General features: G+C 72.6%; 53 protein-coding genes and 1 pseudogene (2 of these 54 only partly in view). 32 read left to right on the top strand and 22 right to left on the bottom strand.

Features of this window, described 5'->3' with window-relative positions:
- Positions 1 to 669: the 3' portion of an ABC transporter ATP-binding protein gene (locus ACFC51_RS26450; protein WP_376531150.1), read on the top strand. Its footprint begins 222 nt before the window's first position; the window shows 669 of its 891 coding nt (coding positions 223-891); the start codon falls outside the window, past its left edge; it ends in the stop codon at positions 667 to 669.
- 1 nt (position 670) lies between these two features.
- A complete protein-coding gene (locus ACFC51_RS26445; RefSeq protein ID WP_376369284.1) occupies positions 671 to 1651 on the top strand; it encodes an ABC transporter substrate-binding protein in 981 nt (326 codons plus the stop codon).
- A 35-nt stretch (positions 1652 to 1686) separates the two neighbouring features.
- On the opposite strand, the gene ACFC51_RS26440 is transcribed toward ACFC51_RS26445, so the two are convergent.
- The 4 genes from ACFC51_RS26440 to ACFC51_RS26425 all read right to left on the bottom strand — a co-directional run bounded on the left by ACFC51_RS26440 (position 1687) and on the right by ACFC51_RS26425 (position 5415).
- A complete protein-coding gene (locus ACFC51_RS26440; RefSeq protein WP_376369285.1) occupies positions 1687 to 2601 on the bottom strand; it encodes an SDR family oxidoreductase in 915 nt (304 codons plus the stop codon).
- Positions 2602 to 2959: 358 nt separating this feature from the next.
- Positions 2960 to 3505: a TetR/AcrR family transcriptional regulator gene (locus ACFC51_RS26435; RefSeq protein ID WP_376531148.1), complete on the bottom strand. Its 546-nt coding sequence runs from the start codon at positions 3503 to 3505 to the stop codon at positions 2960 to 2962.
- A 9-nt stretch (positions 3506 to 3514) separates the two neighbouring features.
- The gene (locus ACFC51_RS26430; RefSeq protein WP_376369339.1) at positions 3515 to 4096 is read right to left on the bottom strand and encodes a sugar O-acetyltransferase; all 582 of its coding nucleotides are present in this window, start codon (positions 4094 to 4096) and stop codon (positions 3515 to 3517) included.
- A 203-nt stretch (positions 4097 to 4299) separates the two neighbouring features.
- Positions 4300 to 5415, bottom strand: a complete 1116-nt coding sequence (locus ACFC51_RS26425) for a hypothetical protein (protein WP_376369287.1) — start codon at positions 5413 to 5415, stop codon at positions 4300 to 4302.
- 64 nt (positions 5416 to 5479) lie between these two features.
- Between ACFC51_RS26425 and ACFC51_RS26420 the strand changes: the two genes are divergently transcribed.
- A complete protein-coding gene (locus ACFC51_RS26420) occupies positions 5480 to 7951 on the top strand; it encodes a helicase C-terminal domain-containing protein (RefSeq protein ID WP_376369288.1) in 2472 nt (823 codons plus the stop codon).
- Positions 7952 to 8122: 171 nt separating this feature from the next.
- Here the strand turns inward: ACFC51_RS26420 and ACFC51_RS26415 are convergent, their stop codons facing one another.
- Entirely contained in the window at positions 8123 to 8908 is a 786-nt protein-coding gene (locus tag ACFC51_RS26415) for a uracil-DNA glycosylase (RefSeq protein ID WP_376369289.1), read from the bottom strand.
- A 163-nt stretch (positions 8909 to 9071) separates the two neighbouring features.
- Between ACFC51_RS26415 and ACFC51_RS26410 the strand changes: the two genes are divergently transcribed.
- Entirely contained in the window at positions 9072 to 10715 is a 1644-nt protein-coding gene (locus ACFC51_RS26410; RefSeq protein ID WP_376369290.1) for a DNA repair helicase XPB, read from the top strand.
- A 53-nt stretch (positions 10716 to 10768) separates the two neighbouring features.
- On the opposite strand, the gene ACFC51_RS26405 is transcribed toward ACFC51_RS26410, so the two are convergent.
- Positions 10769 to 10960, bottom strand: a complete 192-nt coding sequence (locus ACFC51_RS26405) for a hypothetical protein (RefSeq protein WP_376369291.1) — start codon at positions 10958 to 10960, stop codon at positions 10769 to 10771.
- A 364-nt stretch (positions 10961 to 11324) separates the two neighbouring features.
- Between ACFC51_RS26405 and ACFC51_RS26400 the strand changes: the two genes are divergently transcribed.
- Positions 11325 to 13385 carry a HelD family protein gene (locus ACFC51_RS26400; protein ID WP_376369292.1) on the top strand — a complete coding sequence of 687 codons (2061 nt, stop codon included), beginning with the start codon at positions 11325 to 11327 and terminating at the stop codon, positions 13383 to 13385.
- A 36-nt stretch (positions 13386 to 13421) separates the two neighbouring features.
- Here the strand turns inward: ACFC51_RS26400 and ACFC51_RS26395 are convergent, their stop codons facing one another.
- The 6 genes from ACFC51_RS26395 to ACFC51_RS26370 form a co-directional block, all read right to left on the bottom strand.
- Positions 13422 to 15770, bottom strand: a complete 2349-nt coding sequence (locus ACFC51_RS26395) for an MMPL family transporter (RefSeq protein WP_376531145.1) — start codon at positions 15768 to 15770, stop codon at positions 13422 to 13424.
- 109 nt (positions 15771 to 15879) lie between these two features.
- On the bottom strand, positions 15880 to 16569 hold the full coding sequence (locus ACFC51_RS26390) for a copper homeostasis protein CutC (RefSeq protein ID WP_376369294.1): 690 nt from the start codon (positions 16567 to 16569) through the stop codon (positions 15880 to 15882).
- Positions 16570 to 16746: 177 nt separating this feature from the next.
- Positions 16747 to 18150 carry a lipase family protein gene (locus ACFC51_RS26385; protein ID WP_376531143.1) on the bottom strand — a complete coding sequence of 468 codons (1404 nt, stop codon included), beginning with the start codon at positions 18148 to 18150 and terminating at the stop codon, positions 16747 to 16749.
- 145 nt (positions 18151 to 18295) lie between these two features.
- Positions 18296 to 19156, bottom strand: a complete 861-nt coding sequence (locus ACFC51_RS26380; RefSeq protein ID WP_376531141.1) for a biotin-dependent carboxyltransferase family protein — start codon at positions 19154 to 19156, stop codon at positions 18296 to 18298.
- A complete protein-coding gene (locus ACFC51_RS26375; protein ID WP_376531139.1) occupies positions 19153 to 19803 on the bottom strand; it encodes an allophanate hydrolase subunit 1 in 651 nt (216 codons plus the stop codon). Before ACFC51_RS26375 ends, ACFC51_RS26380 begins: the two co-directional genes overlap by 4 nt.
- Positions 19800 to 20549, bottom strand: a complete 750-nt coding sequence (locus ACFC51_RS26370) for a LamB/YcsF family protein (RefSeq protein ID WP_376369341.1) — start codon at positions 20547 to 20549, stop codon at positions 19800 to 19802. Before ACFC51_RS26370 ends, ACFC51_RS26375 begins: the two co-directional genes overlap by 4 nt.
- A 236-nt stretch (positions 20550 to 20785) precedes the next feature.
- On the opposite strand from ACFC51_RS26370, the gene ACFC51_RS26365 reads away from it, so the two are divergent.
- The 6 genes from ACFC51_RS26365 (at position 20786) to ACFC51_RS26340 (ending at position 26839) form a co-directional block, all read left to right on the top strand.
- Entirely contained in the window at positions 20786 to 21511 is a 726-nt protein-coding gene (locus tag ACFC51_RS26365) for a GntR family transcriptional regulator (protein ID WP_376369298.1), read from the top strand.
- A gap of 240 nt (positions 21512 to 21751) precedes the next feature.
- Positions 21752 to 22483 (top strand): DUF969 domain-containing protein, encoded by a 732-nt coding sequence (locus tag ACFC51_RS26360; RefSeq protein WP_376369299.1) that lies wholly within the window; start codon positions 21752 to 21754, stop codon positions 22481 to 22483.
- Positions 22480 to 23448: a DUF979 domain-containing protein gene (locus ACFC51_RS26355; RefSeq protein WP_376369300.1), complete on the top strand. Its 969-nt coding sequence runs from the start codon at positions 22480 to 22482 to the stop codon at positions 23446 to 23448. The genes ACFC51_RS26360 and ACFC51_RS26355 overlap by 4 nt, the downstream gene beginning before the upstream one ends.
- Before the next feature lie 197 nt (positions 23449 to 23645).
- A complete protein-coding gene (locus tag ACFC51_RS26350; RefSeq protein WP_376369301.1) occupies positions 23646 to 24686 on the top strand; it encodes a DUF2891 domain-containing protein in 1041 nt (346 codons plus the stop codon).
- 71 nt (positions 24687 to 24757) lie between these two features.
- Positions 24758 to 25507, top strand: a complete 750-nt coding sequence (locus ACFC51_RS26345; RefSeq protein WP_376369302.1) for a hypothetical protein — start codon at positions 24758 to 24760, stop codon at positions 25505 to 25507.
- 72 nt (positions 25508 to 25579) lie between these two features.
- The gene (locus tag ACFC51_RS26340) at positions 25580 to 26839 is read left to right on the top strand and encodes a Cmx/CmrA family chloramphenicol efflux MFS transporter (protein ID WP_376369343.1); all 1260 of its coding nucleotides are present in this window, start codon (positions 25580 to 25582) and stop codon (positions 26837 to 26839) included.
- Here the strand turns inward: ACFC51_RS26340 and ACFC51_RS26335 are convergent.
- Both ACFC51_RS26335 and ACFC51_RS26330 read right to left on the bottom strand, forming a co-directional pair.
- Entirely contained in the window at positions 26790 to 27062 is a 273-nt protein-coding gene (locus ACFC51_RS26335) for a DUF4031 domain-containing protein (protein WP_376369303.1), read from the bottom strand. The genes ACFC51_RS26340 and ACFC51_RS26335 overlap by 50 nt on opposite strands.
- Positions 27059 to 27427: a hypothetical protein gene (locus ACFC51_RS26330; protein WP_376369304.1), complete on the bottom strand. Its 369-nt coding sequence runs from the start codon at positions 27425 to 27427 to the stop codon at positions 27059 to 27061. The genes ACFC51_RS26335 and ACFC51_RS26330 overlap by 4 nt, the downstream gene beginning before the upstream one ends.
- Before the next feature lie 102 nt (positions 27428 to 27529).
- On the opposite strand from ACFC51_RS26330, the gene ACFC51_RS26325 reads away from it, so the two are divergent.
- The 9 genes from ACFC51_RS26325 to ACFC51_RS26285 all read left to right on the top strand — a co-directional run bounded on the left by ACFC51_RS26325 (position 27530) and on the right by ACFC51_RS26285 (position 36623).
- A complete protein-coding gene (locus tag ACFC51_RS26325) occupies positions 27530 to 28447 on the top strand; it encodes a MurR/RpiR family transcriptional regulator (RefSeq protein ID WP_376369305.1) in 918 nt (305 codons plus the stop codon).
- 58 nt (positions 28448 to 28505) lie between these two features.
- Complete coding sequence (gene murQ / locus ACFC51_RS26320; protein ID WP_376369306.1) at positions 28506 to 29468, top strand: N-acetylmuramic acid 6-phosphate etherase; 963 nt, start codon at positions 28506 to 28508, stop codon at positions 29466 to 29468.
- A 35-nt stretch (positions 29469 to 29503) separates the two neighbouring features.
- Positions 29504 to 31021 carry a PTS transporter subunit EIIC gene (locus ACFC51_RS26315; RefSeq protein WP_376369307.1) on the top strand — a complete coding sequence of 506 codons (1518 nt, stop codon included), beginning with the start codon at positions 29504 to 29506 and terminating at the stop codon, positions 31019 to 31021.
- A gap of 103 nt (positions 31022 to 31124) precedes the next feature.
- Positions 31125 to 31292, top strand: coding sequence for a DUF5670 family protein (locus ACFC51_RS26310; RefSeq protein WP_376369308.1), 168 nt, complete (start codon positions 31125 to 31127; stop codon positions 31290 to 31292).
- A gap of 191 nt (positions 31293 to 31483) precedes the next feature.
- Entirely contained in the window at positions 31484 to 31837 is a 354-nt protein-coding gene (locus ACFC51_RS26305) for a PRC-barrel domain-containing protein (RefSeq protein WP_376531137.1), read from the top strand.
- 200 nt (positions 31838 to 32037) lie between these two features.
- Positions 32038 to 32832 (top strand): hypothetical protein, encoded by a 795-nt coding sequence (locus tag ACFC51_RS26300; RefSeq protein WP_376531135.1) that lies wholly within the window; start codon positions 32038 to 32040, stop codon positions 32830 to 32832.
- A gap of 70 nt (positions 32833 to 32902) precedes the next feature.
- Positions 32903 to 34783 (top strand): hypothetical protein, encoded by a 1881-nt coding sequence (locus ACFC51_RS26295; RefSeq protein WP_376531133.1) that lies wholly within the window; start codon positions 32903 to 32905, stop codon positions 34781 to 34783.
- Positions 34784 to 34796: 13 nt separating this feature from the next.
- Positions 34797 to 35201 (top strand): DUF5955 family protein, encoded by a 405-nt coding sequence (locus ACFC51_RS26290; protein WP_376369312.1) that lies wholly within the window; start codon positions 34797 to 34799, stop codon positions 35199 to 35201.
- Between the two features lie 393 nt (positions 35202 to 35594).
- Positions 35595 to 36623, top strand: a complete 1029-nt coding sequence (locus ACFC51_RS26285) for a hypothetical protein (RefSeq protein WP_376531131.1) — start codon at positions 35595 to 35597, stop codon at positions 36621 to 36623.
- On the opposite strand, the gene ACFC51_RS26280 is transcribed toward ACFC51_RS26285, so the two are convergent.
- Both ACFC51_RS26280 and ACFC51_RS26275 read right to left on the bottom strand, forming a co-directional pair.
- Positions 36598 to 36804: a hypothetical protein gene (locus ACFC51_RS26280; protein WP_376369316.1), complete on the bottom strand. Its 207-nt coding sequence runs from the start codon at positions 36802 to 36804 to the stop codon at positions 36598 to 36600. The two genes, ACFC51_RS26285 and ACFC51_RS26280, sit on opposite strands and share 26 nt — an antisense overlap.
- Positions 36805 to 36820: 16 nt before the next feature.
- On the bottom strand, positions 36821 to 37060 hold the full coding sequence (locus tag ACFC51_RS26275) for a hypothetical protein (protein WP_376369345.1): 240 nt from the start codon (positions 37058 to 37060) through the stop codon (positions 36821 to 36823).
- A gap of 117 nt (positions 37061 to 37177) precedes the next feature.
- On the opposite strand from ACFC51_RS26275, the gene ACFC51_RS26270 reads away from it, so the two are divergent.
- From ACFC51_RS26270 to ACFC51_RS26260, 3 genes are read left to right on the top strand one after another with little or no spacing between them, the layout of a single operon-like run.
- Positions 37178 to 38020, top strand: coding sequence for a Scr1 family TA system antitoxin-like transcriptional regulator (locus ACFC51_RS26270; RefSeq protein ID WP_376531129.1), 843 nt, complete (start codon positions 37178 to 37180; stop codon positions 38018 to 38020).
- Entirely contained in the window at positions 38001 to 38267 is a 267-nt protein-coding gene (locus ACFC51_RS26265; RefSeq protein WP_376531127.1) for a DUF397 domain-containing protein, read from the top strand. Before ACFC51_RS26270 ends, ACFC51_RS26265 begins: the two co-directional genes overlap by 20 nt.
- Positions 38268 to 38272: 5 nt before the next feature.
- A complete protein-coding gene (locus ACFC51_RS26260) occupies positions 38273 to 39016 on the top strand; it encodes a DUF6193 family natural product biosynthesis protein (protein WP_376531125.1) in 744 nt (247 codons plus the stop codon).
- Positions 39017 to 39034: 18 nt separating this feature from the next.
- Here the strand turns inward: ACFC51_RS26260 and ACFC51_RS26255 are convergent, their stop codons facing one another.
- Complete coding sequence (locus tag ACFC51_RS26255) at positions 39035 to 39988, bottom strand: NAD(P)-dependent alcohol dehydrogenase (RefSeq protein WP_376531123.1); 954 nt, start codon at positions 39986 to 39988, stop codon at positions 39035 to 39037.
- 59 nt (positions 39989 to 40047) lie between these two features.
- On the opposite strand from ACFC51_RS26255, the gene ACFC51_RS26250 reads away from it, so the two are divergent.
- The 7 genes and pseudogenes from ACFC51_RS26250 to ACFC51_RS26220 all read left to right on the top strand — a co-directional run bounded on the left by ACFC51_RS26250 (position 40048) and on the right by ACFC51_RS26220 (position 45991).
- Positions 40048 to 40701, top strand: coding sequence for a TetR/AcrR family transcriptional regulator (locus ACFC51_RS26250; protein ID WP_376531121.1), 654 nt, complete (start codon positions 40048 to 40050; stop codon positions 40699 to 40701).
- An 85-nt stretch (positions 40702 to 40786) separates the two neighbouring features.
- Positions 40787 to 41989: an NAD(P)/FAD-dependent oxidoreductase gene (locus tag ACFC51_RS26245; protein ID WP_376531118.1), complete on the top strand. Its 1203-nt coding sequence runs from the start codon at positions 40787 to 40789 to the stop codon at positions 41987 to 41989.
- The gene (locus ACFC51_RS26240; protein ID WP_376531115.1) at positions 41986 to 42900 is read left to right on the top strand and encodes an RNA polymerase sigma-70 factor; all 915 of its coding nucleotides are present in this window, start codon (positions 41986 to 41988) and stop codon (positions 42898 to 42900) included. The genes ACFC51_RS26245 and ACFC51_RS26240 overlap by 4 nt, the downstream gene beginning before the upstream one ends.
- 319 nt (positions 42901 to 43219) lie before the next feature.
- Positions 43220 to 44061, top strand: a pseudogene (locus tag ACFC51_RS26235) (hypothetical protein).
- Between the two features lie 79 nt (positions 44062 to 44140).
- Positions 44141 to 44695: an ECF RNA polymerase sigma factor SigK gene (sigK, locus tag ACFC51_RS26230; protein WP_376369331.1), complete on the top strand. Its 555-nt coding sequence runs from the start codon at positions 44141 to 44143 to the stop codon at positions 44693 to 44695.
- Entirely contained in the window at positions 44692 to 45438 is a 747-nt protein-coding gene (locus tag ACFC51_RS26225; protein ID WP_376369333.1) for an anti-sigma factor domain-containing protein, read from the top strand. Before sigK ends, ACFC51_RS26225 begins: the two co-directional genes overlap by 4 nt.
- A gap of 127 nt (positions 45439 to 45565) precedes the next feature.
- Positions 45566 to 45991, top strand: a complete 426-nt coding sequence (locus tag ACFC51_RS26220) for an ATP-binding protein (protein WP_376369335.1) — start codon at positions 45566 to 45568, stop codon at positions 45989 to 45991.
- A 72-nt stretch (positions 45992 to 46063) separates the two neighbouring features.
- Here the strand turns inward: ACFC51_RS26220 and ACFC51_RS26215 are convergent, their stop codons facing one another.
- From ACFC51_RS26215 to ACFC51_RS26200, 4 genes are all read right to left on the bottom strand, one after another.
- Positions 46064 to 48658, bottom strand: coding sequence for a glycoside hydrolase family 9 protein (locus ACFC51_RS26215; RefSeq protein WP_376531112.1), 2595 nt, complete (start codon positions 48656 to 48658; stop codon positions 46064 to 46066).
- A gap of 292 nt (positions 48659 to 48950) precedes the next feature.
- Positions 48951 to 51737: a glycosyl hydrolase gene (locus ACFC51_RS26210; RefSeq protein WP_376531109.1), complete on the bottom strand. Its 2787-nt coding sequence runs from the start codon at positions 51735 to 51737 to the stop codon at positions 48951 to 48953.
- A 268-nt stretch (positions 51738 to 52005) separates the two neighbouring features.
- Positions 52006 to 54021 carry a glycosyl hydrolase family 28-related protein gene (locus ACFC51_RS26205; protein ID WP_376531108.1) on the bottom strand — a complete coding sequence of 672 codons (2016 nt, stop codon included), beginning with the start codon at positions 54019 to 54021 and terminating at the stop codon, positions 52006 to 52008.
- 339 nt (positions 54022 to 54360) lie between these two features.
- The gene (locus ACFC51_RS26200; RefSeq protein WP_376368850.1) at positions 54361 to 54939 is read right to left on the bottom strand and encodes a TetR/AcrR family transcriptional regulator; all 579 of its coding nucleotides are present in this window, start codon (positions 54937 to 54939) and stop codon (positions 54361 to 54363) included.
- A gap of 91 nt (positions 54940 to 55030) precedes the next feature.
- Between ACFC51_RS26200 and ACFC51_RS26195 the strand changes: the two genes are divergently transcribed.
- Both ACFC51_RS26195 and ACFC51_RS26190 read left to right on the top strand, forming a co-directional pair.
- Positions 55031 to 55477, top strand: coding sequence for an anthrone oxygenase family protein (locus ACFC51_RS26195; protein WP_376368849.1), 447 nt, complete (start codon positions 55031 to 55033; stop codon positions 55475 to 55477).
- Between the two features lie 47 nt (positions 55478 to 55524).
- Positions 55525 to 55950: a DUF4267 domain-containing protein gene (locus ACFC51_RS26190; RefSeq protein WP_376531106.1), complete on the top strand. Its 426-nt coding sequence runs from the start codon at positions 55525 to 55527 to the stop codon at positions 55948 to 55950.
- Positions 55951 to 55981: 31 nt separating this feature from the next.
- On the opposite strand, the gene ACFC51_RS26185 is transcribed toward ACFC51_RS26190, so the two are convergent.
- Positions 55982 to 56143, bottom strand: the final stretch of a protein-coding gene (locus ACFC51_RS26185; protein WP_376368847.1) for a DinB family protein. 348 nt of this gene lie beyond the right edge of the window; only the last 162 of its 510 coding nucleotides appear in the window; its start codon lies beyond the right edge, outside the window; its stop codon occupies positions 55982 to 55984.

Genomic DNA, 56143 nt, shown 5'->3' with positions numbered 1-56143 from the left:
TCGGTCCTGCTGGACGGCACGGAGCTCTCCCGGATACCCACGCGCACGATCGCCCGGTCCGTGGGGCTGCTCCCGCAGACGCCCGTCGCACCGGAGGCGATCACCGTCTCGGACCTGGTCGCCCGGGGGCGTCAGCCGCACCAGCGCTGGTGGCAGCAGTGGTCGGACGAGGACGAGCGCGCGGTCACGGACGCCATGGAGCGCACGGACATCACCGCCCTCGGCGACCGGCCGGTGGACGAGCTGTCCGGCGGCCAGCGCCAGCGGGTGTGGATCGCCATGGCGCTCGCACAGGACACGGACCTGCTGCTGCTCGACGAGCCGACGACGTACCTCGACATCGCGCACCAGGTCGAGGTCCTGGACCTGGTACGCCGACTCGCCGCCCCCGCGGCGGACGGCACCCGGGGGCGGACCGTCGTCACCGTCCTGCACGACCTCAACCAGGCCGCCCGGTACGCCGACCACCTCGTCGCCATGAAGTCCGGCCGCATCGTCGCCGAGGGGCGGCCCGGGGACGTCGTCACCGCCGGGCTCGTGCGCGAGGTCTTCGGCCTGGAGGCCGTCGTCGTCCCGGACCCGGTCACGGGTTCGCCGCTCGTCGTCCCCGGCGCGCCCTGGAGCCCCGCCCCGCTCTCCGCCCCGCCCTCCTCCGGAAAGGCTCTCTGACATGCCCTTCTCGTCCCGCCCGGCCGTCGCCGGTTCGCTGGCCCTGACTGCCGCGCTGGCTCTCACGGCCTGCGGCTCCTCCGGTTCCGGCTCGGACTCCGGCTCCGACGGCGCGGCGTCCTCCTCCGACGGCACCCACACGGTCGCCACGGCCATGGGCAACATCAAGGTCCCCGTGGCGCCGAAGAGGGTCGTCGTCCTGGACACCGCCGAGCTGGACTCCGCACTCACCCTCGGCGTCACGCCGGTCGGTGCCACGCACACGGGTACGGAGTCCGGCTTCCTGGGCTATCTGCCGGAGGACGAGGTCGCGGGCATCGAGGACGTCGGGGAGATGACGACGCCGAACCTGGAGGCCGTCGCCGCGCTGAAGCCGGATCTGATCCTCACCAGCAAGCTCCGCCACGGCGACGTGTACGACGAGCTCTCGGGGATCGCGCCGACCGTGATGACGGAGAACACGGGCTACCCCTGGAAGGAGAACTTCCAGGTCCACGCCAACGCGCTGGGCAGGGTGCCGGCCGCCGAGAAGGTCATCGCCGCCTACGACCAGCACGTCGGAGAGGTCACCGAGGCGCTCGGCGGCAAGGAGAAGGCCGCGGCCACCGAGGTCAACGTGGTCCGGTTCGTCGAGGGCGCCGACATCCGCGTCTACGGCCGCCGGAACTACATCGCGACGATCCTCGCCGACGTCGGCCTCGGCCGGCCCGCCGTCGTGGACAAGGCGAAGGACGGCTTCTCGTACGACGTCAGCCCCGAGAGGATCGACCAGGCGGACGCGGACGTCGTCTTCCACTCGACGTACGGGGACGCCGAGAAGTCCAAGGAGACGCAGACCCTGGGCAGCGGCCTGTGGAAGACCATGGACGCGGTGAAGGACGGCAGGGTGTTCCCCGTCGAGGACGAGCTCTGGATCCAGGGCATCGGCTACACGGCGGCGGACAGGATCCTGGACGAGCTCCGGGCCGACCTGACGACGTAGGGCGGGGGACTCGTCCCCGGGCCGTGGCGAGCGGCTCAGCGGTAGCCGGTCGCGTCGGCGGGGCCGCCGACGTCCTGGACCTCGGTGAGGTAGCGCCAGGCGTCCGGCCGGCTGCCGTCGAGGTCGGTGAACCCGTACTCCCGCGCCAGCCCGCCGCTGGACAGCGACTGCCCGTTCCACCGGCTCACCCCGGGATCGGCGGCCAGCGCGGCGACGGCCCTCCCCGTGTAGCGCGGCGTCTCCGAGATGCAGAAGTGCGGCACCCGGTCGATGGCGTCACGCCAGGTCTCCTCGGTCACCTCGAAGTGGTCGAGCATCATCTCCGAGCGCATCCACCCAGGGGTCAGAGCCACCGCGGTCGCGCCGCGCGGGCCCAGTTCGTGGCCCAGGGAGAAGCCCATGCGGAGGACCGCGGTCTTGGCGAGGTCGTAGAAGAAGGAGTTCCGGTAGGTGTCCCGGTTGTACGCGGCGGTGCCGTCGGTCATCTCGACGACCAGCCCGCCCGTGCCGCGCAGCAGGAGGGGGAGAGCGTGGTGGCTGGTGACGGCGTGCGTCTCCACGGCGAGCCGCAGCAGCCGCAGCCCCTTGTCCAGGTCGTGCTCCCACACCGGGGTGTCCCAGGCGAAGAGGTGTTCACCGCCCCAGATGTCGTTGACCAGCACGTCCAGCCGGCCCTGCTCGGCCGCGATGCGGTCCACCAGGGCGCGGACCTGTGAGGGGACCAGGTGGTCGGTGGGGACCGCGATGCCGTTCCCGCCCGCCCCGGTCACCAGGTCGGCGGTGTCCTCGACGGTCTCGGGGCGGTCGTACTCCGACCGGCGGGTCCGGGTGCTGCGTCCGGTGACGTAGACGGTGGCCCCGGCTGCGCCGAGCTCGACCGCGATCCCCCTGCCCGCTCCCCGCGTCGCCCCCGCGACGAGAGCGACCTTTCCGTCGAGTGCCGCTGCCATGTGTGTCCTCCCGGACCGATCCGTGCGCCGGGACGCGGCGGGACGCTCCGCTGCCCGTGCGGGCGGCGGAGACACCATGGTTGCCCGGAAACCGGACATCTTCTGTCGTCATTGCCGCGCCGGTTCGCCGTGTCCCGCCGCGTCCCGCCGAGGACCGGGAGGGCGGGAGAACCGGGGAGGACCGGGGAGGACCGGGGAGGACCGGGGAGGACCGGGGAGGACCGGGGAGGACCGGGGAGAACCGGGGAGAACCGGGGAGGACCGGGGAGGAACCTGTGGGGTGCGGGGTCAGGTCCGCACCCCACAGGTGGTTCGGGGACGTGCGCGTGCGCGCGATCCGGCACCGGCGGCCTCCGCCCTAGCCGCCGGAGGTCATCCGCAGCACCGCCAGCCGCGTCAGCCGGCGCTCCTGCGGTTCGGTGTCCAGCGCCCGGTGCAGGGCGAGCCCCTCGATCAGCGCGTCGAGCTGACGGGCGGTGTCCGGGTCGAAGTGCTGCTCCAGCAGCCGGCGGCTGCGGTTCATCCACGCGTGGGTGAGCTCGCGGTACTCGTCGCGCCGGGCGGCCAGGGTGTAGAGCTCCTGGGTGAGGACGAGTTCGCGGCGCGGCCCCTCGGAGAGCAGGTGGATGAGGTCGATGACCGCTTCACGGGCCTCCTCCGGACTCCCGGCCCGGCCCAGGTGCAGCTCGAAGACCGCCACGATCTGGCCGGCGAAACGGGTGAATGCCTCGCGCAGCAGTTCGTCGATGCCGTTGAAGTGATACGTCATCGACCCCAGCGGCACATCGGCGCGCGCGGCGATCTTGCGGTGCGAGACGCCGGCGACTCCCTCGTCGGCGATGTGGTCGAGCGTGGCGGCGAGGATCCGCTCGCGCCGCTGGGGGTCCGTCCGTCCGGTGGCCACGGGGCGGGATCAGACGCTGCGGACGACGCGCGCGGGGTTGCCCACGGCGACGACGTCGGCGGGGATGTCCTTCGTGACCACGGCACCGGCGCCGATCACGGAGTTGTCGCCGATGGTCACCCCGGGGCACACGATGACCCCGCCGCCGAGCCAGACGTTGTCGCCGATGGTGATGGGGAGAGCGGCTTCCAGCTTGTCCCGGCGGGGCCCGGGCTCGACGGGGTGCGTGGGGGTGAGGAGCTGGACGTTGGGGCCGATCTGGCAGTCCTCGCCGATGGTGATGCGCGCGACGTCCAGCGCGGTGAGGTGGTAGTTGACGAAGGTGCGGGCGCCGATGGAGATGTTGCTGCCGTAGTCGACGAAGAGCGGCGGGCGCACGTCGACGCCCTCGCCCACGGACTCCAGCAGCTCGGCCAGGACACCCCGGGCCTCGTCGGCGTCCTCGGTGTAGACGGCCTGGAAACGGGCCGCCAGACGCATCGCCCGCTGCTGCCTCCGGGCGATCTCGGGATCGTCGGCGATGTAGAGGTCGCCCGCGAGCATGCGCTCCAGGTGCGTACGCGGATCGTCGGCGAAGTAGTCCATCGGCATCGGCATGCGTACGACCGTACACCTTAAGGCGTACGGTCGTACACTCCCCGGGGCGTCCGGACCCGTGTCCCGGCGTGAGGGGCGCCGGGCCCTGCGCGCGCCGCCCTGTCGCGCCTGCCGGGCCCGCCGGGCCAGTCGCTGCCGCCCCGTCGTCGGCGCGCCGCCTGCGCCTGCCAGCCTCGATCCGTCAGCCCGTCGGTCCGTCAGCCCGTCAGCCTGCGGGCCCTCCACACCAGATAGAGCGCCGATGCCACTGCCGCGATGCGCACCACCACGGGCCAGACGTCCGTCATCGCGTCGCCCATCGCTCCCTCGGCGAGCGGCTCGCCCCAGCGGCCCTCCATCCGCCCCCACAGCCAGACGAAGGCGCCGGCGACGACCACGCCCGGCAGACCCAGCGCGACCCACTTCGCCTCCGCCCGCGAGAACTTGCGCGAGCTGTACGCCAGCAGCCAGCCACCCGCGAGGGCCAGCCACGACCCGAGGACGGCGCCGGCGACCAGCAGCGCGGCGGCCAGCAGCAGCAGCGGATTGGAGAGCCGGGGCCGCGCGGCGGCCCCGGCGTCCACGGCGGCGGCCTTCCTGGGCCGACGCAGCCGCAGTCTCCTACCGGGCCCCGGCGGCGGAACCGGGGCGGCCTTCTCGTCCGGCTTCGTGTCTTCGTCCGTCTCCGACGGCGCGCGCGGAGCAGGGGCCTTCGGCGCGCTCGGCATGCCGAAGAGTTCCGGGCTCTCCAGCCCGCCCACGAACCCGGGCACGGCCGTGCCCGGGCCCGACACACCCGGACCGCCCCGCTCGGCCTCGCCGAACGGCCCCGGCTCGATCCGCCACCACTCGGGCTCACCCCCGGACGGCTCCTGGCCCAGCCCCGCCATGTGCGGCGCGGAAGCCGCGGGCCAGTGCGGGGCGGGCTCCCCGGGCCGCGGTTCCCCGGGCCCCCGGTCCACGTGTCCGGCCGTCGGGGCCTCCGGCGACGCGCCCTTGCGCGGCACGTCTTTCCTGAGCAGCCCCCGCCGCGCCCGGGGGACCTCGCGCGCGCCTCCGGCGTCCGCGTCCGCCCGGGGCGAGGGGAGCGACACCTCTCCGTCCACCGACTCGGCCGCCGCGGCGACGAGTTCACCCGGCGCCCCCAGGCGGCCGATGATGCGCCGTACCACCGCCGGAGAGTCGGTTCCGTCCGTGCCGCGCTGCCGGTCGATCTCGCCCCGCAGCGTCGCGACGAGTCTCATCCGGGCGCCCGAGGACAGCTGTTGCTGCTGCGCCAGGTCACCGACCCGGCTGAGGTAGTCGTAGACAAGCTGGTCGCTCTCGATCCCCACGCGCTGGTTCTCCCTCCACCCGCCCTGCCCCGACGGTAGCGTTCCAGCGGCTACCGTGGGACGGATGGGGACGACCACACCACCGCGCACGCTCGCCGAAGCCCTGCGCGCCCGGGGCGACGAATCGCTGGCAGGGCTGCTGCGTGCCCGCCCCGACCTGCTCAGCCCCGTGCCGAACGACATCACGCAGCTGGCGACGCGGGCCGGCACACGGGCCTCCGTCGTCCGTGCGCTGGAGCACCTCGACCGTTTCGCCCTGCAGACCGCGGAGGCGCTGGCCGTGGCGCCGGACCCCGCCCCGTACGACACACTGCTCGCGCTCCTCACGGGCGACGGGCAGGACGACGGCGACGGGCGGGACGACGCGGGCGCGGCGATCACCGCCGCCCTTCCGGCCGCCCTCGCGACCCTGCGCGAACAGGCCCTGGTCTGGGGCGAGGACGCCCGGCTGCACCTCGTGCGCACCGCCCGCGAGCTGCTCGCCCCCTCTCCGCAGCACCCCTCCCCCACCGGTCTCGGCCCGACCGTCTCCGAGGCCACGGCCGGTATGTCGCCCGGCAGGCTCCAGGAGATCCTGACCGCCGCCGGGCTGCCGGCCACCCACGACCCGGTGTCCGCCGTCACCGCGCTGGCCGGGCTCTTCACGGACCGGACGAGGATGGCGGAGCTGCTGGACACCGCCCCCGTCGAGGCGCTGTCCGTGCTCGACCGGCTGGTCTGGGGCCCGCCGTACGGGGAGGTCACCCCGAACCCCGCCCCGCCCGTGCAGTGGCTGCGCGACCGCGGCCTGCTGCTGCCCGTGTCGACGCGCACCGTCGTCCTGCCGCGCGAGGCGGCGCTGCATCTGCGGGCCGGCCGCGCCCACCGCGTGCCCGAGCCCGTGGCGCCGGCGCTCGTCGCCGCGGCCGAGCGCGATCCCCAGGCTGTGGACAGAGCCGCGGCGGGCCAGGGCTTCATGGCCCTGTCCACCGTCGAGGAACTGCTGAAGCTCTGGAACAACGGCGGCCCCGCCATCCTCCGCGCGGGGGGCCTGAGCGTCCGCGAGCTGAAGCGGGCCGCCGTCGCGCTCGACGTGTCCGAGAGCGTCGCCGCGTTCTGGATCGAACTCGCCTACGCGGCGGGCCTGCTGGCCTCCGACGGCGAGACCGACGAGCGGTACGCGCCGACCCCGGCCTCCGACGAGTGGCTGGACCTCCCCGCCCAGGACCGCTGGACCCACCTCGCCACCGCCTGGCTCGCCGCCACGCGCACCGCGGGCCTCATCGGCGGCCAGGACGCCAAGGGCCGTGCGCTGTCCGCCCTCGGCCCCGACCTGGACCGCTCGGCCGCGCCCGAGGTACGCCGCCGGGTCCTGGCGCTGTTCGCCTCGCTCCCGCCGGGCACCGCTCCCGACCCGCAGACCCTCCTCGCCCGGCTCCGCTGGGAACGCCCGCTGCGCTCGACGGGACCGGGCGGGCCGGCCGGCCCGGGCGACGCCTCCGACCTCCGTTCCCGGATCGCCCTGTGGACGGTCAACGACGCGGAGATGCTCGGCATCACCGGCCGCGGAGCCCTCTCCTCCCAGGCCCGCGCCCTGCTCGACGAGGGCCCCGACGCCGCAGCCGCCCGCCTCGCCCCGCTGATCCCCGAACCGCTGGACCACGTCCTGCTCCAGGCCGACCTCACCGCGGTCGCACCCGGACCGCTGGAACGCCCGCTCGCCGAGATGCTGTCGGTGCTCGCCGACGTCGAGTCCAAGGGCGGCGCGACGGTCTACCGCTTCACCCCCGGCTCCGTGCGCCGCGCGCTCGACGCCGGCCGGGCCGCGACCGACCTGCACGCCTTCCTGGCCACCCACAGCCGTACGCCGGTGCCGCAGCCGCTGAGCTACCTCATCGACGACGTGGCCCGCCGCCACGGCCATCTGCGGATCGGCGCCGCCTCCGCGTACGTACGCTGCGACGACGAGGCCGTGCTCAACGAGATCCTGGCCGACAAGCGGTCGGCCACCCTGCGGCTGCGCCGCCTCGCCCCGACCGTCCTGGCCGCACAGGCCGACCCGGGGTCGCTCCTCGACGGGCTGCGCGAGATGGGGTACGCCCCGGCCGCCGAGTCCGCCGAGGGCGACGTCCTGATCACCCGCGCGGGCGCCCGCCGCACTCCGCCGCGTACACCTCCCGTGCCCGTCCCCGAGGGCCCGCCGGTCCCGGACGACACCCTGCTCGGTGCCGCCGTACGGGCTGTGCGGGCCGGGGACTCCGCCGCCAGGGCCGTCCACAGGGACACCCCGGACACAGGCGGGGCGGGCGGCGGCTCCCTCCCCCGCACGACCCCCGCCGAGACCCTCGCCACGGTGCAGGCGGCCGCGATGACCGGGTCCGCGGTCTGGATCGGCTACGTCAACGCGGAGGGCGCGGCCAGCCAGCGCGTCATCGCCCCGGTCAAGGTCGAGGGCGGCTTCGTGACGGCGTACGACCACACGGCCGACGAGGTCCGGACGTATCCGCTGCACCGGATCACGGGCGTCGCGGAGCTCGCCGACGAACAGACGACCTGACGGGCCTGGCGGTCCGGACGTCCTGACGGGCCCGGCGGCCTGACCGGGGCGGCGGTCCGCGCGTCCGACGGCCGCGGCCTGGCGTTCCTCCCCCCGCGGCCGGCGACGCGCCGACGCGCATTCCCTTTCTGCCGACCGTTCCTGACCACCGGTCGGCCGAGACGGGAGCGGTCAGACGGCCGGCAGCCCCGCCGTCCGGGCGGCCTCCCGGAGGACTCCGACGAGCATGGGCATCGTGAGCCGCCCCGTGAACGTGTTGCGCTGACTGGGGTGGTAGCTGCCGAAGAGGTGCAGCTCCTGCCTCCGCTCCGTGGCGGGGAGGGCGACGTGCGCGCCGTGGCCGAAGGCAGGGCGCGGCCGCGGCACCCGCCACCCCGCCCCGGCGAGCACCGGGAGCAGCGCCTGCCACCCGAACCCGCCCAGGACCACCACCGCCCGCAGCCCCGGGCTCAGCAGGTCCAGCTCGGCGGCCAGCCAGGCGCGGCAGGTGTCGCGTTCCTCCGGGGTCGGCCTGTTCGCCGGGGGCGCGCAGTGCACGGGGGACGTGAGCCGTACGCCGCGCAGGGCGAGACCGTCCCCGGGGTGCGTGGATGTGGGCCGCGAGGCCAGGCCCACGGTGTGCAGCGCCTCGAAGAGGAAGTCCCCGGCCGCGTCGCCGGTGAACATGCGGCCGGTCCTGTTGCCCCCGTGCGCGGCGGGCGCCAGCCCGACGACCGCCACGGCGGCGTCCTGCGGCCCGAAGCCGGGCACGGGCCGCGCCCAGTACTCCTGGTCCTGGAAGGCCGCCCGCCTCACCTCGGCGACCTCCTCGCGCCAGGCCACCAGCCGCGGGCAGGCCCGGCACCCCGCGACGAGCGCGTCCAGCTCGCCCAGCCCGGCGCACCGCGGCGCGTGGTACGCCGGGAACCCCGGGTCCCCGGGGCCGGGCGCGGGTCCCGCCGCTTCGGCTGCGTCCATCCCTCCACGCTACGGGCGCGGGCGAGGCCCGGCCCCCTCCGTCACGCACGCACACCGCCCGTTCGCGGCGGATGCGGCACACTGGACGTTTGGCCGTTCGCGGCCGTCCCCGGCGGCGGATCCCAGCAGCAGGGCAGAAGCAGAACAGAAAGGGCCGACGCGCGTGACCGGACCCCTCATCGTCCAGAGCGACAAGACGCTGCTCCTCGAGGTCGACCACGACCAGGCGGAAGCATGCCGCCGTGTCATCGCGCCCTTCGCCGAGCTGGAGCGTGCCCCCGAGCACATCCACACCTACCGCGTGACCCCGCTGGGCCTGTGGAACGCCCGCGCCGCGGGGCACGACGCCGAGCAGGTCGTCGACGCGCTCGTGGAGTACTCGCGCTACCCCGTGCCGCACGCGCTCCTCGTCGACATCGCCGAGACGATGGCGCGGTACGGCCGTCTCACCCTGTCCAAGCACCCCGTGCACGGCCTGGTGCTGACCTCCAACGACCGGCCGGTGCTGGAGGAGATCCTCCGCTCCAAGAAGGTCCAGCCGCTGGTCGGGGCACGCCTCGACCCGGACACCGTGGCCGTGCACCCCTCGGAGCGCGGGCAGATCAAGCAGACGCTGCTCAAGCTGGGCTGGCCGGCCGAGGACCTCGCCGGTTACGTCGACGGCGAGGCACACCCCATCGAGCTCGACCAGGACGGCTGGGCGCTCCGCCCGTACCAGAAGCAGGCCGTCGAGGGGTTCTGGCACGGCGGCTCGGGCGTCGTCGTGCTCCCCTGCGGCGCGGGCAAGACGCTGGTCGGGGCCGGCGCCATGGCCGAGGCCAAGGCGACCACGCTGATCCTCGTCACCAACACCGTCTCCGCCCGCCAGTGGAAGCACGAGCTGGTGAAGCGGACCTCGCTGACCGAGGACGAGATCGGCGAGTACAGCGGCACGCGCAAGGAGATCCGGCCGGTCACCATCGCCACGTACCAGGTGCTGACCACCCGCCGTAAGGGGATCTACCCGCACCTGGAGCTGTTCGACTCCCGCGACTGGGGGCTCGTGATCTACGACGAGGTGCACCTGCTGCCCGCACCCGTCTTCAAGTTCACCGCCGATCTCCAGGCCCGCCGGCGACTCGGGCTCACCGCGACGCTGGTGCGCGAGGACGGCCGCGAGTCGGACGTCTTCTCCCTCATCGGGCCGAAGAGGTTCGACGCCCCGTGGAAGGAGATCGAGGCGCAGGGCTACATCGCGCCCGCCGACTGCGTCGAGGTCCGCGTGAACCTCACGGACTCGGAGCGCCTCGCCTACGCGACGGCCGAGGCCGAGGAGAAGTACCGGTTCTGCGCGACGACCGCGACGAAGCGGAAGGTCACCGAGGCGCTCGTCCGCAAGCACCGGGGCGAGCAGACCCTGGTCATCGGCCAGTACATCGACCAGCTGGACGAGCTCGGTGAGCACCTGGACGCCCCGGTGATCAAGGGTGAGACGAGCAACGCACAGCGCGAGAAGCTGTTCGAGGCGTTCCGGCAGGGCGAGATCAACGTGCTGGTCGTGTCGAAGGTCGCGAACTTCTCGATCGACCTGCCGGAGGCGACCGTCGCCATCCAGGTGTCGGGGACGTTCGGCTCGCGCCAGGAGGAGGCTCAGCGCCTGGGCCGGGTGCTGCGGCCGAAGGCGGACGGGCACGAGGCGCGGTTCTACTCGGTGGTCGCCCGCGACACGATCGACCAGGACTTCGCGGCACACCGCCAGCGCTTCCTCGCGGAGCAGGGGTACGCCTACCGGATCGTCGACGCCGACGAGCTGCTGACGGAGAACTGACAGGGATCTTCGGGCGGGGACCGAAGGAGAGCTGACAGGGATCTTCGGGCGGGTCAGCGGCGGCGGCGTACGACGCCCGCCTCCTCCGCGTACTCACCGAGCACGGCCACACCGAACGCGGTGCGCGCGAACACGGAGACGGCGCGCACCGCGTTTCCCATGCGGTGGTTTCGTGGATGACCGGTCGCCGCGGTCGCGCCGTGCGCGGGGCCGGTCCTGTCCGGGTTCAGATGAAGGCTGCTCATGTATTCCATGGTGCTCCGCCCGCCCGCGCCCCGGCATCGGTCTGGGGGCCGAAGCGCGTGCGGGCGCGGGTAGGACCCAGGTCGCATGCCGTCCCCTACGGGACGGACACGGCACCGTGCAATTCGTTCGCCCCCCGGTGCCGCGATCGCTAGAATCGCCGGTCTGCCCGCCTCCCGCACCGTGGTACCGGCTCGCCCTTCCGAGCGGCCGGCAGCCGGGGGAGCGCCGCCGACCGGACGGAAACCGGCCGACAACAGCCGCACGCGCCCACCCGCGTGCGCATCTGTGTGTGTGAACGTCCCCGAGCGGACCGGGCGGTGAGCCCTGTCCGCCGTCCTGCGTCGAACAGCCGGAGGCAACACCGTGCCCGCGCACGAAGAGTCAAGCAATCCACTGGTCAGGGAGCGGGCGCACCTCGCCGCGTCCCGTGCCGCGCTGCGTGCCATGCGCGAGGACGTGCAGGCGCTCGACATCCGCGATGTCACCGCGAACTGGGTCAACGCCGCGGTCCTGCAGGCCCAGATCGACGACCGCATCAAGGCGCTCGCCGACCTCTCCCACACCCCGCTGTTCTTCGGCCGCCTCGACTACCTGCACGTGGTCGGTGCCGAGAAGGCGGAGGGCGCGGAGGGCGAGCGCTTCTACATCGGGCGGCGCCACGTCCACGACGCCCACGGCGACCCCATGGTCATCGACTGGCGCGCCCCGGTCTCGCAGCCGTTCTACCAGGCGTCCAGGAACAACCCCCTGGATGTCGACCGGCGCCGCCGCTTCGGCTACACCGGGGGCGAGCTGACCGCGTACGAGGACGAGCACCTCACCGACCCCGCGGAGACCGAGCAGACCAGCAAGCTCCTCCAGGCGGAGATCGAGCGGCCCCGCGTGGGGCCGATGCGTGACATCGTCGCGACGATCCAGCCCGAGCAGGACGAGATCGTCCGCAGCGGCCTGGGCGGGTCGGTCTGCGTCCAGGGAGGCCCCGGCACCGGGAAGACGGCTGTCGGCCTGCACCGTGTCGCCTTCCTCCTGTACGCGCACCGCGACCGCCTCGCCCGCACCGGCACCCTCGTCATCGGCCCGAACCGGTCGTTCCTCCACTACATCGAGCAGGTCCTGCCCGCGCTCGGCGAGCTGGAGGTGCAGCAGGCGACCGTCGAGGACCTGGTGACGGCACGCGTCGAGGTGCGCGGCACCGACGAGGCGCCCGCCGCGGTGATCAAGGGCGACGCCCGGATGGCGGAGGTCCTGCGACGGGCGATCCGCTCACACGTGACGCCCCCGGCCGAGCCGGTCGTGGTGGTGCGCGGCTCGCGCCGCTGGCGGGTTCCGGCGTACGAGATCGACGAGATGGTGCAGGAGCTGCTGGCCCGCGACATGCGCTACGGCGCCGCCCACGAGGCGCTTCCGCAGCGCATCGCGCACGCCGTCCTCGTGCGGATGGAGGAGGCGGGGGAGGCGCCCGACGACCGGGTGCAGAACGCGGTGGCGCGCAATCCCGCCGTGAAGGCGGCCGTGAAGGAGATCTGGCCGGCGGTGGAGCCGGCGAAGCTGGTCCTGCGGCTCCTCACGGACGCGGACTTCCTGGCCGCGCACGCGGAGGGGATCCTCACCGGCGACGAGCAGAAGCAGATCCTCATGGCCAGGCCCGCGCGCAGCGTGAAGTCGGCGAAGTGGTCGGCGGCGGACGCGGTCCTGATCGACGAGGCGGCCGACCTGGTGGCCCGGACCCACTCGCTGGGCCATGTCGTCATCGACGAGGCCCAGGACCTGTCCCCCATGCAGTACCGCGCGGTGGGGCGGCGCTGCTCGACCGGTTCGGCGACGGTGCTCGGCGACCTGGCCCAGGGCACGACCCCGTGGTCGACGCAGAGCTGGGAACAGGCGCTGTTCCACCTGGGCAAGGCGGACGCCGTCGTGGAGGAGCTGACGGCGGGCTTCCGCGTGCCGCGCGAGGTGATCGCGTACGCCTCCCGTCTCCTCCCGGCGATCTCCCCGGGTCTCGCGCCGGTGGAGTCGGTGCGTGAGACGCCCGGCTCACTGACGGTGCGGGAGGTCGCCGCGTCGGAGGACCTGGACGCGGCGGTGGTCGCGGCGTGCGAGGAGTCGCTGCGCCACGAGGGCTCGATCGGCCTGATCGCCGCCGACGCCCGCATCCCGGCCCTGTCGGCCGCGCTGGCGGAGGCGGGCCACGGCGTCCTCTCCCCCGGTGAGGAGACGACGGCGGAATCCCGGCTGACGCTGGTCCCGGCCTCACTCGCGAAGGGCCTGGAGTACGACTACGTCGTCCTGGACGAGCCCGCGGCCGTGGTCGACGGCGAACCCGACGAACGCACCGGCCTGCGCCGCCTGTACGTCGCCCTGACCCGCGCCGTCTCGGGCCTCGTGGTCCTGCACGCGGCCCCGCTTCCGGAGCAGTTGGGGTAGCGGCGGTACGGGGGAGGTCCGTACCGGACCTCCCCCTCAACGCCGGACGGCGGGGGCGGACGGTTCCCGGCTCTCCGGTCCTTCCGCGTCGAGGTGCGGCAGGATCCCGTCCAGCCATCGCGGTGTCCACCACGCGGCGCGGCCGAGCAGGGTCATCACGGCCGGGACCAGCAGCAGCCGTACGACGGTGGCGTCGATGAGGACGCTGGCGGCCAGCCCGAGGCCCAGCATCTTGACGACGATGTTGTCGCTGATGAGGAAGGCGGCGAAGACGCTGACCATGATCAGCGCGGCACAGGTGATGACCCGCGCGGTGATCTCCAGGGCGTGCGCGACGCTCGCCTTCGGGTCGTGCGTGGCCAGCCACGCCTCGTGGATCCGGGTCAGGAGGAAGATCTCGTAGTCCATGCTGAGGCCGAAGACGATGGCGAACATCATCATCGGCACGTAGCTCTCGATCGGCACGTCGCCCGACACCCCGAGCGCGGGCCCGCCCCAGCCCCACTGGAACACGGCGACCACGACCCCGTACGAGGCGGCGATCGACAGCACGTTGAGCACGGCCGCCTTGACCGCGACGAGCAGCCCGCGGAACACGGCCAGGATCACGAGGAACGCGAGTGCGACCACCACCGCGATGATCAGGGGCAGCCTGCTGGAGACGATGTCGAGGAAGTCGACCTGGGCGGCCGTCGTGCCGGTCACGTAGCCGCTCGCGGCCGTGCCGGACACGGCGTCGGGCAGCACGTCGTCCTTCAGGTGGTTGACCAGGCCGGTGGTCCGCGCGTCCTGCGGTGCGGCGACGGAGTAGGCGGTGGCGATGAGGACGTCGCCGTCCGAGGTGGGGGTGAGCGGGGTGATGAGGGCCGCGTCCGGCACCTTGGCCAGCGCCTGCTCCGCCTGGCTCTCCAGCGCGGAGCGGTCGTCCTGGGAGACCTTGCTCTGGTCGATCACGAGCGTCAGCGGGCCGTTCGAGCCGGGCCCGAACGCCGAGGACATCAGGTCGTAGGCGCGCCGGTCGGTGAAGGACCTGGGGTCGGCGCCGTCCCCGATGTGGCCGAGCTGGATGAAGAAGAGCGGGAAGGCGAGGACGGCCAGCAGGACCACCCCGGTGGCCAGGAACCACCACGGCCGGCGCTCCACCCGCTGCGCGTACCGGTGCCAGGTGCCCTGCGCCGCCCGCTCCTGGCCGTCCGCCGCCCCACGGGGATCGACAGGCTCCTGGCCGTCCGCCGCCCCACGGCGCTCGACAGGCTCCGGGGCACGGGGCCCGCCGCCGGTCTCCACCTCGGCGATCGGCCTCCGGAGATGGATCCGGTCGATCTGCCGTCCCATCAGCCCGAGCACGGCCGGCACCAGGGTCAGGGCCCCCAGCACGGCCGTGACGACGGTGACGGCCGCCGCGAGGCCGAGCTTTCCGATGAAGTCGATCCCGGAGACCCACAGCCCGCAGAGGGCGATGATCACCGTGCACCCGGACAGCAGCACGGCCCGCCCGCTGGTCGCGGTGGCCGCCCCGGCGGCGGCCACCGGGTCCTTGCCGTCCATGACGTTCTGGCGGTGCCGGGTGACGAGGAAGAGGGCGTAGTCGATGCCGACGCCGAGCCCGATCATCGTGGCCAGGGTCGGCGACACCGTGGCGAAGGTCGTCGCGGCGGCCAGCAGTCCGAGCAGCGCGATCCCGCAGACCACGCAGACGAGTGCGGTGACGAGCGGCAGCAGGGCGGCCACGAGACTGCCGAACCCGATCAGAAGCACGACCACGGCGACCCCGAAGCCGATGGCCTCGCTGACGCGGTCGTTCGCCGCGGGCCGGGCCAGCTCGCCCAGCGAACCCCCGTACTCCACCTCCGCGCCGGCCGACCGCAGGGGCTGCACCGCGGAGTCCACCCCGTCGAGGTACCCGGACCCCAGGGTGGAGGGCTGCTCACTGAACCGGATGGTGAGGTACGCCGTTCTCCCGTCGCTGGAGAGCGGCCCCACGTCCGGGTTGCTCGTGCTGCTCTGAGCGGTCAGGGGGTTCTGGACGGACAGCACGTCGGGCAGTTTCTGGAGGCTGCCGACGACCGTGGACATCTGGCTGCCCAGAGAGGTGAGCGACGCGTCGGCGTCGTGCACGACCACCTGGCTGCTGTAGCCGCCGGCCGAGGGGTCGTGCGCCTCCAGTACGTCGAGGCCCTCCTGCGACTGGGTCCCGGAGATCGAGAAGTCGTCGGAGTAGTCGCCGCCGTAGGTGTGGTGCAGGACCTGGAGCACGGCGAGCGCGGCCAGCCACAGCACGAAGACGATCACGAAGTGGCGCGCGCACCACGCGCCGGTCGCGTGCAGCGCCCCCGTCCGCCGCACGGCGGTGCCGGGATCGCGTGCGGGCTGCGGATGCGACATACGGACTCCGGGGCTGGGCCGGGCACCTGGGACACTCAGCATTCAAAGCCGGTCCCGGCGCCGCGGCACCCCGGACTGGGGGGAACGGGTGACGCGTCCGCCGCGCCCGTCAGCCGTCGAGCGCCGTGCGCCACTCCCGTACCGCTGCGGCGTCCACCGGACCGTCCCAGCCGCCCGGCCGGGCCGCCCCTCCGATGTGGAACGCTTCGATGCCCGCGGCGCACAGGCTCGGCAGGTGCTCCAGGCGCAGGCCGCCGCCCACCATGATCTGCGGCTCGTAGCCGGGCAGGTCCGAGTGCGCCGCTTCGGCGAGCAGCGTCTCCATGCCGTCGTCGACACCGCGCGGCGAGCCCGCCGTGAGGTAGGTGTCCAGCCCGGGCAGGTCGGCGAGGTGCTTGCGCAGCACGTCGCGGTCGGCGGCCCGGTCGATGGCACGGTGGAAGGTCCACGGGCGGCCGTCGAGCTCGGCGACCAGCCGCTCGACGGCGACCAGGTCGGCGTGGCCGCCCTCGTCGAGGAAGCCGAGGACGAACTCCTCGGCGCCCGCGGCGCGCAGCGCGCGGGCCTTCCCCACGAGGACACCGATGTCGCCGGCGGCGAACCCGTCCGCGACCCTGAGCATGACCCTCAGCGGGATGTCGACTGCGGCCCGGATCTCCTCGAAGACCGCGAGCGGGGGCGTCAGGCCGTCGGCCGCCATGTCGGTGACCAGTTCGAGGCGGTCCGCTCCGCCCTCCTGCGCCGCGACCGCGTCCTCCGCGTCGAGAGCGATCACCTCCAGGACTGCACGGTTGCTCATGGTGTTCCATTCCCTCGGAGCGGCTACGGACTACAGGTCTAGTCCAATAACCAGACTACGGGTCAGCCACCCCGGGCGCAGCTCCCCATGGGAACGCATGCGTGAAGATACGCGAGACCGCGGCGGCATCCGCGGAGCGGACGCGCCGCGGCCTCATGGGTCACGGGGTGGGAGACGTCAGGGCTGGAGCGGCATCGACCAGCAGTTGGAGGAGGTCTTCCTGCCGGAGAGACGGTCGGTGAGCCAGGAGATGGCGCTGCCCTGGTCGGTGAGGAGCGGCGCGAGGTGGTTGGTGAGGAGTTTGTCGCCGAGGTTGGGCAGATGGATCGCCTCGTACGTCACGTCACCCCCCTTGCGGCACCAGTCCACCGCGAGCTGCCTGGCCTGCTTGTGTCCGACGATGTCGTCCTGCACGCCGGTGGCCAGGCGGACCGGGGCCGTCGGCTTGAGCGTGCCGATGCGCTGCTGGGCGAGGATGGCCTGCAGCTTCGGTTCGGCCGCGATCACGTCGGCGATCGGCTTGCCGTCGGAGGTCCACTTCTTGCTGTTCGTGAAGCCGTAACCGAGGATCGAGTCGCCCACGCACATGGTGGAGATGTCCTTCAGCGCGGCCTTGCCCACCTCGTTCGTGCGCGCGTCCACGATCGCCGCGAGCGACGGGTCGGACTGGACGAACCCGTTGATGGACCAGCCGAGCGCGCCGGCGAGGGCGCTGCCGTCTATGCCCTTCATGACCTCGGTGAGGTCGGCGGGCGGGGCTCCCGCGTAGGTGCCCGCCAGATTGACGTCCGGGGCGTACGAGGACTGCAGTTCGGCCGCCGACGCGCTGGCGCCGCCGCCCTGGCTGTATCCGTAGAGGCCGACCTTGGAGGCCGGGGTGACCGAGGCGCCCGTGACGGAGCGTGCCGCGCGGGCCGCGTCCAGGAGCGCGTGGCCCTCGTCGACACGGTTGACGTAGGTGTGGAGCCGGTCGGTCGTGCCGAGCCCGGCGTAGTCGGTGACGACGACGGCCGCGCCGGCGGCGAGGAAGCGGTAGACCGCGATGTTGTCGTACCCGATCGACACCGTGCCCTCGCCGATGGTCAGCGGGTGCTGGAGCGACAGGGAGGGGGCGCACTGGTCGCCCTGGCCCATGGTCCCCGAGGCCAGCGCGACGAGGGGCCGTGCGCCGCCCCCCTTCCACGCGGCGGACGGCTCGATGTAGGCGCCGGTGACGGCGACGGGCCCGCCGCCCGCGTCGGTGGACTTGTACATCAGCCGCGTCGCGGTGCCCGGCATCGGGCGGCCGTCGAGGCCCGGGAGGCTCACCCCGAGAGGCAGCGGCTCCGTCCGGACGAGGGACCCGTCGGCGGCGGGCAGCTGCGCCGGCGGGTCGTAGAAGTCGGGGATGGTCACACCCCGGGAGACGACCGGCTCGGACCCGGCGGCGGAGGCGGTGGGGACGGCCGCCGTGCCGAGACAGGCTGCGGCAGCCACGGACGCGGCCAGCAGGCGCCCCGTCAGGCGTCCCTGCCGACGGGGTTCCAGGAGCTGGGGGATGTTCACGGTCGAGCTCGAACGGGCGGTCTTGCGCGGACTCACGGCTCACTCCTCGCTCTGCTCCGATGAAGGTGAGCGCAAGCTAGCACCGAAGGGTTACCCGAAGTAACTCGCGAGTAAGTTACGCTTCGGTAACGTGCCCGGGCCGGTCACCTCCGGTCGGCCGGTGCCCCCGCACGGGTTCCCGTCACGCCCGCACGAAGCGCACCGGCGTCCCCGGGACCGCCTGCGCCGCTCCCGCCAGGGCGGCTTCGGCGACCACGCCGACGACCGGGTAACCGCCCGTCGTCGGATGGTCGTTGAGGAACACCACGGGCCGCCCGTCCGGCGGCACCTGGACGGCCCCCAGCACCATGCCCTCACTGGGCAGTTCGTCCTCCCGGACGCGCTCCAGCGCGGGGCCCTCCGTGCGCAGACCGATGCGGTTGCTCCGGTCCGATACCCGGTAGACGGCGGTGGTCAGCGTGCGCAGGGCCGCCCCGGTGAACCAGTCGTCGCGCGGCCCCGGCCACAGAGGCAGGACCAGCTCGGCGGGGGCGCCCGGCCAGGGCACGGTGTCGGCGCACGGGGCTCCGCGCGGCAGGCCCAGCGGCAGCACGTCGCCCGTGCTCAGGACCGGTGGGCCGAGCCCGGAGAGCAGGTCGGCGGACCGGCTGCCCAGCACCGGCTCGGGCACCAGCCCGCCCGCGAACGCCAGGTAGCCGCGCAGCCCGTGCACGGCGGGCCCCGCCTCCAGCACCGCGCCCGGCGGTACGCGCACGGGCGCGCCCCAGGCGGCCGGACGGCCGTCCACCGTGACCCGGCACCCCGCCCCGCCGACGACCGCGAGCACCGGCCGGGTGCCGGTCACCCGGACCGCGCACCCGGTGACCGTGGTCTCCAGCACCGCCGCGTCCGGTGCGTTGCCGACGAGCCGGTTGGCCAGCCGACGGGCCGGCCCGTCCAGCGCCCCGGCCCGGGGGACGCCGAGGTGGGCCCAGCCGGTGCGGCCCTCGTCCTGCACCGTGGTCAGGGCACCCGCCCGGACCACTTCGAGCCCCGGGCTCATCCGCGCGCCTCCGCCTTGACGAAACGCACCCGGGCCCCGGGGCGGAGGAGGGCGGCCGGCTCGCGGTCCGGGTCCCAGAGGGCCTCCGGCCCCGGCATCCGGCCGATGAGCTGCCACCCACCGGGCGAGGAGCGCGGATAGACCCCGGTGTACGGGCCCGCGAGGGCCAGCGCCCCCGCCGGCACCCGGGTCCGGGGCGTGGCCCGGCGCGGCACACTCAGGTGCCCGGGCAGCCCCGTGAGGTAGCCGAAGCCGGGCGCGAACCCGCAGAAGGCCACCCGGAACTCCGTGCGGGCGTGGAGGCGCGGCACCTCGCCGGCGGCGACCCCCCAGGCCTTGGCCACGTCGGCGAGGTCCGGACCGTCGTAGACGACGGGTATCTCGACGGCCTCCCCGTCCCCCCGGTCGAGCGGCGGCACGGTCCAGGACCGCAGACGTCCCGCCAGGGCCCGGTCCTCGACCCCGTCCAGCAGCACCGTCCGGGCGCCGGGGACGATCTCGCGCAGGGCGGGGAGTTCGCCGGCGGCCCGGCGGCGGAGCAGCTCCGCGTGGAAGGCCTCCGCCTCCTCCCCGGACGGCAGTTCCACGAGCAGCGCACGGGGCCCTGCCTGGGTCACGCGGATGCCGTTCGCCTGGGCGCCGTTCACGCGAACGCCTCGACGCGGACGCCCGCTTCCTCCAGGGCCGCACGCACCCGCCGGGCGAGCGCCGCGGCACCGGGGGTGTCGCCGTGGACGCACAGGGAGCGGGCCGCGACGGCTATCCGGCTGCCGTCGACGCCGCCCACGGCCCCGTCGACGGCCATGCCGACGCTGCGGCGCACGACCTCGTCCTCGTCGTGCACCACCGCACCCGCCTCGCCCCGGGGCACGAGGGTGCCCTGCGGGGTGTACGCGCGATCGGCGAACGCCTCCTGGACCGCCGGCAGGCCCTCGGTCTCCGCCCGCGCGAGCAGCCGCGAACCGGGCAGACCGAGGACGGCCGGACGCCCGCCCGCGAGCAGGACGCCCTCGATGACGGCGGCGGCCTGCTCCTCGTCCCGCACCACCCGGTTGTAGAGGGCGCCGTGCGGTTTCACGTACGCGACCGTGGAGCCGGCCGCCTCCGCGAAGACCCGCAGGGCGCCGATCTGGTAGGCGATCTCGGCGGCAAGTTCGCCGGCGGGGACGTCCATGGCGCGCCGACCGAATCCGGCCAGGTCGCGGTAGGAGACCTGCGCCCCGATGCGTACGCCCCGCTCCGCCGCCGTGTCGCAGACCCGCCGCATCACGGAGGCGTCGCCCGCGTGGAAGCCGCAGGCCACGTTCGCGCTGGTGACACAGGCCAGCAGCGCGTCGTCGTCGGTGAGGGTCCAGCGGCCGAACCCTTCGCCCAGGTCCGCGTTGAGGTCGATCGACCGCGCCGGGCTCGTCACACTCGTCAGATCCGTCACGAGCGCACGCTAGCGATTGTTCAACAATCTGACAAGGGCGCTCTCGCCGCCTGAGACACTCGTACGGTTCACTGGGCACTGCACGCCGCACGCCGCTGACGGGGCACCAGGCACACACCCTGGCCCGGGAGGACGGCGGGCGCGGCGGACGAGTCAGGCACGACCGCACGACAGGCGCGACAGGCAGGGGACGGGGCATGGCCGGGACGACGGGCAGCGGGAAGACCGGCAGCACACCGGATCTCACGGAACTGGCGACGGACAGTGCCTCCCTGGAGCGGTCCGGCACGGCCGAGCGGGTCGCGGCCGTCCTGCGGGACCGGATCACCGAGGGCTACTTCCCGCCCGGCAGCCGTCTGTCCGAGGAGAGCATCAGCGGCGCCCTGGCCGTCTCACGCAACACCCTGCGCGAGGCGTTCCGCCTGCTGTCCCACGAGCGCCTCCTGGAACACCGCCTCAACCGCGGCGTCTTCGTCCGCATCCTTGCCGTGGACGACCTGGTGGACATCTACCGGGTACGGCTCCTCGTCGAGTGCGCGGCCCTGCGGGCCCTGGGTGAGCCCCCGTTCGACCTGGCGGCGGTCGAGGCGGCGGTGTCGACGGGCGAGGAGGCCGCACTCCGCGACGACTGGCCCGCCTGCTCCACGGCCAACATCCGCTTCCACCAGGCCCTGGCCGGACTGGCGAACAGCCCCCGCACCGACGAGCTGATGCGCAACGTCCTGGCCGAACTGCGCCTCGCCTTCCACGTGATGGCGGACCCCCGCCGCTTCCACGAGCCCTACCTCAGCCGCAACCGCGCGATCACGGACCGGCTGGCGAAGGGGGACGCGGCCGGCGCCGAGCGGATGCTCGCCTTCTACCTGGAGGACTCCCGGCGCCAGCTGGCGGAGGCGTACGCGCAGCGGCTCACCGAGCGCTGACCCCGGATCGTCCGATGATCCGCATCCGGCTGCGGCACGCCTGACGGGCTCACATTTCACCCTGGATGCGGGCACAAAGGGTCAGAATCTCCCACCCCTCTTCCTCGCACGCCACCGATCCAGATCGATGCATCCCACACCCTTGTGGGATTGTTCAACAAGACCCTAAGGTCTCGCGTAACACCCCCGTCTGACCAGGACCGTGCACCGGCACGTCCCTGCGCGGAAGAAGGCCGACGCGTGATCGTTCTCCTCGGCGTGCTCGTGGTGATCCTCGGATTCGCCACCCGCCGCAACCCTCTGCTCGTGGTGGGTGCCGCCGGCATCATCACGGGGCTGCTCGGCAAGCTCTCGCCGCAGGAGGTGCTCGCCTCGTTCGGCAACAGCTTCGCCTCCGCCCGTTCGGTGACCGTCTTCGTGATCACGCTGCCCGTCATCGGCCTCCTGGAGCGCTACGGCCTCCAGGAGCAGGCCCGCACCCTGATCGGCAAGCTGGGCAGGCTGACCACCGGGCGGTTCCTGACCCTCTATCTGCTGATACGGCAGCTCACCGCCTCCGTCGGCCTCACCAGCATCGGCGGCCCCGCGCAGAGTGTGCGGCCGCTGATCGCCCCGATGGCCGAGGCGGCCGCCGAAGCGAAGGCAGGTCGTCCGCTGCCGGAGAGACTGCGCGAGAAGGTCCGCTCGCACGCGTCCGGTGCCGACACCATCGGGGTGTTCTTCGGTGAGGACTGCTTCATCGCCATCGGATCGATCCTGCTGATCACCGGCTTCGTGAACTCGACGTACGACCAGCACCTCGAACCCCTGCACCTGGCCCTGTGGGCGATCCCCTCCGCGATCTGCGCCTTCCTGATCCACGGGGCCCGTCTGCTCCATCTGGACCGGCAGCTGGAGCGCGAACTCGCCGTCGCCGCCACCGAGAACGACCTGACGGCGCACGCCGGGGCCCGCACGGAGGACGCCAAGTGATCAAGTCCGAGTACTTCTTCTGGCTCGTCGGCGCGGTGTTCCTCGTCATGGCCGCGCAGATGGTCCGGGACCGCACCAACCCCAAGCGCTTCGGCTCCGCCGGCTTCTGGGGCCTGCTGGGCGCCGCGTTCTTCTACTCCACCGGAGTCGTCGACTCGTCCCTGCCCGCAGAGCCGCTGGGCGTCGTCGTCCTGGTGCTGATCGTCCTGGGCGGCTTCGGCCTCACCGGGAAGGGCGCGTCGCACACGCCGTCCCGCGAGAGGCGCGCGGCCTCCGCCGCCCGGCTCGGCAGCAAGCTGTTCCTCCCCGCCCTCACCATCCCCGTGGTCGCGATGATCTGCGCGACGCTCGTGAAGAACTGGAGGATCGGCGGCGAACCGGTCCTGGAACCGGGGTACGAGACCATCCTCGGCCTGGGTGTCGGCGCGATCGCCGCGTTGGCCGTGGGCATGGTGCTCCTGCGCGAGCGGAAGGTCTCCGTGCCGCTGCACGCCGGTCGCAACATGCTCGAATCGATGGGCTGGGCGCTGCTCCTCCCGCAGTTGCTCTCCGTCCTCGGCTCGATCTTCCAGACCGCCGGGGTGGGGGACCAGGTCGGCCGGATCACCGAGGCGGTGCTGCCGGACGGGCAGAGGTTCGTGGCCGTGGCCGTGTACTGCTGCGGCATGGCCCTGTTCACCATCGTCATGGGCAACGCCTTCGCCGCGTTCCCGGTGATGACCGCCGCGATCGGCTGGCCCGTCCTCATCGAGCAGATGCACGGCAACACGCCCGCCGTCCTCGCGATCGGCATGCTGTGCGGCTTCTGCGGGACTCTCGTCACGCCGATGGCCGCCAACTTCAACCTGGTCCCGGCGGCGCTGCTCGAACTCAAGGACCAGTACGGCCCGATCAAGGCCCAGCTGCCCACGGCGGCGGCCCTGCTGGTCTGCAACATCGCGATCATGGCGCTCTTCGCCTTCTGACCCGGGACGCTCTTCGCCGTCCGACCCGGGGCGCCCCCTCGCCCCTTCCGACCCGGGACGCCCCTCGCCTTCCGACCCGGGACGCCCTTCGCCCCCGTCCTCCGACCCAGCACACCCCCCTCGCCCCCGACCCGAGACACCCCTGCCCGACCGGCCCCCGACCCGAGCCGCACACCGTTCCCTCTGGAGTGACCCCGATGTCCCCCGCGCTCCCCGCCGCGTACGCCGTCCCCTTCGCGGAACTGGCCCTCGCCAACGTCGTACGCGAATACCCCAACGCGCCCGCCCACCTCTACGCCGGGCCCGAGGAGCTCGTCGCGCCCCGGACGCTGCACCCCGCGTTCTACGGCGGCTACGACTGGCACTCCACGGTGCACATGCACTGGCTGCTCGTCCGCCTGATGCGCCGCTTCTCCACCACCGGCGATCTCCCGGCCACCCTCACCACCCGTATCCGCGAGGTCCTCGACACTCATCTGACCCCCGGGAACATCGCGGTGGAGGCGTCCTACCTGCGGGGCAGGCCGCACTTCGAGCGGCCGTACGGCTGGGCCTGGCTGATCGCTCTCGCCGGGGAGTGCCGGGCCCTCGCCACGGCCGACGGCGACCGCTGGGCCGAGGCACTCGAACCCGGTGTGGCCGCGGTCGGCGATCTGCTCGCCGCCTGGCTGCCCAAGGCGACGTACCCGGTCCGGCACGGAGTCCACAACAACAGCGCGTTCGGCCTGGGCCTGGTCCTCGACGCGGGCGGGGCCGCCGGCCTGCCGGCAGCCGTCCTCGACGCGGCGGGCGACCGGCTGCGGACCTGGTTCACCGACGACCACGACGCCCCCGCCCACTGGGAGCCCTCCGGCCAGGACTTCCTCTCCCCCGCCCTCGCCGAGGCGGACGCGATGCGCAGGGTGCTGCCGGAGAAGGAGTTCCGTACCTGGATCGCCGGGTTCCTGCCCGACCTGGTCTCCGCCGCGCCCGACTCCACCCTGCTCGACCCGCCGGTGGTCTCCGACCACGCCGACCCGCAGATCGGCCACCTCCTCGGCCTCACCCTGAGCCGGGCCGCCGCCCTCCGCTCGATCGCCGGTGCTCTCCCGGACGGCCCGGGCCGTACCGCGCTCCTGGAATCGGCCGAGGCCCACCTGGCACGCGGGCTGCCGACGGTGTCCTCCGGGGACTTCTCCTCGGACCACTGGCTGGCGACGTACGCCGCCCTGGCCCTGGACACGGCACCCGGTCACTGAGCGGCGGGCCCGCCCCCGTCGCGAGGCGGGGGCGGGCCGTGCGTGCGAGGCGCACGTCCTACCCTCGGCGTATGAGCGACAGCGGCACCTCCGCAACCGGCCCCTCCGAGAGCGGCCCCTCCCCGACCGGCCCCTCCCCGACCGGGCCGTCCCCGACCGGCCCCTCCGCGGCCGCGTCCAGTGGCGACGCTCTCCGCGGCCGCTGGCGCGCGGCCCTGCTCGCCGCACGCGGCGGGACGGTCGACGGGCCCGATCCCGGCCCGTACGCCGAGAACCTCCTGGACCGCTGGGCGGAACCCCAGCGGCGCTACCACACCACGGCGCACCTGACGCAGGTCCTGGACCGCGTCGACACCCTGGCCGGCCACGCGGCCGACCCGGACCTCGTGCGCCTCGCCGTCTGGTTCCACGACGCCGTCTACCGGCCCGACCGCTCCGAGAACGAGGAGCGCAGTGCCGCCCTGGCCGAGCGCGCCCTGCCGGAGGCGGGGGTCCCCGGTGCCGGGACGGCCGAGGTCGCCCGCCTGGTCCGGCTCACCGTCACGCATGACCCGGCGCCCGGCGACACCAACGGCGAGGTGCTGTGCGACGCGGATCTCGCGATCCTCGCCTCGGCCCCCAAGGAGTACGCGGCGTACGCGGCACAGGTGCGCGAGGAGTACGGCTTCGTCCCCGACGACGCCTTCACCGACGGCCGGGCCGCCGTGCTGCGCCAGCTGCTGGAACTGCCCCGGCTGTTCCGCACGCCGCACGGCGCTGCGGAATGGGAAGCAAGGGCCCGGCAGAACCTGACCACGGAACTGGAGCTGCTCACCCACTGAGACAGGGGAATGACAGGGACGAAGGCACTGTTGGCCACTGTCATGCCCGACTCTGATTCCAGCCGCGCCCGTATGCCGATGGCCGTCTACATCCTCGGCCTCTCGGTCTTCGCCCTCGGCACCAGTGAGTTCATGCTGTCCGGGCTGCTGCCGCCCATCGCCGACGACATGGACGTGTCCATACCGAAGGCCGGACTCCTCATATCCGCCTTCGCGATCGGCATGGTGGTCGGCGCCCCGCTGCTGGCCGTCGCCACGCTGCGGCTGCCCCGCCGTACGACCCTCATCGCGCTCATCTCGGTCTTCGGGCTGGGCCAGGTCGCGGGCGCACTGGCACCGACGTACGAGGTGCTCTTCGTCTCCCGGGTGGTGAGCGCGCTGGCGTGCGCCGGGTTCTGGGCGGTCGGCGCGGCGGTCGCCATCGCGATGGTGCCGGTCAACGCGCGCGCCAAGGCCATGGCCGTGATGATCGGCGGGCTGTCGATCGCCAACGTGCTGGGCGTGCCGCTCGGCGCGTTCCTCGGGGAGAGCTTCGGCTGGCGCTCGGCGTTCTGGTCGGTGGGCGCCGCGTCCGCCGTCGCCCTGGTCGGCGTCGTCACCCGCATCCCCCGCATTCCGCTGCCGGACGAGAAGCCGCAGCTCAAGCGCGAGGTCGCGATCTACAGGGACCGCCAGGTATGGCTGTCGATCATCATCACGGCCCTCGCCGCCGGCGGTGTGTTCTGCGCGTTCAGCTACCTCGCGCCCCTGCTGACGGACGTGGCCGGCCTCGGTTCGGGCTGGGTTCCGTGGGTGCTCGCGCTCTTCGGCGTCGGCGCGCTGATCGGTACGACGATCGGCGGGCGGGTCGCGGACGCGCATCTCTTCGGGGTGCTGCTCAGCGGTATCAGCGCCTCCACGGTCTTCCTCGTGGCGCTGGCCCTGTTCGCGTCCAACCAGGTCGCCGTCGTCGTGCTGGCGTTCCTGCTCGGGCTGTCGGCGTTCTACACGGCTCCGGCGCTCAACGCCAGGATGTTCAACGTCGCGGGGGTGGCCCCGACGCTGGCGGGCGCGACGACCACGGCCGCGTTCAACCTGGGCAACACCAGTGGCCCGTGGCTGGGCGGCACCGTGATCGACGCGGACTTCGGCTTCCGGGCGACCGCGTGGGCGGGCGCCGGGATGCTGGTCCTGGGCCTGGCCGCCGTGGTCGTCTCGCTGCGGCTGCGCGGCGGTGCGCCGTCCCGGCGGATCGCGGGTGCCCCGGCGCAGGTCAGCACCGAGCACGGTGCCCCCACGCCCATCAGCCCGGAGCAGGCCGCCCCTTCGGCCGCCTCAGTCCCGCGTCAGTGATCCGGCGCACGATCTCCTTCGACCCGACCTCACGCGCACCGGCGCGCACCGCGTCCGCGTAGCGCGCCTCGGGCACGTCGTAGTGGTCGCGCTCGAACGCGCGGGGCGGGCAGCCGATCGCGGCGGCGAAGGCGTGCAGTTCCTCGAAGGACACGTCACTGACCAGGTGCGACCACATGCGCCCGTGACCCGGCCAGGTCGGCGGGTCGATGTAGACCGTCACCGGCCGAGCACCTCGCCGAGCGCCCCCACGCGCGCGACGGACACGGTCGCCTTGGTGCATACCCAGTGCGGATCGGGGCCGAGCTCCGGCTCGACGTCCAGGGCGTGCGGCCCCTCCTCCGTGCACACCGGGCACAGCGGCCAACGCCCGTGCCGCTCCAGGAGGGCGTCCTGGACGTCCTGCGCCACGAGGCCCGTGACGAACGACACACCCTCGGGCCACTGTTCGACCCACCAACGCCGGTGGGCCACCGCGTCCTCGACCATCGAGACGATCCCCGCCTCGGCGACGTCGGCCGCGACGAGGTCGGCCATCACCAGCGCACGCGCGGTGTGCAGCTCCTGTTCCAGGGTGTTCAACTCCATTCCCCCATTGTCCCCGCCCCGCGACGGGGCCGTCCTTGATCCTTCAGAGGTCGGGACCAAAGGGGGGTTGACGGGATACACCCCTGAAAATATCTTTCAATCGTGACCAATGACGTGAAGGAAAGTTTCAACGCGGATTCCCCGCCCGCCCCCGCGGCGCTCGCGGCCAAGGTGCGGACACTGGCTCCGTCCATGACCCGCTCCATGCAGCGGGTCGCCGAAGCCGTGGCGGGGGACCCCGCCGGGTGCGCCGCCCTCACCGTCACCGGTCTCGCCGAGCTCACCGGCACCAGCGAGGCGACGGTCGTCCGTACCGCCCGCCTCCTGGGCTACCCCGGCTACCGGGACCTGCGCCTCGCGCTCGCCGGCCTCGCCGCGCACCAGCAGTCCGGCCGCGCTCCCGCCGTCACCGCCGACATCGCGGTCGACGACCCCATCGCGGACGTCGTCGCGAAGCTCGCCTACGACGAGCAGCAGACCCTCGCGGACACCGCCGCGGGTCTCGACACGGTGCAGCTCGGGGCCGCCGTGACCGCCGCGGCGAGCGCGCGCCGCATCGACATCTACGGCGTCGGCGCGTCCTCCCTCGTCGGCCAGGACCTGGCGCAGAAGCTGCTCCGCATCGGCCTGATAGCCCACGCCAACATGGACCCGCACCTCGCCGTGACCAACGCGGTGCAGCTCCTCCCCGGGGACGTGGCCATCGCCATCACCCACTCGGGCTCCACGGTCGACGTCATCGAACCGCTCCGGGTCGCCTTCGACCGAGGCGCGACGACGATCGCGATCACCGGCCGCCCCGACGGCCCGGTCTCGCAGTACGCCGACCACGTGCTGACCACGTCCACCGCCCGGGAGAGCGAGCTGCGCCCGGCCGCCATGTCGAGCCGGACGAGCCAGCTCCTCGTCATCGACTGCCTCTTCATAGGTGTCGCCCAGAGGACGTACGAGACGGCCGCGCCCGCGCTGTCCGCGTCCTACGAGGCGCTCGCCCACCGCCACACCCCGCGCAGCCGCTGACCCTGCCCGGCCCCTCACCCGCTGAACCGTACGAGCACGAGAAAGCAGAGCGCTGTCCATGACCTCCACCACCGACGCCGACGCCGCCACCTCCGGCGGCTACGGCGAACTGCGCGCCCAGCTGGCGACCCTCACCACCGAGGCGTTCCGGCCGGAGCTCGCCGAGATCGACCAGCTGCCGACGCAGGAGATCGCCCGCATCATGAACGGCGAGGACACCACCGTCCCCGCCGCCGTGGCGGAGAAGCTCCCCCAGATCGCCGCCGCGATCGACGCCACCGCCGAGCGCATGGCGCGGGGCGGCCGGCTGATCTACGCGGGCGCCGGCACCGCGGGCCGCCTCGGTGTCCTCGACGCCAGCGAGTGCCCGCCCACCTTCAACACCGACCCGTCCGAGGTCATCGGCCTCATCGCGGGCGGTCCCTCCGCCATGGTCAAGGCGGTGGAGGGCGCCGAGGACAGCAAGGAGCTGGCCGCCGCCGATCTGGACGCGCTGGGCCTCACCGCCGACGACACGGTCGTCGGGATCTCCGCCTCCGGCCGCACCCCGTACGCCATCGGCGCCGTCGAGCACGCCCGCGCGAAGGGCGCGCTCACCCTCGGCCTCTCCTGCAACGCGGACTCCGCGCTGGCGGCGGCGGCCGAGCACGGCCTGGAGATCGTCGTCGGCCCCGAGCTGCTCACCGGCTCCACCCGCCTCAAGGCGGGCACGGCGCAGAAGCTCGTCCTCAACATGCTCTCGACGATCACGATGATCCGGCTCGGCAAGACGTACGGGAACCTCATGGTCGACGTACGCGCGTCCAACGAGAAGCTGCGTGCCCGCTCCCGCCGGATCGTCTCGCTCGCCACCGGCGCCTCCGACCAGGAGATCGAGGCGGCGCTCGCCGCCACCGACGGCGAGGTGAAGAACGCCATCCTCACCATCCTCGGCGAGGTCGACGGCCCCACCGCCGCCGCCCTCCTGGCCGACTCACGCGGTCACCTCCGCGCCGCCCTCGCGGCCGTCCGCACCACCTGACGCTCCACTCCCCGCACAGCAAGGCACCACGCACCATGGCTACTGAAGACAAGAACCGCGCCACTGCCGCCGCGATCCTGCCGCTCGTCGGTGGCGCTGCGAACGTCAGCTCGATCGCCCACTGCATGACCCGGCTCCGGCTGGGCCTGCACGACCGTTCCCTCGTCGACGACGAGGCCCTCAAGGCCGTCCCCGCCGTGATGGGCGTGGTCGAGGACGACACCTACCAGATCGTCCTCGGCCCGGGCACCGTCGCCCGGGTCACCCCGGAGTTCGAGCAGCTCGTCGAGGAGGGCAAGGCGTCCGGAGCGCCCGCGCCCGTCCACACCGCCGAGGAGCTGGCCGACAAGGGGGCCGCGCTCAAGGCACAGCAGAAGGCGAAGAACGCCACGCCCTTCAAGCTGTTCCTGCGCAAGATCGCGAACATCTTCGTCCCGCTGATCCCCGCCCTGATCGGCTGCGGCATCATCGCCGGCCTCAACGGCCTGCTGGTGAACCTCGGCTGGCTGCCCTCGGTCACCCCCGCCCTGGCGGCGATGGCGTCCGGCTTCATGGCCCTGATCGCGGTCTTCGTCGGCTACAACACGGCGAAGGAGTTCGGCGGTACGCCGATCCTCGGCGGTGCGGTCGCGGCGATCATCGTCTTCCCCGGCGTCGCGAACATCGAGGCCTTCGGCCAGACCCTCTCCCCCGGTCAGGGCGGTGTCCTCGGCGCCCTCGGCGCTGCGGTCCTCGCGGTGTACGTCGAGAAGTGGTGCCGCCGCTGGGTCCCCGAGGCGCTGGACGTCCTGGTCACCCCGACGCTCACGGTGCTGATCTCCGGGCTCGTCACGATCTTCGGCCTGATGTACGTGGCCGGTGAGGTCTCCTCCGCCATCGGTACGTTCGCCGACTGGCTGCTCTCCACGGGCGGCGCGGGCGCGGGCTTCCTGCTGGGCGGCTTCTTCCTGCCGCTGGTGATGCTGGGCCTGCACCAGGCCCTGATCCCGATCCACACGACGCTGATCGAGCAGCAGGGCTTCACGGTCCTGCTCCCGATCCTCGCGATGGCCGGAGCGGGTCAGGTCGGCGCCGCTGCCGCCGTCTACCTCCGTCTCCCGAACAACGAGTCGATCCGCAAGACCATCAGGTCCGCCATGCCCGCCGGTCTGCTGGGTGTCGGCGAACCCCTGATCTACGGCGTCTCGCTCCCGCTGGGCCGCCCGTTCATCACGGCCTGTGTCGGCGGCGCGTTCGGCGGCGGCTTCGTCGGCCTGTTCAACCAGCTCGGCGACTCGGTCGGCTCGACGGCCATCGGCCCGTCCGGCTGGGCCCTGTTCCCGCTGCTCGACGGCAACCACGGCCTCGGCTCCACGATCGCGATCTACGCGGGCGGCCTGGTCGTCGGCTACGTCGCGGGATTCGTCGCCACGTACTTCTTCGGCTTCAGCAAGGCGCTGCTGACGGAGTTCAACGTCTCCCAGGAGCAGGGCCCCTCCACGGTCGCCGCCACCGGCCCGGCCACGGCATCGGGCTCGGGCGACACCCCGGCGAAGGAACCGGCAGGCGTCTGACCGGGCCGCGAGCTGCACGGGAACCCCACTGATTTTTTCTTCACGAACACATGTGTGTAGGCAATTGATTGCCGGGCACCTGATGTCTCGGAGGTTGATAACAATGGTTCCCCTGCTTCTCGTTCTTCTGCTCGCCCTGATCCTTTTCGGTGCCGGTTTCGCACTCAAGGCACTCTGGTGGATCGCCGTCATCGTGCTGGTGATCTGGCTGGTCGGATTCTTCGCCCGGTCGACCAACGGCGGTAAGCGTGGCCGTTGGTACCGCTGGTAGACGGCTTCTACCCATACGAACGCGGGTGGCGCGGAACTTTTCGAGTTCCGCGCCACCCGCGTTTTCCATGCGCTCCCGGAATGCTCCGGGCATGGACCGGACATACGCGGGCACTCGAATAAATGAGCGGCACCCACCCTCATCGTGAGGAAAGGGCCGTGTCTGACGAACCGTCGAGGAAGGAGCCAGTAATGAGCGACAACCTGTGGGGCTACCAGCCCACGAGCGGTCACACCGCAGGCGCCGACCTGACCGGATACGCGGTCGAGGCGACGGACGGCAGCATCGGCAAGGTCGACAGGCACTCCGACGAGGTGGGCTCGGCCTACCTGGTCGTCGACACCGGCGTCTGGATCTTCGGCAAGGACGTGCTCCTGCCGGCCGGCACGGTCAAGGGCATCGACACCGAGCACAAGAAGGTGTTCGTCGACCTGACCAAGGACCAGATCAAGGACTCCCCGGAGTTCGACAAGCACAAGCATGCGGACGACCCGGGCTACCACGCCCAGGTCGGCGGCTACTACGACAGCTACCGCATCGTGTGACCCCGGCGCACAGCGCACCCTGATCAGAGGCGGGGTCGGCTCCCCCACGGAGCCGGCCCCGCTGTCATGCGCGCGGGGGTGGCCTCTCGGCCGTCTCCCGCCCCGCTGTGGGGCCGTCTTCGGCCAAATCACAGCCGCCCCGTTGGCTCCACGCATGGTGCGTGGGATGGTGGCCGCTCTTGCAGCGGCGGGGGGCGCTCATGAGCGAGAACCACAGCAACGGACCGATGCGCTGGGACGAGCACGCGCGCGGTGGTGCGGGCGGCTGGGTGAGCGCCTCCGAGGACGGCGCGGGACCGCCCGACGGAGCAGGGCCGGACCCCGCACCCGACCCCGGTCGCAGCCGTCGCACCGTACCGGGGAAGTACGTCCTCGTCATGGTGGGTGGAGGACTGGCGATCGCCGCCGTGGTCCTCGTCGTCACCCAAGCCGTCCGCTCCCCGCCGCCCGATGCGAGCCACACCCCGTCCCCCTCCGGTTCGTCACGTGCCCTGACCGGATCGACGGCGGACCCGGGGCCCTCCGGCTCGCCCACCGTCACGGCGGAGGCGCAGGCCACGGCTGTGAACGGGCTCCTGGAGCGGAGCGAGTCCGACCGCCGGCAGGTCGTCGACGCCGTCAACGCGATCGAGGCGTGTGCCTCGGACGAAGCGGTCGCCGCCGCGGGGGAGTCCCTCGACGAGGCCGCCGTCCGCCGTGACGAGCTCGTCGCCGGCCTCGCCGCTCTCGACGTGAGCGCGCTCGGTTCGGGTGCGGGCGCGACGGCCGGTCTCCGCACGGGCTGGCAGCACTCGGCGGACGCCGACCGGGCGTTCGCCGACTGGGCGGACGACGCGCAGGGCTGCTCCCCCGGCTCCGTCCCCCGCACCGCCTCGTACCGGAAGGGCGTGCGGAGCAGTGAACTCGCCACCGGCGCCAAGGAGGAGTTCCTCTCGCTCTGGAAGCCGATCGCCGAGCGGTACGGATTGCCGGAACGCGATACGGCGGAGCTCTGACACCGCGCCGTCCCGCACGCGACAGCGCGCGGCACCCCCGCTCCCCACCGACGGAAAGCCGGACCCCACCATGCCCGACCCGCAGGGGCCATCGCCCGCACCCGTCCCGGAGCCACGGCCTGCGCCGGGCCCACCGGCCCCGCCACCGCGGGGGCCCGTCCCGGAGCCGCCGGCTCCTCCGCCGCCCCGCCCCACCGGCGCCCTGTGGCAGCTGGTCCGCTCCCAGGCCGGCAACCGGCCGGGCAACGCCACGGCCTATCTGCGTGGGGCAGCCCACCTGGACCGGGTGTTCCGCAACGCCGTGGTCGAGGAACTGGCGGAGAACCCGCACCGCCTCCCCCCTCCGTCGTACGGGGTGGATCTGGCGGCGGTCCTCAAGGAGTGCTTCCTCGCACGCAAGGAGGTGGCGACCCGCGCGGCCCTCCTGCTCGGCCTGCCCCTCGTGATGCTTCCACTGAGCGTGGCCGGAGCGGTCTTCCCCGCCGTGCTGGTCCTCCTGGTCCGGCTGGCGACCTCGCTGGGAGGCGCGCTGAAGAACTCGCTGAAGGGCCGGAGCCCGCAGGGGGCCGAACAGGTGTCCCGTGCCAAGGGTGGCCCCCTCACACTCCTGCTGCTGATCGCCTTCCTCTTCGTCCTGTGGCGCCTGAGCGGTCTGGTCCTGTCGCTCTCCTACCTCCTGACCAGCGGGCGGCACCTGTTCGCCACGCTGCTGGTCCTCGCGGGATGGGCCGCCATCGCCACCGTCTACCAGTACCGGGCGGTGCGGCGCCTCCATCTCCTCGCCCTCGGCCGGAACCCTGGCCTTCCCGACCCTCCCGCGGTCGCCGCCCGGCTCCAGGAGATCCGTGAGCAGCAGGCCGACCCCGATGTCGTCTACAGCGACTACGCCCCGTTCGTCGGTGCGGGCATCGAGCTGGACCACTGGTCGTTCGCCGTCGAGTTGGTGCCGGACCTGACGAAACAGGGCGCAGGCGCCGCAGGGCGCCGGGCGGACTTCACCGTGCCCGAGGTCCACGCGCGGATACGCCGGGACCTGCTCCGGTTCGGCGAGGGCGAGGCATACCCGGGCGACCGGCTCCGGGGACTCCGTGTGGACGACTACGTCATGAAGAGCGGCAAGAGGCTGGGGCCTTCGTCGGACTGGAGCGGCACCGGTCCCGGCACCCCCTTCGCCGGACTGGCCGACAGCCCGCGCGCCGAAGCGGCAGCGCTGCTCCGGACGCGGGCCGGCGGGCCGCCCCCCGAGACGTGGTGGCCGGACAGCCTCGACCTGTTCGCCGAGGAGCGTCTGCGCCACTACCTGACGGTCCGGGTGGGCAGTTGGGGCGACGAGGTGGTGCTCACCGTCTTCAGCCGCGTGCAGATGCAGGGCGGCCTGCTGTTCCTGGAGTCGCGGGCCTTCCTGCTGCCGCCGATCGCGCGCGCCTACCACCGCATCGACGACATACTTCCCCCTCGGGACTCCAAGGACTGGACGGACCTGGCCGGTTCGGCGGTCGAGTCGATGTTCTCCCTGGTGGCCGATGCCCCGAGCGACCTCTCGGCCGCCTCCCGCACGAAGACCCGCACCGCGCACGCGCGGTTCTGGTACAAGCGCATGTGCGCGACCGACCGCCCGGTCGACCACGGCCCGGCGTACTCGATCCGCGAGCTCGCGGCGGAGCCCCAGTTCCAGCAGCTCTTCCAGGAGATGGACGTCCGGCGCTTCCTGAAGAGCATCCAGACCAGGACGGTGACCGCGGTGCGCAACAGCCTCAGCGACGCGGGATACCGCACGAGTGAGTACGACGCCCGCACCACGGTCCTCTTCGACCGCTCCGTGCACGTCAACGGCACGGTCCACGGCAATGTCCAGACGGGCGACCACGCACGGGCGAGCCACCAGACGATCACCACACCGCAACCGCACGTCGGCCCACCCGGCGGCGGTCCCACCACGGGTTCCAGCTGAAGGAGTCGACACCATGACGAGCACACCGCCGGGAGACGGACGCGGAATCCACGTGAGCGGCCACGCCACGTTCACCGGGAACGCCCAGACCGGCGACCACAGCAGCGCGGAGTTCGTCAGCCACGTCCCGGGACCCGGTCCGGATGGTGACTCGGACGAAGCCCTGCGCCTGCGGGAAGCCGTCGACGCGCTGCGCGTACGCCTCCGCGCCCTGGACCCGGCCGAGCTGCCCTCCGCCGAGGGGTCGGCCGCGGAATCCGCCCTCGCCGAGGTGGAGGACGCACTCCCCCAGCCGGACGAGGCAGGGCGGGGCCGCGTGCGGAACGCCGTCTTCACCCTCACCGGCGCCCTCGCCTCGGTCGCTTCGCTCTCCGAGTCGATCAGGGCGCTGCGCGAGGCTGCGGCCCCCTGGTTCTGAACGGCCCGGACCGGCCCCGCCGTCCGGACACGCGAGGCGCGGCGGGGCTCGGACCGGGAAGTCGGCGGTGAGCAGGGTGACGCCGAAGGGGTCGGGCAGCGGGAGCGGCCTCCCGAAGGGCACGGCCTCGCTGCGCCTGTACGTCCCGTCCTCGTTCAGCTCCCTCGGTATCACGACGAGGTCCGGGACGTACAGCCTGTCGAGAGGCGCGACGTGCACACCGAGCATCCGGTCCCCAGCTCATCGGGGAGGCCCCTGTACAGCCCGCAGGTGTCCGCACGCGCGCCGTGGCGGGGCCGAGGGAACCGGCCGGCCGTTGTCCCGCATCCCTCTCCCGAGACGTTGATCTTCGATCACCGGACAGCGTCCCCCTGACAGCGAGAGGCGGCACGCGTGACGAACGGCCAGGCGGGTGGGGGCACCCCGCACCGAACGGCCCCGGGCGGGGGGCGGCAGGCGGAGGATGCGACCGGCGCGCGACGCGGCATCGCCCGCACGGTGCTCGCCGTCATGCGCCGTGACGGAGGCCGCCTGTACGGCCGGGCGGCCCGCGTCGCGGGCCTGGTCTCCCTGGGCGGACTGCTGCTGACCGTCGTGGGCTTCCTCGCCGCCTGGCCCGAGTTCACCGAGATGCGTCTGGGCGCGGAACGGGCCCGCATCGACGAGGACTCGTACGCCCCCGACGGCAGCCGCGTGACCACCCTGTGGCTCATCCTGCTCGCCTGCCTTCCGTTCCTGATCCTCCTGCTGCACCTGGGGTGCGCCGCCATCCAGACCGCGTCCGCCCGTGCCACCGGCGAGGGGCGCGGCCGCTTCCGCGCGGTGCTGGGCGTGTACGTGCTGCGGGGGGTGTGCGTGTGGGCTCCGGTGGTGCTCGGAATCCTGGTGGAGGAGTACTTCACGACCACCACGTTCAGGGAGTACACCGCGATCGTCCCGAAGTGGGAGTACCCCCACCTGTTCGAGGTGCTGCGCTACGGTCCGCCCCTGCTGGGCACAGCGAGCGCGCTGGTGCTCCGGCTCGGCTGGACCCTGGCCCCGGCCGTCGCCACAGCGGAGGGCCTCGGGCCCCGGGCCGCCATGCGCCGCTCCTGGTCGCTCGTGTGGGGCCGGCCCTCCGCCTGGTTCCGGACCGTGGCCCTCGCGCTCGCCCTGGGCGGGCTCACCGTGGGCCTGTACGTCCTGCTGCACCTCGCCGTACGGCCCCTGCGCTCCGGCACGGTCCACGTCTTCCTGGAGTGGGGGCCGGACAACACCTACGCCGCGTACGTCGCCGGGCTCCTCGCCCCGATCGCCGTCGCCCTGCTGCTCACCGGCGCCCTGGCCCTTCCACCGGCACACGCCGCCCTCGCGATACTCCGGCAGCGGCTCGCACCGCCCCGGCACGACGACGGCCTCACGGCAGCCGCCCCTCCCGGTTGATCTCCCGTACCCGCGCCCGGAGCACGAGCCCCGGAGGGGCCGGCCGGACCGCGTCCGGCGGGCAGTCCCACTCGGCCCCTCCGCCCGGCGGACGCAGCTGTACGTTCGGGCCGACGCGGCCCATCACCCGGCCCACCCGGCCGTCGCGCACGTCCACCGCGAACGTGCCGGGCTCCGGCATACACGGCTCCAGTCCTTCAACTGTCATGAGCGGCCTTCGCTTCGAGCAGGGCACTCAGCCGCAACGCCGTCTCGACCGAGCACCGGCCGAGGTCGACGAGCGGAGTGGGCTCGTTCCTCGCGCACGACGCCAGGTCGACCCGCAGCGACGGCAGCTTCACGCCGACCCCCGCGAACCCGGCCCGCAGCCGCGCCACCGCGTCCTCCGCAGCCCGCACTCTGTCCGCTGCCTCATTGCGCCGTTCCGTAGCCGTCATCATGATCTTCCCCATTTCCACGCTGAGTAGTGGCTATGCCTACTCAGCGTGGCCAATTCCTCGCTACCGTGGAAGAGGCGCAGTTCCAACACCCGCACCTGTCCACTGGGAGTCGCCTTGCCCGGACCGAAGAAGCTGGACCCTTCCTCCTCGCCCCGCGCCCTCCTCGGCGCGGAACTCCGGCACCGCAGGGAGGCGGCGGACCTCTCCCAGGAGGACCTGGGGGCCCCGCTGTTCGTCAGCGGCTCCTTCATCGGCCAACTGGAGGCGGGCACGCGGCGCATGCAGATCGACCAGGCCCAGAAGCTGGACGAGGTGCTGGGCGCGGACGGATTCTTCGTACGGAACTGCGCGGCGCTGCGGAAGTCGAAATACCCGGACCACTTCGCGGAGGCGGCGGAGGCGGAGCGTCTGGCGACGACGATCCGGGAGTACGCACCCCTTCTCATCCCTGGCCTGCTTCAGACCGAGGCTTACGCGCGGGCGGTCTTCCGGGCGTACCAGCCGACGGCCACCGAGGACGTGATCGACGAGTTGGTGGCAGCGCGACTGGAGCGCGCGCAGCTGCTGACCGATCCAACGACGCCTCTGTTGTGGGTCGTACTGGACGAAGCGGTCCTCCGCCGGCGGGTCGGCGAACCCGGAGTCATGGCGGAGGCACTTCGACATGTGACCGGGCTGGTTCGACAGCACCGCATCATCGCGCAGGTGCTGCCGTTCTCGGCGGGGGCTCATACCGCCATGGGCGGCGGCCTCAAACTCATGGGGTTCGCGGACGCACCACCCCTTGCCTACCTGGACGGGCTCGGCTCGGGCCAGTTGCTCGACGAGCCGTCCATGGTCCGCACGTATGGACTCACCTACGATCTCCTGGTGGCCGGTGCCTTGTCACCGGGAGACTCCCTGGCCCTGATCCGGTCCGTAGCGGAGGATGACTCGCATGAAGATCAGCGGTTCTGACTACGACCTGTCCACAGCCACCTGGCACAAGTCCTCCTACAGCGATGGGAGCGGCGGTAACTGCCTGGAGATCGCCACCTGGCGCAAGTCGACGTACAGCGGCGGCGACGGCGGCAACTGCCTGGAGGTCGCCGACCACCTCCCCGACGTCGTCCCCGTCCGCGACTCCAAGGTCGCCGACGGCCCGGCGCTCGTGTTCCGGACGGCCGCCTGGGCGGCCTTCGTCGCCGACCTCAAGCACGCATAGCTGCCATGGCCATACCCGCAGATCCAGACCCCCTGTACTCCGACACCGAGGCCGCCGCCGGCAGCCTCGGTGCGGTTCTTCGAGCGGTCGCGGTCGAGGAAGGCCTCTCCGTCCCGTTCACGGTCTCGGAACACGACCCGGTTCGCCGCGCCTCGGTCGCCGGCCCGGTCCCACACAGGACGCCGTTGGACATCACGGCCTGGGCGGTCGAGCGGCGCTGGTCGATCCGGGGGTGCGAGTCGTTCCAGGACCTGGCCCTCGTCGACGGGGACACGCAGGACCTCGTCCAGGTCGTCCGAGCCGCACAGGCCTGGCACGACGGGGCGGGACTGGCCGACATCCAGCGGGCCGCGCCCTTCGCGCACCTGACGGGCCGTCACGACGTGTCGGACCACGATCCGGTGGAACTGACGGAGTCCGAGTGGCAGCACTTGCTCACGGAGGCGAGCGAGAGTGACTGGCCGTCCTACCTCGCGCTGATCGAGGCGTCCTACGCCGAACCGGCCCTGCGGGCCCTCTACCCGTACACGAGCCACTGGACGCTGCGCTTCGCGAGGACCACTCGCCCCCGGCTGGCCGGCGACGTGGCGGTCTGCCTGGCTGCGGCATACCGGGAGGACCGCTACACCGTCAGCGCCCAGTACATGGGCGAGGTACTGGCCGAGACGACCACGGCCGTGGAGGCGGTGGCAACGGCCCTGCGTCACCTGCCGCCCGACCTCGGCCCCGTCATGTCCGGGGCGCTCTGAACAAGCGGGGCTCCCGGCTCACACCACCTGGATCACGTGCTTCCCCCGCACCCCGCCCGCCTCCAGCGCCCGGTGCGCGGCGGCGATGTCGGCCAGGGGGCGGACCGTGTCCACCACCGGGCGGATCACTCCGCTCTCGACGTACCGGGCGAGTTCGGCGAGCAGGTCGTGCTGCGGGTTGCCGCTGAAGAACCGGACGCGCCCCCGGCCGTGCACCGTCGAGGCCAGCAGGTAGCCGAGGCTCGCGGCGATGTGGTCGATGTCGAAGGAGATGGAGACCATGCGGCCGCCGGGCGCCAGGAGCTTCCGGAAGGCCCGGTGCTCGGTTCCGACGGTGTCCAGGACGACGTCGAAGCGGCCGAGGTCGGACGGGCCGGTGGTGGTGTAACTGTGGGCCTCGTCGGCGCCCAGCTCCCGTACGAAGTCGAGGTTCTTCGGGCCGGCGAGGGCCGTGACATGGGCGCCCAGGGCCTTGCCCAGCTGGACCGCGATGCTGCCGACTCCCCCGCTGGCGCCGCGCACGAGCAGACGCTCGCCCGCCTTGAGGCCCGCCTTGGCCTTCAGGGCGGTGAGGGCCGTCGTGCCGACCGGCAGGGAGGCGGCCTCGACGAGGCCGATGTTCTCGGGGGCGAAGGAGAGGTTCCGGGGGCGGACCGCCACGTATTCGGCCGCGCTCCCGAAGGTCCGGGGCAGGACGCCCCACACCCGGTCGCCCTGCTTGAGCCCGGTGATCGAGGGGTCGGTCTCGGCGACCTCGCCGGCGAAGTCGAGCCCCGTGCGGAGCGGGAACTTCCGGCCGGTGACCAGGCGGACGCGGCCGGCCCGCCCGTACAGCTCGCCGCCGTTGACGCTCGCCGCGTGGACACGGACCAGCACCTGGCCCTGCTGGAGGACCGGGACCGGGACCCTGCCCACGTAGAGCACCTCGGGAGGGCCGTAGCTGTCGTAGAGCGCCGCGCGCATGTCGTTCATGTCTGCCAGGCTAAGCGGGTAAACGGATGGCCCCCTCCACTTGGCTCGAAGTGAGAAACATGCCTGATCAGACGTCTCACAAACCGTCCCCTGACGGCCTGCGGGCCGACGCGCGCGAGAACCGGGAGCGGATTCTCGATGCCGCCCGGGAGGCGTTCGCCGCTCAGGGCATCGACGTCCCCATGGCGGCGGTCGCCCGGCGCGCGAAGGTCGGGGTCGCCACGCTCTACCGGCGGTTCCCGACGCGCGCCGCGCTGGTGACCGAGGCGTTCGCCGGGCAGCTGGCCCACTGCGTCGCCGTCCTCGACGTAGGTCTCGCGGACCCGGACCCGTGGCGCGGCTTCTGCTCCGTCGTCGAGAAGGTCGCCCTGATGCAGGCGAGCGAGCGGGGCTTCACGCAGGCGTTCCTCTCGCAGTTCCCCGAGCACGCCGAGTTCACCGAGGAGCGCGCCCGCGCGGAGGAGGGCCTGGCCCTGCTGGTCCGGCGGGCCAAGGAGAGCGGGCGGCTGCGCCCGGACTTCGACGTACAGGACATCACGCTGCTGATGCTGGCCAACTGCGGTGCCACCGCCGGGGCGGGCGACGACGCGCCCGCCGCGTCCCGGCGCCTGGTCGCCTACCTCCTCCAGTCCTTCCAGGCCGGGGCGACGGCCCCGCTGCCGCCTCCCGCACCCCTGGGACTCGACCGGATTCCCACCCGGCCACCTCTGTGACGCAGGCCACCTTCCGCGATGTCACAGATCGCCGGAGAGCTTCCGTCTCGTGGGTGTCATCAGGAAGCGGAAGAAGGCGGAAGCGATGAACACACGTGAGACCGACCGGACGTCCACCCACCACGTCGTCGTCCTGGGCGCCGGGTACGCGGGCATGGCGGCGGCCGTCCAGCTGGCGGCCAGGGCCGGGCGGCAGCAGGGGCTGACCGTCACCCTCGTGAACGCCCAGGACACGTTCACCGAGCGGCTCCGGCTGCACATGACGGCCACGGGGCAGGAGCTCGCCGAGCTGAGCATCCCGCAGGTGCTGGAGGGCACCGGCGCCCGTTTCGTGCGCGGCTGGGTGACGGCGGTGGACGCGGACGCCAGGACCGTACGGATCGACGACGAGCGGGTCCTGCACTACGACACGCTGGTCTACGGCCTGGGCAGCGTGGCCGACACGGGAGCGGTGCCGGGTGTCGAGGAGCACGCGTACACCCTCAGCGGCCCCGAGGAGGCGCGGTCGATGGCCGACCGACTGGCCCGGCTCGGAAGCGGCACGGTGGTCGTCGCGGGCAGCGGACTGACGGGCGTCGAGTCGGCCGCGGAGATCGCCGAACGGTGCCCGCACCTGGAGGTCCTCCTGGTGGGGCGCCAGGAACCCGGCGCGTCGATGAACCCGAAGGCCCGGACCCACCTGCGGTCCGCGCTCGGCCGGCTGGGCGTGCGGGTGCGCAGCGGGGAGGAGGTGGCGAAGGTGCTGCCCGGCGCCGTCGAGCTGGCGGGCGGGGAGACCGTCGCCGCCGATGCCGTCCTGTGGACGGGCGGGACCCGGGTGTCACCGCTGGCGGCCGAGGCCGGACTGCGGGTGGACGAGCGCGGCCGCGTCCTCACCGACACCGCGCTGCGGTCGGAGTCGCACCCCGACGTGTACGCCGTGGGCGACGCGGCGGCCGTACGCCAGGGGTACGGCGTCATGCACGGCACCTGCCAGAGCGGGATGCCGACGGGGGTGCACGCCGCCCTGTCGATCGTGCGCACGCTGCGGGGCAAGCAGCCCAAGCCGTTCCGCTTCGGTTACTACCACACGCCGGTGAGCCTGGGCAGGAACGACGGGGTCGTGCAGTTCACCCGGCCCGACGACAGCCCTCGGCGCATCTGTCTGACAGGCCGGGCGGCGGCCAGATATAAGGAAGCCGTGACCGCCTCCCCCTGGCCGACGTACGGCCGTATGAAGAAGATGCCCGCCTCAGGGGCGTTCTGGCCGCGCGGTGGACGCTTCACCCGGCTCAAGGGGGCGCTGTGACCGGGGCGGACGCCGATCAGCAGGTCTTCCAGCAGTACCGCGGCCTGCTCTTCTCCGTGGGCTACCGCCTGCTCGGCACCGCAGCCGACGCGGAGGACGCCGTGCAGGACGCCTGGATCAAGTGGTCGGCCGCCGACCGCTCACAGGTGGCCGACCCGAAGGCGTACCTGGTGCGGATCGTGTCGAACCTGGCGATGGACCGCCTCCGGTCGACCCGGCACCAGCGCGAGGTCTACGTGGGGCCGTGGCTCCCCGAGCCCATCCTCACCGGCGGGGACGCCTCCGAGACGGCCCTGGAGGCCGAGTCGGTGTCGATGGCGCTGCTGGTGGTGCTGGAGACGCTGAGCCCGCTGGAGCGCGCCGTGTTCGTCCTGAAGGAGGCCTTCGGCTTCAGCCACGCGGAGATCGCCGTGGCGGTGGAACGCTCCGAAGCGGCCGTGCGGCAGGCCGCGCACCGTGCCCAGGAGCACGTGCGTGCCCGGCGTCCGCGGTTCACGGCGGACCGTACGCGGCAACGCGAGGCGACGGAACGGTTCTTCACGGCGGCGACCGGCGGCGACATGAACTCCCTGATGGAGCTGCTGTCGCCGGACGTCACGCTGTGGACCGACGGCGGCGGCAAGGTCCGCCAGGCCCTGCGTCCGGTCGTGGGCGCCACCACGGTGGCCTCCTGGTTCGCGGCCATGGGGACGGTCCCCTACCAGGGCGTCCAGCCGGCCGACATGCGCGCCGAGATGGCCGAGATCAACGGCGGGCCGGGCATGGTGCTCAGCGCGCCGGACCGGGTGCTCGCCACGGTCACCCTCGACTTCGACGCCGAGGGACGGATCGCCGCCATCCACAACGTCGCCAACCCCGACAAACTGGGAGCAGTCGGCAAGCGGGCGCCGCACCCGGTCCGGACGCGCTGAGCACGGCGGAGGCTCACCGGCAGGAGTCCCCGGGGCTCAAGTCCCGGAGTCCGAGCGCTCTTCCAGAGGAATGGGAGGAGGGCCTTTCCCCACCCGCCCTCCCTCCCGAACCTCGCGCTCACCTCGAAGAGTTCACTTTTCGTGACCGACTTGCCACGTACCGTGGCGGAGCTCTAGCGTGCGGACTGGCACAGAACGACCCCCGTCGGTGCAGCAACACCGGACAGGGGTCTGACCACTCAGATCGAGATAGGCGACCTCAATGGCTGTCACTCAGCTTAATGCTGCCCCCTGCGCCCCGCAGGTAGCCCCGCACCCCATGGCGAACCCCGGCTACGGCAAGCGTTCCGCGCCGGGCCAACGACCGCGCGAGGAGCGTGACTTCGCGCACCTGCCACCGCGGGAGGCCGCCATCGCGTCGTACGTCGACCGGCTCCCCGACGGCGCCGACATCTCCGTGAAGACCCTCGCCAAAGTCCTCCCGTACGGGCAGTGCGCCGTGCGCACCGCACTCAACAGGCTCCAGGCAGCCGGTCATCTGCGCCGGGGCAGCGAGTGCGTCGCCACCGACGAGGTCATGCTCTGGGTGACGCGGACGTTCTTCTCCCGGACCGCGCGCGACGACGACTGGTGGGCGGCGTTCATCCGGGGCGACGCCCCGCGCGAGGCCCCGCAGCCGCCCACCCGTTCGCGGGCGTCGTCCTGCTGGCCGCCCTGGGCCGCACGGCACCGGCGCTGAGCCTCTCGGCGGCGGAGTGCGCCGCCCTGGAACCGCAGGCCGCAGAGTGGTTCGCGCGGGGCGCCACGGAGGCGGAGCTGCTGCACGCCCTGACCCAGGGGCTACCGGCACCGGTCCACCACGCGCCCTCGCTGATCCGCAGGCGGCTGGCCGACAAGCTGCCGCCCCACCGGCCGCTACCGGAGCGCCGGGCGGTACTGCTGGCTCTGGAGTGCGGTGAGTGCCGTGCGCCGGGCAGCCCCGAAGCACTGACGGGCGGGCTGTGCGCGGAATGCCGGGGCGATGCCTCCCCCACGCCCGGGGGCCCGCCCGGCGCCGTACCCACCGATGGGGTGCGGGACCGTATCGCACAGGTCAGAGCAGGCCTGGTCCCCCGGACCGAGAGGACCGTCCGGGCGCGGAGGACGACTCCCACCGCCTGAACACCCCCTACTCGCCAGTACTCACTGTTCGGGTGCGCACAGGAGGCCGGGCCCGCGGTCCGGTGCCTATATTCGGCGGGTGGCCACCGCTCCTGACTTGGATCAGCTCATGGTCTCGGCCGCCGAGGGCGACCGGGAGGCCTTCGCCGGGGTCTACGACGTCACCGCGGGCCCCGTCATGGGGCTGGTGCGCCGGGTCCTGCGTGATGCCGCCCAGTCGGAGGAGGTCACGCAGGAGGTGCTGCTGGAGGTGTGGCGCACGTCCGGGCGGTTCCGGCCCGACCGCGGCAGCGCGATGACGTGGATCATGACCCTGGCCCACCGCCGCGCCGTCGACCGGGTGCGCGCCGCGCAGGCGAGCCAGGACCGCGAGCAGCGGGCGGCCCGGCTCAGCGAGGACACCCCCTTCGACGAGGTGACCGAGCGGGTGGAGACCCGCATGGAGTGGCAGCAGGTACGCCGCTGCGTGCGCGGGCTCACCGACATCCAGCGCGAGGCCGTCGTCCTCGCCTACTACGGGGGCCACACCTACAAGGAGATCGCCCAGTCCTTGTCCCTGCCGCTGGGCACCGTCAAGACCCGCCTGCGGGACGGTCTCCTCCGGCTCCGCCGCTGCCTGGGAGGGAACGCGTGATCGCCACGGACCCGCACGAGTCCTCGGGCGCCTACGTCCTGCACGCACTGCCCGAGGAGGAGCGCCGGGCCTTCGAGGCACACCTCGCGGAGTGCGGGGAGTGCCGGCGGGAAGTGGCCGAACTGCGGGACACCACGGCGCTGCTGGGACGGATGACGGCCGAGCACCCTCCGCAGTCCCTGCGGGACCAGGTCCTGCGCAAGGTGGCCGACACCCCGCAGGAGCCCCGTCCGCGTACGACCGCGAAGGCACCCGGGCGGCGTGGAGCGGCCCGGTCACTGCGCCTGGCCCTCGCCGCTTCGGTGGCCGTCGCCCTCGTCTGCCTCGGCCTCGCCGGATGGCAGCACCGGGAGGCGTCGGACGCCGAGGAGCACGCGGACCGGGCCGAGGCGAGCGCCGCGCATCTGACGCGGGTGCTCACCGCACCGGACGCCCGCCTGGACACGGGGGAACTGCCCGACGGCGCCGCGGCGTCCGTCACCTACTCCCGCGTCGAGAACTCGGCCGCCCTCGCCGTCTCCGGACTCCCCCGGCTCCCCTCGGACCGGACGTACGAAGCCTGGTTCATGGAGGACGGGAACCCCGTCCCGGCCGGGCTGCTCAGTGCCGATCCGGGAAGCCGCCTGACCTGGCTGGACGGGACGTTGGACGACGCCTCGGCCGTGGCCCTGACCGTCGAGCCCGCCGGGGGCTCCCGGAAGCCCACGACCGTCCCGCTGGGCGCGGTCCACCTGTCCTCCTGACCGCCGGACAGCGGAACTGCGGGACAGCGGACTCTTTCTTCGTTCTGACCCAAACCCCGGGCCCGGTGGCTCCGAATCCCTTGTGTAAAGCCGCTCACACCATCGGTACCTTCCTCGGGACAGCGCCATGACCACCATGACCGCACCACCGCCCCCCTCCGCCGTCACGGCGGGCACCCTCTCGGTCCCTCTGCCGTCCGGGCCGCAGGCCCCCTCGCAGGCTCGCCGCGCGGCAGTCGGCTTCCTCCGCCGGTCATGGCCCTCGCTCGCGCAGGACCGCTGCGACGACTTCCTGCTGATCGTCTCCGAGCTGGTCACGAACGCCGTCCGGCACGCACCCGGGCCCAGCACCCTGACGCTGACGACCACGGCAGGTGTCCTGGACATCGCCGTGACCGACTGCTCGTGCGTGCGGCCGGCCCCGCGGACACCGGACCTGAGCGACGGGACCGGGGGCATGGGCCTGCACATCGCCGAGGACCTGGGCGCCCGGGTCTTCACCGAGGCGCTGTCGGACGGGAAGTGCGTGCACGCGGCCTTCGGTACGGCGTGATCGACAGGCGCCCGCGCCCGGCCCCCCTTCACGGGGTGCCGGGCGCGGGCTCGTGCGACGTGTGCGCCGGGATCAGCCCGAGGCGCAGGCCCTGCCGTTCAGCTTGAAGGACCCCGGGTCGGGCGCCGGACCGGTGGCCGAGAGGTTGAAGCCGAAGTCGACCGACTTCCCCGGTGCCAGGGTCCGGTTCCACGACAGCGGCTTCGCACTGACCGTGCGCCCGGCCTGGTCGAACTCCGCACTCCAGGTGTGGCTCAGCCGCTGGTCACCGGAGAGCAGCCAGGTGAGCGACCACGGCGAGACCGGCTGCGAGCCGGTGTTCTCGACGCGGACCGTCACGGTCGAGCCGCTGTTCCACGGGTGTGAGGAGTACACGACCCGGCAGCTGCGGGCCGGGGCCGCCGTCCCGCCCTCGCCCGCGTCGTCGAGGTAGGAGGCGATGAAGGCCAGCGGCGCGTTCCAGTTGACGGTGATCTCGTTCGTCGACCAGGAACCGATGTCGTCGATGTAGCACATCGCCGGGGCGCAGCCCGTCAGCTTCTCCGCCGCCACCGGATCACCGGAGGCGATCGCGGTGAGGTTGGGGCCGCCCGCGATCGAACCGCGCGCCGGGTTGGGCAGCGAGGGGTCGTTCTGGTGGGCCCAGAAGCGGTGGTGCTGGTTGTGGGAGTTCCGCTCGCCGTAGCCGGTGACGTACGACTGGTTGAGCGGGTTGCGGCCGAGCAGGTAGTCGGCGCCCCGGAGCACGGCGTCCTGGTAGGCGGCCTTGCCCGTCAGGTCGTGGGCGGTGGCGAGGACGACCATGTTGTTGAGCACGGCGCTGTTGGAGCCCCAGACGTAGTCCTCGCCGGCGGGGGCGTACGGCACCCCGTACGCCTGCTCGCGGGACTGCGCCGCGTAGCGGTCGGCGCCCGCGGTCACCATGGCGCGCACCTCGGCCAGCTGGCCGGACGTCAGGGCGCTGGGCACGGTGGCCAGGGTGAGGGCACCCAGACCGGCGGTGGAGCCCCAGGAGATGCCGCCGTTGGCGGAGAAGACCGCGTCGACGTCACCGTGCAGGTCGGAGGAGAGGACCGCCTGGCGGTAGGTGTCCTTGCCGGTCGTGGTGAACAGCTCGGCGGCCGCCCAGTAGAACTCGTCCCGGACGTCACTGTCGCTGTACGCGCCGCCGCCGGTGCCGTCGTTCGGGTCGGCGAGCACGTCCGGGTGCGACTTCGCCGCGGCCCAGGCGGTCTCCGCCGCCTTCAGGCAACGGGCGGCGAAGGTCTTGTCGAAGGGCTCGTAGAGCCGGGCGCACTGCGCAGCCGTCGCGGCGAGATTCAGCGTGGCGGCCGTGGACGGCGGGTGCAACTCACGCTGTTGCGGGTCCAGATGGGGCTTCATCGGGAGCCCGGTCCATGCGGCGTCGTGCATCTTGTGGTGCGCCATTCCCGCCAGCGGCTCCCCGGCCGGGACCTGCATCTTGATCAGGAAGTCCATCTCCCAGCGCGCCTCGTCCAGGATGTCCGGCACCCCGTTGTCGCGCTCGGGCACCCGCAGCTCGCCGTCGCCGAGCTGCGCCGACTCCGCGTCCGGGGCGGTCAGGGTGCGCTCGTACGTGGACATCAGCTGGGCGACCGAGATGCCGCCGTTGACGACGTACTTGCCGTGGTCGCCCGCGTCGTACCACCCGCCGGAGACGTCCAGCCGGTAGTCGCAGACCCCCGGCTGACAGGGGACGTCCGTGTCGCCCTTGTTGGGTGCCACCCCGGCGTGGCCGGCCGGGCGCGCGTACTCCTCGCCGACGAGATCCGCCTCGATCGGGGTGCCGCTGCGGTTGTGGTAGAAGTACGCCAGCGCGTCGGAGCGCAGCCCGTCGTACAGGTCGCCGCGGATGGAGAACGGCTCGCTGACCTCGCCGTCGACCTCCACGGTGTAGCCGTCGCCCGCCGTGGTGAGACCACTGAAGTCGAAGGTGTGGACCCGCTGGCGGGAGGTCGGGTCCTCGCCCTGCGGCTCGGTCGTGCCGGTCGCCGCCGTCGAGCCGTCCTCGCTCTTCACCGTCCAGGTCAGCGGCGCGTCGGCGTCGGTGACCACGGTGCCGCTCTTGGGCCCGCCGGGCAGATAGCCGACCTGGTTGACGCGGACCGGGGAACCGGTGTCGGGGACGTACACCGGCGGTTCGGCGCCTCCGCGCAGGGACACGTCGTCCAGGCAGAACGTCGTCGCCCGCTCACCGCCGCCGATCTGCAGCTGCACCGAGGCGGCCGGCTGGTCCACCGAGGCGGTGAACGTCCGGGAGACCTCGGTGACCTCCGTGCCCACCGGATCGGCGGTGGAGAGCACCGTGGTGTACGGCTCGGTCGCCTGCTGGACGCGGGTCTGCACGGTCAGGGGCACGGCCGAACTGGCCGTGTACGACAGCTCGTAGCTCTCGCCCGCGACGATCGGGACGTCGTTCTGGCCGATGATGACGTCCCAGGCGTTCGACGTGCCCGCGGGCACCTCGGCGCACAGCCTGCCGTCCGAGACCGCCGGGGACAGGTTCGCCGTCGCCCACCAGGGGGCGACACCGGCGGAGAAGTCGCCGTTGGTGATCTGCTCGGGGCCGGGCGCGGCGTCGTCGGCCGCCAGGGCCGTGCCGGGAACCGCCAGCGCGGCCGCGCACAGCAAGGCGGCTGCTGACATCGCTGATACGCGTCGCCCGTGCCGGGGACGCGACCGCGTGGGCCGTGCGGGGAGTGGTGAGGCAGTCACCGGGAAGGCCTTTCGTCGGCGGAGGCGGGGGATACGGAGAAGACGGCTGCGGGGATCACGGACAGAGGGAGCGCGGACGATGGGAGCGCTCCCATCAGATTGTGGGGGCGGAGCGCGCGTTCCGCCAGGGTCATGACAGAGATTCCAGGGGCCGGTGGTACGGGCACGCACGGGTCCGTGCGTGCCGGGCCGGCCGGGGGCGCACCCCGGCCGGCCCGGTCCCCTATGCGAACGGGATCTTCACGACCGCCGCGTCCGTGCCCGTCTGCACCTGGGACGTGCCGTTGCCCAGCGCGTTCCAGATCTCCAGACGGACCGTTCCGCCCCTGAGGTCGCCCAGGCTGCCGGTCACCGCCGCGGTGCCCACCGCCTGGGTGTACTCCTCCCACCCCGTGACCGGGTCGGTCGCGAAGTAGCGGTAGGTCTCGGTCCGGTCGAAGGTGCCGTCACCGGTGAGGTCGTAACTGACTCTGACCTGCGGGGCCAGCCCGACCTTCGTCCCCGCGTCGACCCGCAGACGGAACGCCGTGGACGCACCCGCCGCGAGCGTCCCGTCGACCTTCCTGACCTCGTAGACCGTCGGCCTGTACGGCGTGCCGTCCCGGTTGACGCCGTCGGCCGAGGCCAGCGTGTCGACACCCGCCGCGCCGTCCGTGGCGGTCGTCAGCGTGCCGCCGGACTTCAGCCGGAAGGTGTTGCCGGTGGACGGGCCCGGCTCCTCGGGATCCGGGTCCGGGTCGCCGCCGCCGGTGCCCGTGCCGGTGGCCGCGGAGCGGGCCGGGACGGAGAGGGTCTTGCCGTCGGAGAAGGTGACGGTGCGGGCGGTGGAGTCGTAGTTGTGGGCGGCGTAGGTGCGGACGCCGTTCTTGGTGAAGACGGCGGACGTCGGAATGCTCCCGCTGACCGTCAGGTCGGGCGCGCCCAGGCTGTCGAGCGTGGTGATCCAGTGGTAGGTGTGCGCCTTGGACTCGCCCTGCTCCGGGGTGTAACCCCCGTTGCCCGCGTCCCACTTGGCCTTGGCAGCCGCAGGATCGGCCAGCGACTCGAACTCCCAGAGGATGTCCCGCCACTCGACGGCCGGCCCGCCGTTCTCCCGCTGCATCTCGGCGATGTTCCGCTTGACGGCCGCCTTCTCGCGCGCCAGGTGCAGGGAACCGCCGGTGACGGGGAGGACGTTGATGCCGTGGATCTCCTCCGGGTTCGCGGTCCACCAGGTGGAGTACGCGCCGCCGCTCCCCCACACCATGCCGACCGTGTCGTGCCCGAAGGACCCCGGGAAGACCTGCTGGTCGGCGTCGAACCAGTACTGCGCGATGGCCTCCGACTCGGTGGTCAGCAGGTAGCTGCCGAGGTCACGCAGGCCGGTGTCGCCCGTCGCCGCACCCCACAGGACGAGTCCCGCGCTGAGGTTGATCGACTCCGACGAGGACTCCTGGTTGTTGCCCGCCGCGAAGCCCTGGTGCCCGGAGGCCCAGCTGTGCCCCGCGTACACGTCGAAGCCGCGCAGGAACGGGTACGCGGAGTCCGTGCGGCTCGGGTTGGCGGTGTCCCGCACCAGGGTCTTGACCATGGTGCCCCAGGCGGAGTCGGCCGCCCACGCCTGGTCGTACTGGGCGACGATCGCCGCCGCGTAGACGTAGTAGCTGTAGTGGAAGTGGTGGTCGTTGAGCTCGGTGTCGCTGCCGTACGAGGCCGGGTACCCGGTCAGCGTCTTCCAGCTCTTGTCGTAGCTGAACTCTGACGCGCCGCCCGCCGTGAACCACTCCTGGAGACGGCCCTTCATCAGCCCCAGGAGCTTGTCCCGGATGCCCGTCTGGCCGATCTGGTCGGCCACGGGCACCAGTTGGGCGAGACGGCCGAGCGCCTTGCCGGTCCAGTAGGTGTCGGCCGCCCCGGAGAACGGGTCGGAGGCGTTCGCCACCTCGTTCAGATAACCGGTCAGCCGCGCCTTGTCGACCCCGCCGGACGCGGGCAGGGCGGGCAGCACGCCCTGGTTCTTCTGGCTGGTGGTGAAGGAGGCGGACTCCCGCACCTTCATGGTGCCGCGCGGGGAGACGTACGTGTACGGGGTCAGCGCGTCGGAGGTGTGCAGCCACTGGTGGCGGTACAGCGCCTGGAGCGTGCCGCGTTCGGTGCCCTCCTTGGCCTCCGTGGTCAGACTGTAGGTCGCCTTGACCGTGCCGCCGGTGGACTCCCAGGCCACCTTGGAGCCGGTGACGAAGCTGAAGGCGTACTTCCGGTAGGTCGCCAGCGCGTCCGTGGACGGCAGCACGGCGAGCGAGAAGTAGTCCTTGCCGCCGAGCCCGGCGGTGATCGCCGTACCGGAGACGTTCCAGTCGCTGCCGGTCGGAGCGAAGAGGGCGTAGTGGTGGCCGGCGACCGTGACGCCGAGGACGTTGCCGTTGTCCGCGAAGACGGTGGGGGTGCCGGCCGTGGTGATGCGGGCGTCCCCGCCGGAGCCCTTGGCGTACACGAAGGGCATGCCGTGGCCGATGGTCGTGCGCAGGGTGCGGCTGCCGTCCGACCAGTAGGGGGTGACCGTCCAGTCGGACCAGTCGTCGGCCTTGGTGTCCGGGGAGTTCAGCCCGCTCAGGCCGACGGTGAGGTCCGCCTTGTGCGCGTACTCGTACTGGCGGCCCTCTCCGACGATCGAGGGAGTGGTCGGGTAGCCGACCTCCAGTCCGCCGGAGGTCGCCTGATAGGTCAGCGGGTGCCCGTACATCGGGGTGGAGTACGGGTTGTCGCCGTAGCGCTGGTAGGCGAGTGAGGACCACCAGTCGTTGGTCGGGACCGGCCGGTCCTTGGCCGCCGCCGTGAGCTTGGGCGTGACCGGGGCTCCGGTGTTGGTGGTGGGCCCGGAGGTACCGGCGGGGCGGCTGTCGGTGTAGCTGCCGGCACCCGCGGGGACGGTGGCGGCCGCCGCCGGGGACGCGGCAGGGCCCAGGCCCACGGCGGCCAGAGCGATGGCCAGCACCGCTGCGGCTGCGGGTCTGGAGAGGGAGGCTTGCATGGGGCAGCACCTCGTCAGGGGGGATGGAGAGCTTTTGAGAGCGCTCTCAGGTGCCAAGGAACGTAAAACTTTTGAAACTCCGGGTCAATAGAGCTGACACATACGGGAGTTGGGAGTAACGCATCGTTGCCATGCATTCGAGTCTTGACGAGACCCGGGCCCCGGGAAGCGGCTCCGGGCACACAGGGTGGCCACGCGACGGAAGGGCCGGTACGGCGCGTCCCCCGCGCCGTACCGGCCCTTCATCCGTGCCGGACGTCCGGCGCCGTCACCACGCTCCCGGCGCAGGCGGCACGACCACCGGCGGCCGGTCGTCACAGGTGATCGTGTTCGGCAGCAGCCACGGCGCCAGCCAGTCCCCCGTCGTGCCACCGCCGTCGTTGCCGCCGCGATCGACCAGGGTGAACTCCGAACCGGCGGGGGTGAAGTGGAAGGACCCGCAGTTGTTGACCCCCACGGCCCCCACGTTGCGCGCGTCGACGTTCTCGAAGGTCGCCGAACCCTCCGCACGCGCGCTCACCACGGACGTGCCCGTGCCGTCCACCTTGATGTCCTTGAAGTGCACGCCCTGGATCTTGTACGTGTCCTTCACCGGCCAGTCGGTGACCAGCATGATCGCGTTGTAGGTGTTGTCGAGGAAGTTGTTCCCCGTCACGCGTATGTCGGCGTCGATGTCCCGGTCCAGGGCGAAGAACCAGATGGCTCCCAGCCCGATGTTCCAGTTCAGCTCGTACGTCCCCGCCCGGACCGTCGTGTTGTCGGTGAGGTCGAGCCGCCCCCGGAACGCCTCCGCGCCGAAGCGGGCGCCGACGTGCAGGGCGCTCCCCTCACGCACGGGATCGGCGACGAGGTTGCCGGACACGGTGTTGTCCGTGCCTCCGTAGACCGCGATGCCGTTGGCGAGGACCGGACTCTGCACGGTGTTGCGGGTGAAGGTGTTGCCCGTGTCGGCCCTCTTCTCGGACCACATCGCGAGGCCGTCGTCACCGGAGTTGCGGACGAAGGTGTGCGCGACCTCCGACCCCGTCACCCCGCCGTGGAAGTTGATGGCGTCGGCGATCTGGTCGACGATGACGTTGTCCGTGATCCGCAGGTTCGACATCGGGCCGTCGAACCACATGCCGACCTTCGTGTGGCGGATGTGCAGGCCCTCGATCGACGAGTCGCTCAACGCCCCGCCGATGCCGTTCACCTGGTCGGTGTCGATGCGCTCCCGGACGTCCCCCTCGATGGCGAAGCCGGACAGGTGGACGTCGTGGCTGCCGCCGTCGGCCGCCTCCTTGCCGTAGAAGCCGACCCCCGTGTGGACCGAGCCGTCGGCGGCCGGGGTGTCGAGCGTGACCTGGCGGCCCTTGAACGTCGTGTACCAGCTGCCGGCACCCCTGATCGTGACGTCGTCGACGACGATGTGCCGGTCGACCCGGTAGGTGCCCGGCGGGACGTACACCGGCAGGTTCTTGCGCTTGGCGAAGGCGATCGCCTGGTCCAGGGCGCCCGCGGAATCCCGGCGCCCCGACGGGTCGGCCCCGAAGAGCAGGGCGTTCGCCGCCCGGAGCTCGACGTGCGGCAGACCCACGAGCTCCGAGTCGAGCACGTCGACGACCGTCCACGCGGCACGGCTCCCGGCGGGGACGGTCAGGCGCACGGTGTCACCCGCCCGGTACCTCTTGCCCAGCAGCAGGCGCTGCTCGTCGTAGAAGTGGCTCGGCCGGAAGGGCTTGGAGATCACCGGGGCGGGCGTCGTCGCGTTCGGGACGCACGAGCACTCGGTGATCCACCAGCCGGGCTGGAGCAGATCGGCGCCGGGGTCGTTGGTGAACGGGTACTGGTTGTAGAGCCAGGAGTACTGCGAGGTCAGCGTCATCGTCGAGCGCTTCGTGCCGTTGACCGAGACGTCGAGCGGTGCGGTGATGCCGCCGCCTCCGGGCGCGTCCGGGATGCTGTAGCGCACGGTGATCGCGTTCGCGGCCGCCGGCAGGGTGAACTCGACGTGCTCGCCGGGCACCAGACGGACCGCCTTACGGCCGGACGCCTCGGCGGGGAGGGTGTAGGCGGTGCGGTCGGGGCCTATGACCGTGCCGTTCGTCGCGGCGTTCTCCGCCTCCTGCTCGACGAAGGGGACGTCGGCGCCCCGCCCCGCCACCAGGGCGGGGTCGAGGCCCGCACGCGTCACCACCGGCGCGGACGGCTTCCCCTCCGCGCCCTGGGCCACAGGAGCGCCGGTCAGCGCCCCCAGTCCGACAACGGCGGCCGTCAGCGCGGCGACCGTGATGTGACGTGACATCGCATGCCCGTTTCTCTCGGAAGGTGAGGCGACGTTAGGGCGCGCGGAATCACCACCACAAGAGGTGTGCGAGAGGTTTTCCGTCTGTTGCCGATTAGATGCAGCAAACCGTCATTCTTTTGCGCGGAGACCGCATGCGGGGAACGGCCGATTCCACCGGCTGACGGACCGGGCCGCAGCCCGACGGGGCCCGGGGCGGCAGTCCGACGGACCTGGGGCGGCGGGACGGCGGGCGCCCGCCGGGGCGGCGAGCATGCGGCGGGGCGGCCGACGTCCAGGCGGAACGGCCGACGCCCACGCGGGACGGCCGGACGGCCGACGTCCGGGCGGAACGGCGCGTCAGAGCACCGCGAGTCGGTCCACCAGCAGGTCCACCCTCCGCCCCGTCTCCTCCGGAGGCAGCCGCCCCGCTCGGGTCAGGGTGGCGATGCCGTGCAGGGACGCCCAGAACACCTCGGTGAACAGTCCCGGGTGGACGCCGTCGCCGGCGACCTCACCCAGGCACTCCAGCAGAGCGGCGAAGGCGTCCTTGAGGGGTTCCGGGGTGTCCTCCTGCGCGTACGCCAGACCGCCGTCGAGCTGGAACAGGGCGTCGTAGACCGCCGGGTTGTGTGCGGCGAAGTCGAGGTAGCCGTGAGCCAGGGCGGCGACCCGGGCGCGCGGACCGTCCGCGGCGGCGGTCGCGGCGCGCAGCGCCACTGCCAGCTCGGCCGCACCGTCGAGGGCGACGGCGCCGATGATCTCGCGCTTGCCGCGGAAGTGGCTGTAGAGGACGGGCTGGCTGTACTCGATGCTCTCGGCGAGCCGGCGGGTGGTGACCGCGTCCCAGCCGTGCTGCTCCGCGAGCTGACGGGCCGTCGCCACGATGAGGCGCTCACGGGCCGCTCGCTCGCGCTCCTTGCGTTCCTTTACCGACATGACTCGATCCTAGCACCGCTAGACATTCAAGCGTCGGTAGCGCTAGCGTCGACTCAACAGCTAGCAACGCTAGATATCTGGAGGGGTCGCCATGCTCAGCGCACTCGAAGTCATCACCACCGTGGTCGTCGGCGTGATGGTGGGGGTGGAGTTCTCCGTCGCCTTCGTCATGAACCGGATCTTCGACGCGCTCCCCGAGGACAGCGGCCAGCTCGGCCGCGCCCACGGGGGCCGGATGCTGGGCGCCGTCATGCCGTTCTGGTACTTCGGCTCGGTCGCCCTCGCCGCGGCCTGGGCGGTCGCCGGGCGCCACCACGCGGGCACCGGCCTCGTCGTCGTCGCCGCCGGACTGCTCGTCCTCACCGTCCTCATGTCGGTCCTGCTGCTCGTCCCGATCAACAACCGGAGCAAGACGTGGACCCCCGAGAACCGGCCCGAGGACTGGAAGGAGCAGATGAACCGCTGGGAGCGCTGGCACTACGTCCGCGTCGCCGTCCTCATCGGCGCCTTCACCCTGCTGGTCACCGCCCTCGCCTGACGCACGAGCCGCCGGGATCCCCGGCAGGACCCTCAAGGAGAAGGAACATGACACAGAAGAAGATCAACACCGCTCTCAGCGCCGCTTTCGTCCTCTTCATCCTCTGGTTCGGGACGGAGTTCGTCCTGAGCCCGGAGGCGACGGCGCAGGGCTTCGGCCTGCCGGACCCGCCGTCCGGCGACGGTGGCGGCTTCCTGATCGTGAAGGGAATCCGGGACATCGTCCTGGCCCTGGTCCTGGGCGTGCTGCTGGTGACGGGCCACCGCCGGGCACTGGGCTGGGCGCTGCTGGTGGAAGCCCTGGCCGCATACGGCGACATGGCCACCGTGCTGGCCCACCAGGGCTCCGCGGCCGTCGCGTTCGGCATCCACGGCCTGACCGCGACTCTGATGGTGGCCAACGGCCTGATGATCAGGCGCGAGACCCGCAAGGCACCGGCCTCTCCGGCCCCGTCCGCCCTCCAGTCCGCCTGACGCCGCCTCGGCTTACGCCGCCCACGCCGGCTCAGGCACCCACGGTCCCGTCGACGCCCTCCCGCAGGAAGTCCGCGTGGCCGTTGTGGCGGCCGTACTCCAGCAGCACGTGCACCATGACCATGCGCAGCGACACCTCGTGTCCCCACCGGGGCTGGAGCCCGGTGAGGTCGAGGGACGCGGCCTGCTCCTC

Source organism: Streptomyces sp. NPDC055962 (assembly GCF_042270185.1).
Lineage (GTDB): Bacteria > Actinomycetota > Actinomycetes > Streptomycetales > Streptomycetaceae > Streptomyces.
The sequence above is the reverse complement of the archived record's forward strand: the minus strand, read 5'-3'. Positions and strand labels throughout refer to the sequence as shown.

Coding starts and splice junctions, on each gene's coding strand:
- murQ (WP_376369306.1), top strand. CDS start 28,506: ATGACCTCCACCACCGACGCCGACGCCGCCACCTCCGGCGGCTACGGC.
- ACFC51_RS26265 (WP_376531127.1), top strand. CDS start 38,001: ATGAAGATCAGCGGTTCTGACTACGACCTGTCCACAGCCACCTGGCAC.
- ACFC51_RS26290 (WP_376369312.1), top strand. CDS start 34,797: ATGACGAGCACACCGCCGGGAGACGGACGCGGAATCCACGTGAGCGGC.
- ACFC51_RS26415 (WP_376369289.1), bottom strand. CDS start 8,908: ATGGACGCAGCCGAAGCGGCGGGACCCGCGCCCGGCCCCGGGGACCCG.
- ACFC51_RS26445 (WP_376369284.1), top strand. CDS start 671: ATGCCCTTCTCGTCCCGCCCGGCCGTCGCCGGTTCGCTGGCCCTGACT.
- ACFC51_RS26245 (WP_376531118.1), top strand. CDS start 40,787: ATGAACACACGTGAGACCGACCGGACGTCCACCCACCACGTCGTCGTC.
- ACFC51_RS26250 (WP_376531121.1), top strand. CDS start 40,048: ATGCCTGATCAGACGTCTCACAAACCGTCCCCTGACGGCCTGCGGGCC.
- ACFC51_RS26350 (WP_376369301.1), top strand. CDS start 23,646: ATGTCCCCCGCGCTCCCCGCCGCGTACGCCGTCCCCTTCGCGGAACTG.
- ACFC51_RS26305 (WP_376531137.1), top strand. CDS start 31,484: ATGAGCGACAACCTGTGGGGCTACCAGCCCACGAGCGGTCACACCGCA.
- ACFC51_RS26390 (WP_376369294.1), bottom strand. CDS start 16,569: ATGAGCAACCGTGCAGTCCTGGAGGTGATCGCTCTCGACGCGGAGGAC.
- ACFC51_RS26330 (WP_376369304.1), bottom strand. CDS start 27,427: ATGGAGTTGAACACCCTGGAACAGGAGCTGCACACCGCGCGTGCGCTG.
- ACFC51_RS26405 (WP_376369291.1), bottom strand. CDS start 10,960: ATGAGCAGCCTTCATCTGAACCCGGACAGGACCGGCCCCGCGCACGGC.
- ACFC51_RS26340 (WP_376369343.1), top strand. CDS start 25,580: ATGCCGATGGCCGTCTACATCCTCGGCCTCTCGGTCTTCGCCCTCGGC.
- ACFC51_RS26190 (WP_376531106.1), top strand. CDS start 55,525: ATGACACAGAAGAAGATCAACACCGCTCTCAGCGCCGCTTTCGTCCTC.
- ACFC51_RS26205 (WP_376531108.1), bottom strand. CDS start 54,021: ATGTCACGTCACATCACGGTCGCCGCGCTGACGGCCGCCGTTGTCGGA.
- ACFC51_RS26220 (WP_376369335.1), top strand. CDS start 45,566: ATGACCACCATGACCGCACCACCGCCCCCCTCCGCCGTCACGGCGGGC.
- ACFC51_RS26345 (WP_376369302.1), top strand. CDS start 24,758: ATGAGCGACAGCGGCACCTCCGCAACCGGCCCCTCCGAGAGCGGCCCC.
- ACFC51_RS26275 (WP_376369345.1), bottom strand. CDS start 37,060: ATGACGGCTACGGAACGGCGCAATGAGGCAGCGGACAGAGTGCGGGCT.
- ACFC51_RS26315 (WP_376369307.1), top strand. CDS start 29,504: ATGGCTACTGAAGACAAGAACCGCGCCACTGCCGCCGCGATCCTGCCG.
- ACFC51_RS26210 (WP_376531109.1), bottom strand. CDS start 51,737: ATGCAAGCCTCCCTCTCCAGACCCGCAGCCGCAGCGGTGCTGGCCATC.
- ACFC51_RS26195 (WP_376368849.1), top strand. CDS start 55,031: ATGCTCAGCGCACTCGAAGTCATCACCACCGTGGTCGTCGGCGTGATG.
- ACFC51_RS26300 (WP_376531135.1), top strand. CDS start 32,038: ATGAGCGAGAACCACAGCAACGGACCGATGCGCTGGGACGAGCACGCG.
- ACFC51_RS26380 (WP_376531141.1), bottom strand. CDS start 19,156: ATGAGCCCGGGGCTCGAAGTGGTCCGGGCGGGTGCCCTGACCACGGTG.
- ACFC51_RS26395 (WP_376531145.1), bottom strand. CDS start 15,770: ATGTCGCATCCGCAGCCCGCACGCGATCCCGGCACCGCCGTGCGGCGG.
- ACFC51_RS26440 (WP_376369285.1), bottom strand. CDS start 2,601: ATGGCAGCGGCACTCGACGGAAAGGTCGCTCTCGTCGCGGGGGCGACG.
- ACFC51_RS26310 (WP_376369308.1), top strand. CDS start 31,125: ATGGTTCCCCTGCTTCTCGTTCTTCTGCTCGCCCTGATCCTTTTCGGT.
- ACFC51_RS26295 (WP_376531133.1), top strand. CDS start 32,903: ATGCCCGACCCGCAGGGGCCATCGCCCGCACCCGTCCCGGAGCCACGG.
- ACFC51_RS26260 (WP_376531125.1), top strand. CDS start 38,273: ATGGCCATACCCGCAGATCCAGACCCCCTGTACTCCGACACCGAGGCC.
- ACFC51_RS26280 (WP_376369316.1), bottom strand. CDS start 36,804: ATGCCGGAGCCCGGCACGTTCGCGGTGGACGTGCGCGACGGCCGGGTG.
- ACFC51_RS26200 (WP_376368850.1), bottom strand. CDS start 54,939: ATGTCGGTAAAGGAACGCAAGGAGCGCGAGCGAGCGGCCCGTGAGCGC.
- ACFC51_RS26215 (WP_376531112.1), bottom strand. CDS start 48,658: ATGTCAGCAGCCGCCTTGCTGTGCGCGGCCGCGCTGGCGGTTCCCGGC.
- ACFC51_RS26430 (WP_376369339.1), bottom strand. CDS start 4,096: ATGCCGATGGACTACTTCGCCGACGATCCGCGTACGCACCTGGAGCGC.
- ACFC51_RS26255 (WP_376531123.1), bottom strand. CDS start 39,988: ATGAACGACATGCGCGCGGCGCTCTACGACAGCTACGGCCCTCCCGAG.
- ACFC51_RS26365 (WP_376369298.1), top strand. CDS start 20,786: ATGGCCGGGACGACGGGCAGCGGGAAGACCGGCAGCACACCGGATCTC.
- ACFC51_RS26420 (WP_376369288.1), top strand. CDS start 5,480: ATGGGGACGACCACACCACCGCGCACGCTCGCCGAAGCCCTGCGCGCC.